Source organism: Streptomyces xylophagus (assembly GCF_000716435.1).
In the GTDB taxonomy this organism is placed as follows: Bacteria; Actinomycetota; Actinomycetes; order Streptomycetales; family Streptomycetaceae; genus Streptomyces; species Streptomyces xylophagus.
Genome location: NZ_JNWO01000012.1, coordinates 170,843 through 227,684, shown reverse-complemented (window position 1 = coordinate 227,684; position 56,842 = coordinate 170,843). Strand labels below are relative to the sequence as shown.

Below are 56,842 nucleotides of genomic sequence, written 5' to 3'. Positions count from 1 at the left end.
CCGACCTGTGCATCCTCGGCATCTGCATCAGCCGTGCCCCGTCCACCGTGTTCACCGACACCGACAACCACTGGGGCACGGGGGCGACTTCGGACCGTTCGTCGGCGGCGGTGGACGCGCAGTACGGCACGAACGAGACCTGGGACTACTACAAGACCGTCCACGGCCGCAACGGCATCGCGGGCGACGGCAAGGGCTCGTACAACCGCGTCCACTACGGCAACAGCTACAACAACGCGTTCTGGGACGACAGTTGCTTCTGCATGACGTACGGCGACGGTGACGGGACGCAGCTCGGTCCGCTGGTGGCGCTGGATGTCGCCGGGCACGAGATGACGCACGGTGTCACCTCCAAGACCGCGGCGCTCACGTACTCGGGTGAATCCGGCGGGCTCAACGAGGCGACCTCGGACATCATGGGCACGCTGGTGGAGTGGTATGCCAACAACTCGTCCGATCTCGGGGATTACCTCATCGGCGAGAAGATCGTGCGGTCGGGCTTCGGCAAGGCGGCGCTGCGGTTCATGGACCAGCCGTCCAAGGACGGGAATTCGGCGGACTGTTGGAGTTCGTCGGTGGGGAATCTCGACGTGCACTATTCGTCGGGTGTCGCCAACCACTTCGCGTATCTCCTCGCGGAGGGCAGCGGCGCGAAGACCCTCAACGGCGTGAGCTACAACTCGCCCACGTGCAACGGCTCTTCGGTGGCCGGCATCGGCCGGGACAAGCTGGGGGCCATCTGGTACCGGGCGTTGACGGTCTATATGACGTCCTCGACGAACTATGCCGGGGCACGGACGGCGACGCTCAACGCGGCCAAGGACCTGTACGGGACGGGTAGTTCGGAATACAACGCGGTGGCCGCCGCATGGAGTGCGGTCAACGTGGGGTGAGACAGAGGGTTCTTCGGAATCCGCCTACAACCATCGGCACACCACGCGGGTCTCTCCCTGTGAACCGTGAGACTTCCGATTTCGCGTGGGTCAGGAGTGCCTGCTCCCGAGCCCCAGAGCTGATATGGACTGACATGTCTGCGTACGCCGGGGCGACGGAGCGGGTGCTCATCCCCTCCCGAAGACGGAGAGCACCAAGACACGCCTCCCTCACTTTACAGCAACGTCCGTCACCCCAGCGGCGGTTGTACGCCATCGACGGGATGCGGCTGCTCGCCGCCCTGTTCGTGGCGGCTCACCACTACGCCGGTACCTGGCGGGTCAACCAGCCGGGCAACCTGATCTGGGACCGGCCGGTGTCCGACATCATGCCCACGGTGTTCCGGTTCTCGGCCTACGGCTGGATCGGCGTCGAGATGTTCTTCGTGATCAGCGGCTTCGTGATCTGCATGTCCTGCTGGGGGCGTACGCCACGGCAGTTCTTCACCTCGCGGGTGATCCGGCTGTACCCGGCGTACTGGTTCTCCATCGTTTTCACCACGGCCGTCCTGGTGACCCTGCCCGGTGTGTGGGAGCGGCAGAAGCTGCGCGAGATCCTGCTCAACTTCACGATGCTGCAGTCTGGTTCGGGGGTCTCGAACGTCGACGGCGTGTACTGGACCCTCTGGTCGGAGCTGCGTTTCTACCTCCTCTTCATGGCCGTCGTCATCACGGGTCTGACCTATCGCAAGGTCGTCCTCTTCTGCTGCTTCTGGGGCGCCGCCGCGATGATCGCGCCGGCCGCGCGTTTCCGCCCGCTGACGTTGGCCGTCAACCCGGAGGGTGCCTGGTACTTCATCGCGGGTCTGGCGCTGTATCTCATGTACCGCTTCGGGCACGACCTGTTGCTGTGGGGCATCCTCGGACTGGCCTGGCTGATGGGCCAGTTGGAACTCGGGCACCGGATAGACACCGTCGAACGTGTCTCCAGCTGGCGCGCGAGCGTCGTGCTGTTCACCGTGTTCCTGCTGGTCATGGCCGCCATCGCGCTCGGTGCGACCGACCGCGTCCGCTGGAAGTGGCTCACCACGGCCGGGGCGATGACGTATCCGTTCTATCTGATGCACTACCTCGCCGGTACGACCCTCATCAGCCGCTTCCGCGACACCATGGACCCCCGACTCCTGGTGGCTTCCGTGATCTCCGGTTTCCTGGTGCTGAGTTGGTGTGTCCACCGTCTGGTGGAGCGGCCGGTGGCCCGGCTGCTGAAGAACGGGCTGGACACGTCGTTCGCGCGGCTGCGCAACGCGACGAACTCCCCCTGACGCTGTCTCTACGTGCCACGGTGGGCGCGGCGGAAGTGGCTGGAGTCGGCGAACTGCCAGCGTGCCGCGACGTCGGCGACGGTGTACGGGCTGCCTGGACAGTCGAGTTCGCGGCGGGCGCCTTCGAGCCGTCGGCGGCGCACATAGGCCATGACGGTCTCGCCGTCGGCGAAGGCACGATGGAGGGTGCGGACGGAGACGTTCAGCGCCCGGGCGATGGTGGCCGGCGTCAGGTCCGGGTCCCTCAGCCGGCTGTCGGCGTACGCGGTGGCCACGGCCCGCAGTGACTGTGGGGGAACCGCTGCGGGTGCGTGGGTCCGGACGAGTCCGGTCAGCAGCATGGCCATCGCCTCGCCGGCCGCATGCGTCGCCTCCGGGCCGAGCTGCTCCGCGAGGGACCATGCGGCGTCGAGATGGGCGAGAAGGAGCCGGGACTCCGGGGCCGTGGCGGGGGCGACGGTCAGGGCCGGCAGCCGGGTTCGGTACAGGTGCTGGAGCAGGCCGACCCTGGGCAGGACGAGCACCCTGCAGTCGGTCGGTGCCGTATAAGCGAACTGCCAGGCGGTGTGCAGGTCACGGACGCAGAGAGTGCCGGGACCCAGGTCGACCCGCCGGGCGGTGTCCTCGATGCGCAGGCTTCCGCTCCTGATGACGTGGACGACGACGAGGTCGGCCCGGCCGTCGGTCTCCCCGCTGCCCGAGGTGCCCTCGATGGGGTCGCAGAACTGCCGGCTGACGGCGACCTCGCCGACCAACCGGCGTTCCACACGGGTGCGGTGGACGCCGCGTGTGGCGTCCGCGGGAAGGCGCAGCCGACGTACATGGGCCAGGTGGCCGAGCCCGCGTTGCCACTGCTCGTGCAGGAGGTCCTGCCGGCGGGGATGACGCAGCGGAATGTCGATGGCCGCCCGCTGCCGCCACCCCGGCACCTCGATCGCCTGCGTCTGTGTCACGCCTGTTCCCCTCCGTGGCACCGATGTTCTTTCGGCGCCTGTCTCCCGCTTCCTATTCTGCTGCCGACACGGTGAGCCTCCTCCGGCCGGCACCGGCCGCCCGCGGCATCGTGTCCGTCACCGATCCCCGCACCAGAGTGGAGCCCCGCTGTGAGTCTGTCCCCGTCCGCCCCCTCGTCGGCCGACGATGCCGGTGTCCGCGCCGAGTTGACGGACGCGGCCGCGAAACTCGTCCCCATCCTCGCCGGGCAGTCCGAGGAGAGCGAGCGGTTGCGCCGCGTGTCGGACGACGCGGCCCGTGCCCTGCGCGAGGCGGGGATGCTCCGCCTCGCCACCCCGCGCGCCTTCGGCGGCTTCGCGGCCGGGGTGCGTACCACCATGGAGGTGACGGCCGAACTGGCCCGTGGCGACGCCTCCGCCGGCTGGATCGCGAACATCTACACCGGGGGCGGTCTCGTCGCCTCGCTGATGGACGACCGGGCCCGTGCCGAGGTCTGGGGCCAGGACCGCGACGCCGCGGTCGCCGCGTCGCTCACCCCGTCGGGCTCCGCGGTCGTCGCCGAGAACGGCGATCTCGTCATATCGGGCCGATGGGGCTGGGCCTCGGGTGTCGATCACGCGCGCTGGGTGGCCCTGGCGATCGCGCCGAGCGCCGCGGACCAGCCGCCGTCGATCGCCCTGGTCCCGGTCGCGGACGTCACGGTCGAGGACACCTGGCAGGTGGCGGGCATGGCCGGCACCGGCAGCAACACCGTCGTCGCCGACCGGGTGACCGTGCCCGCCCACCGGACGCTCAACATGGGCGGCGTCCTGGCCGGCGCGTACGCCACCCGCCACGAGGGCGAGTCCCGGAACGCCGTGGCGGTCGCCTCGATGCTCGCCCTCACCGTCGTCGCCCCCATGCTCGGCATGGCCCGGGCCGCCCTGGAGCTGACCCTCGCGACCGCGGCCCGCAAGCCCATGTCCCTGACGGTCTACGAGCGCCTCGCCGACTCACCGAGCGTCCAACTCGCCGTCGCCGACGCCGCCTCCCTCATCGACACCGCCCAGTTGCACGCCTACCGGGCCGCCGACGACCTCGACCGCGCCGCCGCCGAGGCCCGGCAGCTCACGGTCGCGGAGCGCGCCCGGATCCGCATGGACACCGGGGTCGCCGCGACCCGCAGCCGCGAGGCGGTGGACCGCCTGGTCTCCGTGTCCGGCGCGAGCACCTTCGCCCTGAGCAACCCGCTCCAGCGGATCTGGCGCGACCTGGGCACCGCCTCACGCCACGGCGTCGTCAACCCCGATCTCGGCCGGGAGATCTACGGCCGCACCCTGCTCGGCATCGCCGAACTGCCCACGTTCATCCTGTGACCTCTTGGCACGAGAACGAGGCCGCCGCCCCTCAAGGGCGGCGGCCTCGTATCCCAGTTCGCGGATCAGGCAGCCAACTCCCGTTCCGCTGCCGTCTCCTGATCCTCCGTCACCGCATCCCGCATCACCACCGCCGCCAGCACTCCCGCCGCCACCACGCCAACCGCGCTGACCATGAAGGTCGTTGACATGGCGTTCGTGAACGCCTCCCGAGCCGCCCGGACCAACCCCGCGTCCCCGTGCGCCGCCGCCAGCGCCCCGCCGATCGAGTGGCGAGCCTCCTCGGTCGTACCGGAAGGCATCTCGTCGGCGAAGCCGCTCGACAGGAGCGAGCCGAGGATCGCGATGCCCAGGGCCGTACCGGCTTGCTGGATGGTGTCGTTGAGGGCCGAGCCGACGCCCGCCTTGTCCTCGGGGATCGTGCCCATCAGCGCGCCCACCGCCGCCGGCATCGCGAGGCCCGCGCCCAGGCCCAGCAGGCCGAGCGCCACCGCCGGGACGGTGAAGCCGGTGTCGGCCGTGACCGTCGTCAGCAGAGCGAAGGACGACGCCATCACCAGCATGCCCGCCAGGATCAGGTACCGATGGCCGTACCTCGCCGTGAACTTGGCGCCGGCGGCGTTGCCGACGAGCGCGGTGACCGCCAGCGGGACGAAGGCCAGGCCCGCCTTGACCGGTGAGTAGCCGAGCACGAACTGCAGGTACTGCGTGAGGACCAGCAGCAGGCCGCCGTTGCCTATCTGAACCAGCGTCAGGGACAGCGAACCGCCGCTGAAATTACGGTGCTTGAAGAGGACCAGGGGGACCATCGGGGTCGGCGTCACGTTCTCCCAGATCACGAATCCGGCCAACCCCACCACCGCCACGACGAGGGTGACGAGCGCTCGGCCCGCGAACGCGCCGTGCTGCGGGATCTCGATGATCCACCAGATCAACGCCGTCATACCGACCGCCGACAGCACAGCGCCCAGCGGATCCGGCTTCTGCCAGGGGCCCTTGGACTCCGGCATCAGGGTCACACCGGCGACGAGAGCGAGGGCCACGACCGGGACGTTGAGGAAGAAGATGGAGTGCCACGAGAAGTGGTCGATCAGTACGCCACCCAGCACCGGACTGCCGACCAGCGCCAGCATCGACACCGAACCCCAGGCCGCCATCGCCTTGCCGCGCTCCTCCGCGTCGAACACCGTGATGAGGATCGAGAGCGTCGACGGCATGATCAGCGCGCCGCCCACCCCCATCGCCACCCGCACGGCGATCACCTCACCGGGGTTCGTGCAGAACGTCGCCGCCAGTGACGCCGCCCCGAAGAGCACCAGGCCGATCAGCATCACCTTCCGGCGGCCGAAGCGGTCGCCGAGGCTGCCGGAGGTCAGCAGCAGGCCGGCGAAGACCAGGATGTAGGAGTCGAGGATCCACTGGGTGTCCTGGGCGCTCGCCCCGATGCTCTCGGTCATCGACGGGACCGCCACGGTCAGCGCCATGCTGTCGACCACCAGCACCAGCGAGCTGAGGCACAGCACGACGAGGATCCACCAGCGCCGGGGGTTTCGGGTTTCCATGGGGCTTCCCTTCAGGGTCATCGGCCGGCTTCTTGCGTACACCGTTCCTTCGATGCGAACACTGTACGCATGATGGAACAGTGTGCGCAACCCTTGAACTCTGTACGCTGGATGCGAACGACGTACGCACGAAGGAGCGCCCATGCCCCCCAGGACCGAGCCGAACCCCATCGCCTCCGTGTGGGCCCGTGAGCAGCGCTCCCCCGACCAGCCCGCGCTCAGCCGGGACGCGATCGTCCGCGAGGCGATCGCGATGCTGGACGCCGACGGCATCGAGGCGCTGAGCATGCGCAAGCTCGGCGCCCGCCTCAACGCCGGCGCGACCTCCCTCTACCGGCACGTCGCGACCAAGGACGAGCTGATGGAACTGGCTGTCGACGAGGTCGCCGCCGAGATCCACGTCCCGGACGCGGACGCCTCCGACTGGCGCGCCGCCGTCACCGAGGCCGCCGCCTCCTTCCGTACGACCGCGCTACGGCACCGTTGGCTGTCCTCGGTCCTCGGGCAGGCCGGGCTCGCCTACCTGGGCCCCAACCTCATGTCCTTCTCCGAACGGCTGGCCGCGCTGTTCACGGCCGTCGGGTTCCCCGAGCCGAGCGGCGCGATCGACGCCGTGCTGTCGTACACGATCGGGATGAGCACGACCGAGGCCGCCTGGCTGACCACGGTCGCGCGGTCCGGGGAGAGCGAGGGCGAGTTCATCGCCCGGCTGATGCCGGCCGCGCAGCAGGCCGCGGCCGGTCATGCCCATCTCGCCGGTTCCTACGCCGAGTCGGCCGCCACGACGACCGATCCGGTGGCCCTGCGCGACGGCAAGTTCGCCTACGGTCTTGAGGTCGTCCTCGACGGGCTGTCGCTGCGGCTGACGCGTTAGGGCTCGTCCGCCAGGTCGGCCGTCTCCAGGTACACCTCGGCCAGTACCTGCAAATCCGTGCCCTCTACGGTGACTTGCTCGCCCGGGCGCAGTCGGCCCGTCAGGTCGTCCGGGCGGTTCGGGATCACCACCGTGCGTGCTGTCTCCTCGGCGGGCAACGTCAGCCATTCTCCGGCGAGTTGAGCCGTCAGTACCTGGTCGAAGTCCGGCGGGCTGGTGAACACGTGCGCCAAGTAGAGCTGTTCGCGACCGAAGAGGACGTACTGCAGAGCCGCCCGTTCCGTCGGGTGGCCCACGTACAGCCGCTCCTCGATCCCCACCCTCACCTCCCCCAACAGCTCGCCGTCCCTCCCGAAGCGGCCGAAGTACAGGTCGGCGGAGAAGGAGGCACCCGGCTCAAGGTCCTTGAGGAGGAGGGTACGTGGGCTGACCGTGAACAGTGCCGAGGTGCCGTAGCGCTTGCGGGCCGCGCGGTAGGTGTCCGTGTCCAGGGTGACCCGCAGGACGGCCTGGAAGTCGTAGGGCGCGGTGAACGTCGGCATGTGGACTGCGTACACCGTGTCCGTGCCCAGCAACACGAAGCCGTGGACGGCCAGTTCGGGGGTCACCATGTCAGCGCCGGGTCCGGGTCCGGGCTCTTCGGGAGCTGTCTGCACACGAACCCGGCGAGGAAGACGTCGTCCGGGCCGGTGACCGTGCTCTGCGTCGCGGAGGTCGCCTGCTGGTAGGCCACCCAGCGGAGTTGGAGGTCGTAGCCGTACTGGACGACGAGGACCTTGGCGAAGCGGCCCTCCGTCGTGCGTACGGCGAACACGTCCCCGGTGACCAGTTGGTTGCTCGCGTCCGGGTTGCCGGTGAGGGGTGTGGTGCCGTAGGTGAGGGTCGAGAGGCGGTGGCCGTCGAAGGCGTCGTAGTCGACCTGGCCGAGGTTGACGATTCCGGCGTGGGAGCTGGGGACCAACTGGGCGGTGGTCTCCGTCATCCACTCCCACCAGAGGTCGGCGGTGTTCATGTCGCCGCCGGCGATGCCGTTGTCGAGGTCGAGGGTCCAGGTGCCGTGGAGGGTGGTCTCGCCGGGGGTCTCCGTGTAGCCGACGGCCTGGCGGATCAGTTCGATGTTGCGGGCCAGGGCGACCGATTCGACGTACGACGGGCAGCGGCCGTGGGGTGGAGTGGCGCCGTCGCTGAGCGGGGCGACACCTGACGAGAGGCGCCAGGCCCGGGAGCCGAAGAGCTCCATCGGCGGGTCCAGCCAGGGGCGGACCACGGACACCACCCGGTATTCGAAGGCGAGGGAGAAGACCGTGTCGTCGGTGGCGCGGTCGCCGAACGCCGACCTGAGTTCCGCGGGGGCCTGCGCGGCCAGGGTACGGAGCATGTCCTCCGAGAGCACGACTCTCGACCAGGGGTCGTCCAGGGCGCCGTCCGGTGAGTAGTAAGTGGGCGCGAAACGCGTGCCGTTGGGGGCGGTCGTGTACTGGTCGGGGAGGTTGGGGTTGAAGGTGTCGCGGTGCCGTTTCCAGATGCTGGAGGGGGCCTTGGAGGCGAGTTCGGAGGTCTCGCGCAGGGCGTCCTCCACCTCGGCTTTGTGGCCTGCGGTCTGCCAGGCGTCCATGGCGTCGTCCCTGGCCTGGCGGAGGCGGGGTTCGTCGACGTGGGTCCAGTGGTCGCGCGCCGCCGGGTCGGTCGACATGGCCGCCGTCTGTTCCGCCTGGTGGTAGTCCGTGTCGGCCTGGAGCCAGGCCTGGCGGGCCGTGCGGTAGTCGCGCAGGGCGGGTGAGGGGACGAAGACTCCGTCGGGGCCGGTGTCGTAGAGGTAGTCGACCGCCGTGTCGTAGCGCTGGTGTTCCTCGGGGGTGAGGGTGGAGCGGGCCAGGTCGGCGCCGAGTACCTCGCCGTAGATACCCCACAGGTGGACGGTCGACGGAGGCGCCCAAATCGGTTGGGTGGGAACCCTGTTGACCAGTTCGCAGAACTCGGCCCAGACCGTGGACCGGGCCGAGTCCAGGGCGCCGCCGAAGCGGAACGTGCTGTCCTGGTAGACGACCGGCGTCACCGGTACGCCGACCAGGTGGTCGGGGTCGGTGAGCAGGTTCCGGAAGTACGCGCCCAGGCCGAAAATCGCGGCCGCGTCCACCGGGGAGGCCGACCACACCGTTTCGTTGTCGGTCACAATTGCCCGCCGCCTTACACCAGTTGGTCGGGGTCGAGGCCGTCGAGCAGGTTGGGTGTCTTGTCGAGGAGGTGGTTGACGAAGCCGATGATCTGCATGCCGGGGACGGTGATGGTGGCGCCGTCGTTCTCGGAGTGGAAGTGCTGGTCCGACTCGGAGTGGCTGTAGCTGCCCTTCACGGTGAACGGGCCCCAGCCGACACTGGCGTTGACCGACACGGAGCTCTGGTGGGTCTGCAACGCCTGGGCCAGCGAGGCGGAGTGGATGGTGAGGTTCCTGATGAACAGGGCCTGGAGCGGATAGCCGATGAAGCGGCCCTGCGGCGGATTGCCGCCGTCGGACGGCATCTGGTCGTAGTTCCAGCCCCGCCCCTTGCGCAGGTCCCAGCCGCGGTTCTCCAGGAACTCCGGGTAGAACCAGGGCCGTACGACCTGCACCTGCGCCATCTCGAAGGACATCGAGAAGTCGTCGACCTGGTAGTTCTCGCTGTAGTCCTGGGAGTTGGAGGTGACGCCCGAACTCGCGCTCCACAGGCCGAAGTTCAGGCCACCGCCGGCCGACCAGGACGTCGTCTCGTAGTGGCTGTGGGAGTCCACCATCTGGTGGTACATCGAGTACGCGGTCCAGCCGTTCGAGGTCGCGAAGTCACCGGGGACGACCGTCGTGTAGTAGAAGGACTGGCCCGGGCCGAGCGCGTTGGTGTTCGCCTCCTTGTAGAAGCGCTCCAGGTTGCGCTTCCACAGCAGCATCGACTTCTCGGTGGTCTGGTCGATGTAGGCGTTGATCTCCTCGACCTCGTTGCGGTACCCGCTCGACGTCCAGTCGTCCATCGCGGCGGCGACCTGCATCGAGTACAGCTGCGCGTTGGCCGCCCAGTCCGCGACCGCCTGTTTGCCGGACTCCCCGATGGCGGCCTGGGCGGCGATGCGCTTGTTGTTGTACGACAGCGCGGCGGTGACGTACGCCTGCATGCACGCCTTGTAGGCCTTGAGCATGGGGCTGTCCTCGGTGACCTGTTTCTCCTGCTCGGTGACGATGTCCTTCACGGTGCGCGTCACCCGTAACAGGCCCCGGAACCGGTCCAGTTTGGCCTTCTGGTCGTCGGTGAGCTGGTCGTCGACGACCTTGGAGAACTTGAGGATCTGGCCGTAGATCTCGCTCAGCCGGGCACCGCTCGCGTTGCGCCACACCCCGTCCTGGCGGCCCGACGAGTACGCCGAGGTCACGTCCGGGATGAAGTCGATGAGCGAGGAGAAGTTGTACGCCTGCTGGAGCAGGAGCTTGTCCTCCGCCGCCGTGGCGCCGGTGCCGATGCCCTGCGCGGCGAACGCGAAGTCCGCCTCCTGGTACGGCAGTCCCGGCATGCACCAGGTGATGAAGCTGGACTTGGCCGGCGGGACGCTGCCGTCGCCGCCGGTGAGCACGTTGTACATCTGGTCGCGGAACGTCCGCCCCAGATCCCCCAGTTGGTATCCCATGACCCCGTCCTGCCCGGGTCATATGACACCTATACGGCGACTTGCGGGCATTCACCCGGATCAGTGAATCACCGGCCGGTTCAGTTCAGGTGGTGGCTCAGGTAGCGGCTCAGGTGGCGGCCTCGATGTTCCGCATGACCGAGGCCAGGGAGTCGTAGTAGTTCGTGGCGGTCGCGTAGCCCGCGTCCGCGACCGCCCGGGCGAAGGCGTACGGGTCGTCGGTGTGGTCGAACGCGGAGGCGTAACGGCTGTTGTTCCGCAGGTAGTTGCCGTGGGCCGTGAAGGACTCCTCGGGGGTCGCGTAGACGCGGAACCAGTCGCGGACGACGTACAGGTACTTGCCGTCGGGGCGCTGCGTCACGGAGATGACCTCCGGGAACTGCACGTCCGGCCGGTCCAACACCTCCTGGGTCCTGAGGAGTTGCCTGCTCTCGGGCGGGTCGGTCGCCTTCGCCTTGATGCCGAAGAAGTTGTTGCCGGGGGCTGCTGTGCCCCAGCCGGATTCCAGTGCCGCCTGACCGAGCGTGACCAGCGCGGGGACGCCGGTCGCCGTCTCGCTGGCGGTGGCGAACTCGCCGTAGAACTGCCGGAATTGGGACCCCTTGCTCGAACTCGGCGGTGCGGTGGCGGCGTTCGACCAGATCGCGTCGTAGGGGCCGGTGAGGCCGGGCCACTGGTCGGCGATGGTGAGGGGGTAGCCGTCCTCCTGTTTCTTGGTGCGCCAGTCGACGGCCACGTACTCGGTGCCCTTGAAGAAGTAGGCCCGTCCGTTCCCGGGGTTGAGGGCGCCGTCGATGCCGTCGCCGATCCAGTCGGCGGTGACTCCGGTCCAGCCGTCGGCGATGAGCTTGGGGTAACCGGGGTCCTGGCGGTCGGCGGTGATGTCGTAGCGGACGTACTGCGGGCCGCTGAAGAAGTAGAGCTTTCCGTCGGACCAGTTCATGACCGCGTCGACGGTGTCGAAGGAGAGGCCGGTCCAGTTGTCGCGGATCGTGAGCGGGTAGCCGTCGTCGACGGTCTGGGTGGCGAACGGGATGCGGACGTACTCCGTGCCCCGGAAGACGTACAGATGGGCCTGGCCCAAGTCGACCGCCGCGTCGATGCCTTCCTCCCAGCCGGGCGGCAACCCGGCCCAGGCCGCGCCGAGTTGCCAGTCCTGGGCCGGGTCCGCCGCGTCCGCGTCGATGTCGTACGTGGACACGGTGGCCCCGACGGTGAAGTACGCCTTGTCCACACTCATGCCGGGATGCATGCTCCGCCGGGGCGGTTCTCATGGCGGCGGACAGGTGTCCCGTTCGGGTGAATTCCGGGAGGAGTCGCGAAGAGGGCGCTATGCGGAGTACGGCCGTGCTTCCCGCGCCTCCTTCAACGCCCGTCCCCACCACACCAGTTGGTCGAGCATCGCCTTCGCCGCCGCGTCCGGAGCCGTGGGGTCCTTGGGGAGGCCCCGGTCGTCGAAGGACGCGCCCGCGTTGTGGAAGGAGACGGTGTCGCGGACCGTGACGGCGTGGAGTTCGGCGAAGACCTGGCGCAGGTGTTCCACCGCGCGCAGGCCGCCCGCGAGGCCGCCGTAGGAGACGAGGGCGACGGGTTTGGCGCGCCACTCGGTGTAGTGCCAGTCGATGAGGTTCTTGAGGCCGGCCGGGAAGGAGTGGTTGTACTCGGGGGTGAGGACGACGAAGGCGTCGGCCGAGGACAGTTTCGGGGTGATGCCGGAGAGTGCGGTGGTCGCCTCCGGGGTCGGGGCGAGGGTCGTCGGCAGGTGGTCGGTGTCTGCCACGTCGACGACCTGGAGGGCGAGGTCGGGGCGGTCGTGGACGTGGGTGAGGAGCCAGTCGGCGACGACCGGGCCGAAGCGGCCGTGGCGGTTGCTGCCGATGACGACGGTGACGACCAAAGGAGGGGTAGTGGTGTCCATGCGGGCAGCCTGGTACCTCAACCATTCTTGAGGTCAAGCTCGGTCGATCGCGCTGCCGACAGGGGCTGCGGTCACCCGTTCACACGCGCGGCCTGCGCTCTTCGGGATCTTCTCAGGTAACGGTCCGCCGTACCCCTATGACCTGCTGAAACGGCGGCGGGACGGGCTGTCGTAGCGCCTTCCTGACACCCATTCACCACACTTCTGACGCTCGCTCAGGAAGCGGGCCGGGCCCGGTGCCACTTTCCTCGGAAGGGCAGCCAACCACAGCTCGGAGGAGCACCGATGCGACGTACCGCCCGTCTGCTGACCGGCACCGCGCTCGCCTTCGCCGCCGCGGGTCTCGCGACCGCGCCGGCGTACGGCGGCGAGAGGGGCAGTCTGGAGGTGTTTCCGTCGAACGCCGTGCCGGGCGGCGACGTCACGGTGAACACGGCGGCCTGCGGCGACGACGGCACGGCCGCCGGTGATGCGAGCGCGGTGGGCGCCGGCACGTTCACGCTGGCGCCGAGTACGCACGAGGGCGATGCGATCGGGCAGTTCAAGGTGCCGCCGAGCGCGCAGCCGGGGACGTACGAGATCGTCGCGAAGTGCGCGGACGGCAAGGAGGTCACCGGCGATCTGATGGTGACGCTGGCCTCGATGCGGCAGCAGGTGCAGCCGCGCGGAAGTGTGAAGACGGGGGTCGGCGGTGCCTTGGGCCCCGACCCCGTGCAGACCGCGGCCGGCGTGGCGGCTCTCGCCGTCGCCGCCGCGGGCGGTACCTGGCTCCTGCATCGCCGGGCGAGAGGCGACGGGATCTGACGGACACCCTCCGCTGTCCGTCCGCCGGTACCGCAAGTCCCCTCCCCCTCCGGGTCCGACGCCCCTCGTGGCCCGGAGGGGGGCGCGGGGCAGCCAGTTGCTGGAGAGGGGTGAGTGATGCGTCGTCGTAGCTGTCGCCGTGGATTCGGCAATACCGCGATAGGGGCCGTCACCGTGGTCGCCCTGTGCACGGGCGCGTGGCTGCTGACCGGCGGCGGTGAGACGAACGCGCCGCCCCAGCCGTCCGCCGCCGAGGGCCGGCCCGACCCGGTCGCCGGGCACACCGCGGCACGTGCGCTGCCACCGTCGCCGCCGGACCGCATCCACATCCCGGCCATCCATGTGGACGCCCCGCTGATGGGCCTCAAGCTGACGAGCACCGGCAGCCTGGACGTGCCCCCGGCCGCGAGGAAGAACCTCGCCGGCTGGTACGAGGCCGGCACCACCCCCGGTGAGACCGGCACGGCGATCGTCGCGGGGCATGTCGACAACGCCGACGGACCCGCCGTCTTCTACGATCTCGGCGCCCTGAAGAAGGGCAACACCATCGAGCTGGACCGGTTGGACGGGAGCGTCGCGCTGTTCACGGTGGACGCGGTCGAGGTGTACGAGGCGAGCCGCTTTCCCGACCAGAAGGTGTACGGGGCCGCGCGGCGGCCGGAGTTGCGGGTGATCACGTGTGGGGGCGGGTACTCGCGGTCGACGGGGTATCAGGGGAACGTGGTGGTGTTCGCGCACCTGAGCGGGAGCCGGTAGGGGCGGCGGGGTTCAGGTCGGTCACCGGCCCTGGTGGTGACCTCGACCGCGTTCAGAGGAAGAGGAGATCGACGTCCTTGTCGATGCAGAACCGCAGGACGATCGCCAGGTTTCGGGCGTCGGTGATGTGCTCTTGGACAAGCCGATCCTGGCCTCGCTCCTGGCACTGGTCAGCGATCTCCTGCACGCGGGACAGGATCGCGGCGCACTCCAGCGGTGAGAGATCGGGGCCGCCGACATCGGGGTGGTCGAGTAGCGGTGTAAGCGGCGTGACGACATCGCTCCAGGAGCGTTGTCCGCCGAAGCCGTCCATCTCGTCGAGACCGAACCCTTCAGCCTGTGCCAACCAGCGCCGGAACTCAGCGAAGCCCTTGCAGGACCAGGCCGCGTCCGGGCTGCTGTTGTCGTCGTCTCCTGGGAACAGAACGAGTCCCACGGCATCCCCCTCATCGGCCGTCCGGTTGGACCGAGCACACAGGATCCGCCGCGGAGCAGTGAGCGGCAACTGAATTGGTCAGCGCGTTCCGAACTTCAGCGGCCGTTCTCCAAGTAGCGGAGTACCGCCAGCACTCGCCGGTTGCCTGTCTCCGACGGTGGCAGGTCGAGCTTCGTGAAGATGTTGGCGACGTGCTTCTCGACGGCTCGTTCGGAGACCGTGAACGCGGTCGCGATCGCGTGGTTGGTGCGGCCCTCCGCCATCAGTGCGAGGACTTCGCGTTCGCGGGGTGTGAGGGTGTCGAGGGCGGTGGATCGGCGGGCGGCGCCGAAGAGTTGGGCGACGACCTCGGGGTCGAGTGCGGTGCCGCCGGCGGCGACGCGTTCCAGCGCGCCGATGAACTCGCCGATGTCCACGACCCGTTCCTTGAGGAGATATCCGAACCCGGCCGGGTTTCCGAGGAGTTGGGCCGCGTGGGTCGTCTCGACGTACTGCGAGAACAGCAGCACGCCGGTCGCCGGGTGCTGCTCCCGCAGTCGTACGGCCGCCCGTACGCCCTCGTCGGTCTGGGTGGGCGGGAGGCGGATGTCCACGACGGCGACGTCGGGGGCATGGGCCGCGACCGCGGTCAGCAGGGACTCCGCGTCGCCGACCGCCGCTGCCACTTCTACGTCCCGTAGCTGGAGCAGTTGGACCAGGCCGTCGCGCAGGAGGGCCGAGTCCTCGGCGATGACGACGCGCATACGGCACGGCTCCGTTCAGAGGCTCAGCGGCTGTGGGGCAGGTCGACCGTGACCACCGTAGGGCCTCCCGGCGGGCTGTCGCAGGTCAGTGTGCCGTCGACGGTACGGACGCGGGCCAGCAGGCCGGTGAGTCCTGAGCCCGCGCCGATCGTCGCGCCGCCCTGTCCGTCGTCGGTGACGCGGAGGCGCAGGAGTCCGTCGCGGGCGGTGACGTCGACGGCGGCGGTCGTGGCGTGGGCGTGTTTCGTGGCGTTGGCGAGGAGTTCGGCGGCGCAGAAGTAGGCGATGGTCTCGACGGCCGGGGTGGGGCGGGTGCCGATGTCGGTGGTGAGGGTGACGGGGAGGGCGCTGTCGGCGGCGAGGGTGGTGAGGGCGGCGTGCAGGCCCTCGTCGAGTACGGGTGGATGGATGCCCTTGACGAGGTGGCGCAGGTCGGTGATGGCCTGGGTGGCGTTGCCCCGGGCGGTGTCGACGACGGTGAGGACGCGGTCGGGTTCGGCGCCGGCGGTGACCAGTTCGCGGATCACGGTGAGGTGCATGGCGAGGGCGACCAGGCGGGCCTGGGTGCCGTCGTGCAGGTCGCGTTCGATACGGCGGAGGGTCAGCGCGGCGTCGTCGACGGCTCGGGCGCGGGTCTCCTCCAGGGTGCGGATACGGCGGGTCGCGGCGTCGGGGCCGAGCAGCACGGTCAACAGGGCGCGGTGCGGGCCGAGGGCGTAACGGAGGAGAAGGGGTGCGACGGCCAGCAACAGCAATCCGGCTGTGAACGGAATCAACCAGCGCGGCCAGGAGTCGAGCTGGTGACCGAAGAACTCCAGTGACACGTGGTGGCTCGTGGACACGGGGTGCGTGGAGCCGTCGGTGGAGCTGCCGGTGGTGCTGTGAACCGTGTTGTAGTTCCAGCGCTTGAGCAGCGGGTGCAGTGTGAACAGGGCGCCGTAGACGTATCCGATGACGACGGCGACGTACGCGAAAACGGCTGTGAACGGTGTCAACAGGGCGCAGCCGACGGCCCGCCAGCCCGCCCGGTCCAGCAGCACGCCCCGCCGCCAGCCAAGAATCCCGGTGCCGCTGCCGCCGTCCTCCGCGCCCGGCTGCTCGATCTCCAGGCCGAGCAGCCGCCGCGCGAGCCCCCGCTGCAGCGCGCCCAGCGCCAGCGCGCCCCGCACGGTCGCGGCCAGCAGCCACAGGCCCAGCGTGGTCACCGACAGCGCGCCGCCGAACGCCAGCCCGACGAGGGTGAGGAAGAAACCGACCAGGGCGAGCGGGAGGGCGAGCACGCCGTAGAGGACGGCGGCCAGGGCGCGGCGGCCGAAGGTGGCGACGGCGAGTGTGCGGAGGCGGGACCACAGGCGGGAGCGGAGGCTCGGCATGGGGATCAACCTAGGAGAGGAGCGACCTGGCGACACGGACCTGCACGGCGGTGAGGCCCCGGACCAGCCACGGCATCAGCAGCAGGAAGCCGATGCCGCCCAGGATCGCGTGGAAGGCCCAGGCGCCGGCGAAGGTGGGGCCGCCCCAGGCGCCGGAGTAGTCGTCGCCCGCGCGCAGCGGCCAGCCGAGATTCATGGGGACGATCGCCCAGCCGTAGACCGTGATGAACAGAGTGAGGAGGTTGAGGGGGGTGGCGAGGAGGGCGTGGCGCAGGCCGCCGCCCCGTGCGGTGCCCGGAATGTCCGTGCCGAGGAAGCGGTGGACCAGGCCCCGTTGCCAGCGGGCTGTGGGGGCGCCGAGGAGGGCGAGCGGGATGCAGGCCAGGCCGAGCGGGAGGGCGAGGAGTGCGTAGGCCGTGCGGCGCCAGGTTGTGGCGGTGAACGGTGCGCGGACGAGGTTCCAGGCGTGGACGGATGTCGGGTCCGGGGCGGTGGTCATGGTGCATCCCCCTGCACATGAATCGGCGCAACTCGTGTGAACTGCTGTGAACCGATGCCTCCAGCTTTCCGCCGCCGCCCGCTGTACACGATGGTGCCTGCACGGGACCCGGGGGTTCGGTTAACCGAACCTCACACTGCTCCCCCGGCGCGCACCCCGAACCCTCACACCCCCCGCGCGCTCCCGCTGAGGGCAGCGTTCCGCGCGGGAAACAGGTGTGATGCGGTCGGGTAACACCGGCGTCGCAGGCTCCTGGGCATGACCTCGAATCCGCGTGTGGTGCCCACCATCGTGCTCGTCGGCCACGGCATGGTCGGACAGCGCTTCCTCGAAGCGCTCGCCGAGCGCGGCCTGACCGCGACACACCGCGTGGTCGTGCTGTGCGAGGAGCCGCGTCCGGCGTACGACCGCGTCCAGCTGACCGCGTACTTCTCGGGCCGCACACCCGAGGAACTCTCGCTCACGGACCCGGAGTTCATCAAGGACCACGGGATCGAGCTGTACATCGGCGACCCGGCGGAGACGGTCGACCGGGCGGCGCGGACCGTAACCGCGCGCTCGGGCCTGACCGTTGAGTACGACACGCTCGTCCTCGCCACCGGCTCCTATCCGTTCGTGCCGCCCGTTCCGGGCAAGGACTCCGACGGCTGTTTCGTCTACCGCACGATCGAGGACCTGCTCGCGATCGAGGAGTACGCCAGGTCACGGGCGACGACGGGTGCCGTGGTCGGTGGTGGGCTGCTCGGTCTCGAGGCCGCCGGTGCGCTCAAGGGGCTCGGACTGGCCACGCACATCGTGGAGTTCGCGCCCCGGCTGATGCCGGTGCAGGTCGACGAGGGCGGTGGCGCGGCCCTGCTGCGCACGATCGAGGACATGGGTCTTACGGTCCACACGGGGACCGGTACGCAGGAGATCCTCGCCGACGCGGACGGCGCGGTGACCGGCATGAAGCTGTCGGACGGCTCCGAACTCGCCACGGACATGGTGGTGTTCAGCGCCGGGGTCCGCCCCCGCGATCAACTCGCCCGTTCCTGCGGCCTGTCGGTCGGTGAGCGCGGTGGCATCGCGGTCGACGAGCAGTGCCGTACGGTCACCGACCCGCACGTGTTCGCGATCGGCGAGTGCGCGCTGGCGGCGGACGGCCGGGTGTACGGGTTGGTGGCGCCCGGATACGAGCAGGCGGAGACCGTCGCCGCGACCATCGCGCGGGACGAATCGGCGTTCACCGGCGCCGACTTGTCGACGAAGCTGAAGCTGCTCGGCGTGGACGTGGCGTCCTTCGGTGACGCGCACGGCACCACCGCCGACTGCCTCGACGTCGTCTACTCCGACGCGCGGGCCGGCACGTACAAGAAGCTGGTGATCGGGCGGGGCGGCGAGCTGCTGGGCGGCATCCTGGTCGGCGACGCGGACGCGTACGGCACGCTGCGCGCGTTCACGGGGTCCGTACCGCCGGTCTCCCCCGAGCAGTTGGTGCTGCCGGCCGGTTCGGGGGGCGCCGTCCAGCTCGGCCCCTCGGCGCTGCCCGACGAGGCGGTGATCTGCTCCTGCCACAACGTCACCAAGGGCACGATCCGCGGCGCGGTGACGGACCACTCCTGCACGAGCGTGCCCGAGGTGAAGAAGTGCACCAAGGCCGGTACCGGCTGCGGGAGTTGCGTCAAGGTGCTCGGCCAGCTGGTCACCGCCGAGCTGGAGGCGAACGGCGTCGAGGTCGACAAGGGCCTGTGCGGCTGCTTCGCGCAGACCCGCGAGGAGTTGTACGAGATCGCCCTCGCGCTGCGCATCAACTCCTACCAGGATCTGCTGGACCGCTACGGCCGTGAGGGCGCCCGGGGCGGCGACGGCTGCGAGATCTGCAAGCCGACGGTCGCCTCCATCATCGCGTCCCTCGCCCCGACGATCGGCGCGAGCGGCTATGTCCTCGACGGCGAGCAGGCGGCCCTCCAGGACAGCAACGACCACTTCCTCGCCAACCTCCAGAAGAACGGCTCCTATTCGATCGTGCCGCGCATCCCCGGCGGCGAGATCACCCCCGAGAAACTCATCGTGATCGGCGAGGTGGCCCGGGACTTCGGCCTCTACACCAAGATCACCGGCGGCCAGCGCATCGACCTCTTCGGCGCGCGGGTGGAGCAACTCCCCCTGATCTGGGCGAGGTTGGTGGACGCGGGCTTCGAGTCCGGCCACGCGTACGGAAAGGCCCTGCGCACGGTGAAGTCCTGCGTCGGCCAGACCTGGTGCCGCTACGGCGTCCAGGACTCCGTCCGGATGGCGATCGACCTGGAGCTGCGCTACCGGGGCCTGCGCTCCCCGCACAAGCTCAAGTCGGCGGTGTCCGGCTGCGCCCGCGAGTGCGCCGAGGCCCAGTCGAAGGACTTCGGCGTCATCGCCACCGCCAACGGCTGGAACCTCTACGTCGGCGGCAACGGCGGCGCGACCCCGCGCCACGCGGACCTGCTGGCACAGGACTTGAGCGATGCCGAACTGGTGCGTCTCATCGACCGGTTCCTGATGTTCTACATCCGTACGGCCGACCGGCTGGAGCGCACGAGCGTGTGGCTGGAGCGGATTCCGGGCGGCCTCGACCACATCAGGGACGTGGTCGTGAAGGACTCGCTCGGCATCTGCGAGGAGCTGGAGTCGTTGATGGCCGCGCATGTCGCCGGGTACCGCGACGAGTGGGCCGAGACCATCAACGACCCCGAGCGGCTGGCCCGGTTCGTGTCCTTCGTGAACGCGCCCGACACCCCGGACCCGGTCGTCGGCTTCATCCCCGAGCGCGACCAGATCAAGCCCGACCTGCCCCTGCTGACCATCGGCATGCGGCGGCCCCAGCAGCCCGCAGACGTCCTGGAAGGAAGCGCCCAGCGATGACCCTGGCTCCCGAGACGACCGACCTGAAGGTCCAACTACGGCTGGACTCCGAAGACTCCGAGAACGAGGTCTGGTTCACGGTCTGCGACCTGAACCTGCTCGTCCCCGGCCGCGGGGTGGCGGCCCTGCTGCCCGACGGCCGCCAGGTCGCCCTCTTCCGCGACCGCTCCGGCAGCCTCTACGGCATCGACAATCGCGACCCGTTCAGCGGCGCGGCGGTCCTCTCCCGCGGCCTCACCGGCACCCACCAGGGCCGCCCGTTCGTCGCGTCGCCGCTGCTCAAGCAGCGGTTCGACCTGGTCTCCGGGGAGTGCCTGGACGACGCGTCGGTGCGGGTGGCGACGTACGAGGTGCGGGCGGGGTGACGACGTAGGAGGCGACGGGGCGCCGGCCGTCCTGGTCGGCGACACGGTTCACCGAGTTGCTGGTGGCGTCACTGCGGCGGGACCGGTCGCTCTGACCCACGACCTGCACATGAGCCTCACAGAGGAACATCACGCTCGTAACACACTTCCCTGACAATCTGATCCGGCCGCGTGGGAGCGCTTCCCATCACAAGTCGGCCGGAGAGAAGGGCAGTTCGGCACGTGAAGCTCGACATGTTCAGCGAGATCCAGGACCCCAGGCCGTGGGCGACCGAGGACCACGAACACCGGCGGATCACCGAGGCGGTCGAACAGGCCGTGCTCGCCGACGAGTTGGGGTACGACTGCTGGTGGCAGGTGGAGCACCACGGCGCGGCGGAGTTCAGCCTCAGCTCGGCGCCGGAGCTGCTGCTGGCGGCGCTGTCGCAGCGCACGTCCCGGATACGGCTCGGGCACGCGGCCGTACTGGCACCGGCCGAGATCAACCACCCGAGGCGGGTCGCCGAACGGGCCGCCTGGCTGGACCAGTTGAGCGGCGGCCGGGTGGAGCTGGGCCTGACCCGCTCGACGGCGCCCGAGTGGCGCATGTTCGGCGTGGACCCGGCGGGCGCCCGCGCCCAGACCCAGCGGGCCTTCGAGGAAATACCCCGCCTGTGGACCGGCGACGGCGACCAGCCCCTGGTCCCCGCGCCGCTCCAACAACCGCACCCGCCCCTGTGGCAGGCGGCCTCCAGCCCGGCGTCGTTCGAGGAGGCGGGCCGGCGCGGAGTGGGCGTCCTGGGCACCACCCTCTGGGAGCCGCTGACCCGGGTGGCCCGGCTGGTCGAGCTGTACCGGGAGGCGGTGGCCGACTGCGAGCGACCGGTCGGCGCCTTCGTCAACGACCAGATCGCGTTCTTCACGTTCGTCCACTGCGCGGAGACCGACGAGGAGGCGCTGCGGTCCGGCGCGGCAGCGGCGGCGGCCTGGTACACCGCCCGGGCACTCACCTTCTTCGAGGCGGCCGAGGCGTTCGTGGAGACGATGACGATCCAGCAGGGCATCCTGGCCGACCCGACCGGCGGCGGCCTGACCGGCGCGTTCCTGCGCGACGAGGCCGACGCGGCCCCCAACGCGGCCCAACTCGCCATCGGCCGCGTCCTCCAGGGCGAGACGGTCCCGGAGGACGAGCTGTTCGAGGCACTGATGGCGCAGGACTCCCTGATCGTCGGCAGCCCCGACACCTGCCGCAAGAAGCTGCGGGCGTACGCCGACGCGGGCATCGACCGGCTGATGTGTTTCCAGCAGGTGGGGGCGATCCCGCACGAGCGGGTGCTGGACAGCATCCGGCGGGTGGGCGAGCTGATTCCCGAGTTCGCGTGACCGGCGCACCCTCTTATGCAGGCAGGCTTTCTTGACTGATCGTTCCCGTTAAGCCTAGCCTGCTGGACATGGCCAGGACCAAGGAGTTCGACCCCGAGGCCGCGCTGCGGGCAGCCCTGGAGCTGTTCTGGCGGCGCGGCTACGAGGCGACGTCGATGTCCGACCTCGTCGAACACCTCGGCATCGGGCGGGCCAGCATCTACGCGACCTTCGGCAACAAGCACGAGCTGTATCTGAAGGCACTGGAGAGCTACGACCGGGCCGGACTCACGCCGATGGTCCGCGAGTTGTCCCAGCCGGGCCCCGCACTGCCGCCCGTGCGGGCGATCGTCCGGCGGTACGCGGCCGAGGCGGCGAACGAGCAACTCCGGTCGCTGGGCTGCCTGGTGACCAACACCGCGGCCGAACTCGCCCCGCACGACACGGCCGCGACCCGGCTGGTCGAGCGCAACTGGGACCAGTTGGAGGCCGTGTTGCGCTCGGCGCTGGTGCGGGCCCAGGCACAGGGCGAGTTGCCCGCCGACCGCGATCCGCTCGCCCTCGCGCGCATGCTGCTGGTGCTGATGCAGGGGCTGCGGGTGGTCGGCAGGGCGTCCGGGGACCCGGCGCGGGTGCGGGACGCGGCGGAACAGGCGTTGACGCTGCTCGACTGAGACTCCGTTCCGCTCAAGGCGCTTCCTCGCGCCCTCATATTGAACCGATCGGTCAAGAAAGAGGCCCGTTCATGAGCACCCGCTTCAGCAACCGCTTCTCCGGCAGGACCGCGCTCGTCACCGGAGCCGGGTCCGGTATCGGGCGGGCGATCGCCCTCGCGTTCGCGGCGGAGGGGGCGAATGTCGTCGTAGCAGGGCGAAGGCGGGAACCGCTCGACGAGACGGTCGCCCTGATCGAGGCGGAGGCCGGGATCGGCGGCGGGAAGGCCCTCGCGGTGAGCGCCGATGTGTCGCAGGCCACCGACGCCCACGCCCTGGTGCAGGCAGCCGTCGACCGGTACGGCTCACTCGACGTGGCCGTCAACAACGCGGGGATCTTCCGAGGCGGACGCCCTCTCGCAGACCTCACGGAGGAGGACTGGCGCACGCAGCTCGACATCAATGTCACCGGAATCTTCCTCGCCCTCCAGGCCCAGATCCGCCAGATGCGCGTCCAGCCGTCCGGCGGCGCGATCGTCAACGTGGCGTCCACCTTCGGCGTGCACACAAGCAGCCCCGGGGCCGCCGCCTACGCCGCGTCCAAGGCCGCCGTGGCCGTGCTCAGCAAGGGTGCCGCCGTGGACCACATCCGCGAGGGCATCCGTATCAACGTGGTCAGCCCCGGCGCCACCGACACCCCCATGTCCCTGCGCGCCGGTGAGACGGAGGCCGACCGCGCCGAGCGAGTGAAGGCCACGCTTCCGCTGGGCCGTATCTCCGCCACGTCCGAAGTGGCCGCCGCCGTCCTCTACTTGGCCTCGGACGACGCGGCGTCGGTGGTGGGCACGGACCTGGTGGTGGACAGCGGAGCGACGGCATGAGGACCGGCAACTCGGTGGCTCACGCCTTGAGTTGGTCGTACACGACTCCCGTCAGCTCCTCCGAGGCAGCCCAAAGCCGTTGCCCCATCGGGTCGTTGCGGGTCCAGGGTGCCCGCCAGGACGGTGCCGGTGCTCCGCGCCACATCGCGATGCGGGGGCCGAAGAAGGAGTCGGGGCGTACGTCGGGGGCGGTCGCAGCGTAGAGGGAGGGCAGCGCGCCGGCCTCGGCAGGCTGGGCGAAGACTCGGTTGCCGAGTTCCATGAGCCGTTCCGTACCCCGGCGTCCCTCGGCCTGCGGCCCGGCGGTCTGGAGGTTGGTGGCGGCGTACCCGGGGTGGGCGGCGGTCGCGATCACCCCCGAACCGGCCGCCGCGAGCCGCCGCGCCAGCTCGTGTGTGAAGAGGAGGTTGGCGGTCTTGGACCGGGAGTACGCGGTCCAACGGCTGTACCGGCGCTCGCTGTTGAGGTCGTCGATGTCGATGTTGGCGAGCGCGTGCATGAAGCTGGAGAGCGTGACGATCCGGGCGTCGGGAGCGTCGAGCAGCGCCGGCAGCAGCAGCCCGGTGAGCGCGAAGTGCCCCAGGTGATTGACCCCGAACTGCGTCTCGAAGCCGTCCACCGTCGTGCCGTACGGCATCGCCATGACCCCGGCGTTGTTGACGAGCAGATCGAGCCGCTCGTACGGGAATATTGCCGCGAACTCCCGTACGGAGGCCAGGTCCCCGAGGTCCAGCCGTCCGAACTGGGCCTCGGCGCCCGGCACTTCGGCCACGATCCGGTCGGCGGCCGCACTCCCCCGCACCTCGCTGCGACAGGCGAGCACGACCCGGGCGCCCTTGCGGGCCAACTCCCGCGCGGTGACGTAGCCGAGCCCGCTGTTGGCCCCGGTGACGACGGCGACCCGGCCGCGCTGGTCGGGGATCGCCTTCTCGTTCCAGCCGGACATGGGCAGGTCCCTCCGTGAGCGGGTGGAGTCTCAGCGTACGAGAGGCGGCGCGGCGGCGCTCCGGTCACAGCGCGCGACATGTCCATCACGAGATGGTCACTCCTTCTTCACATCCCTCACCGGGGCAATACGGTCCATGTCTCACCGGACACAGGGGGACGAGATGACCCATCCATACGCCAGGCCACCCATGCCACGGCCCCAGCCGGAGCCCGTCCGGCCCGCACCCCGCTGGGCCAGGAAGCGATACGTGCTCCCCGCGCTCGCGCTGGCCCTCTTCCTCGGCGCCGGTATCGGCGCGTCCGGCCAGGACACGAAGAAGGACACGGCGAGCGACGCGAAGCCCGCGGCGGCCAAGCCGCAGCCGACGATGACCGTCACGGCGACCACGACGGAGACGGTCACCCCGGCGCCCGCACCCACGGTGGCCGCCACGAAGACCGTCAAGGTCACCAGGACGGTCACCGCGGCGGCCGCGGCGGGAAGCGGCTCAGGCTCCGGTTCCAGTTCCGGTTCCGGTGGCAGCGACTCCGGCGGCGGCAGCGTCTACTACACCAACTGCACCGAGGCCCGCGCCGCCGGCGTCACGCCCCTCCACCGCGGCGATCCCGGCTACGACTCCCACCTCGACCGGGACGGGGACGGGGTCGCCTGCGAGTGAGCACTGAACCGTCGTAGCGACTCAGTGCGCGGGGTCCGTGATCCGGCGGTCGATCTCGAACGCGAGGGTGAGTTCGGCCAGTTCACGGGGTTGGGACAGGGACCGGCCCGTGTGTTCCTGAAGTCGGCGCAGGCGGTGCCGGACGGTGTTCGGGTGGCAGAACAGGGCGACGGCGGCACGGTCGGCGGAGCCGTCGGCGTCGAGCCAGGCGCCGAAGGTGTCGAGCAGCAGGGCGCGGTCGCGGTCGGTGACCTGGTCGAGCGTGCCGAGGGTGGCGCGGGCGACGGTGCGCATGACCTGGGGGGCGCCGGCTGCCGCGACGGCCAGCGGGTCCCGGTCGAAGACGGTGACCCGCCGGCCGTCGTACGCGCCACGCAGGGCGATCCGGGCCAGCTTCAGGGCCTCGGCGGTTCCACGCAGGTCGGGGTAGGGAGGGCTGATCCCGATGTGGCCCTCGGTGGCGGCCTCCAGGGCGTCGGCGAGGGCCGCGACACGGGGGTGGGTGCCGGGCAGTCGTGCGATGCCGACCTCGGCGTCGTGCAGCAGTCGCCACGCGGAGGCCACGCCGAGCGGTCGCAACAGGTCCTCGGCGCGCGCGAACGCGTGGCGTCCGGCCTCCGGCACCTGGGCCGCGACGACCACATAGGGACCCTGTGTCGGCAGTCGCAGGATGCCGACGGCCTCGTACACGTCGGCGTCGCCCAGGCGGCCTTCGAGGAGCGCCTGCAGTACGGCCGAGCGTTCGGCTTCGCGGCTGAGGGTCTGGGAGGTGACCTCCTCGCGGTAGCCGTCGGCCATCTCCTGGGTGAAGGTGTCGAGCACGAGCCACATCTCGGAGGCGGCGCGGAGGGCGGCCTCGGGGGCGACTTCGCCGGTGGCGGCGGGTTCGGCCAGGCGTTCCCACAGGAACCGGGCGGATACGCGGTACGCCTCCATCACCGCGGTGAGGGGGACTCCGGCCTGTGCGCGCCGTCGGCCGTTGTCACGGGACTCCGGTGAGGAGAGTGCCGGGGCGTGGCCCATCGGGCCGAAGACGAAGTCGATGTTCGCCAGACAGGTGCGCCGCAGTTCCGCGACCGTGATCACGTCGTCGCTCCGGTAGACCGGCACGGCCGCCCGGATCCGCTCGACCATCTCGTCGGCCAGTTCACCGGCCCGCTCCAGCATCCGAGCGCCCAGCAGTGCGACCTGTGCGCCCATGGGGTCGGGCGCTGAATGTTCCATACGCCAACCGTAGTTGCCGTAGACCCGCGAATTGCCTGGGAACCGACCTCCGTACGGCATCCTCATTGTCCTTCGGAACAATCCAGCCAGGGCACTCGTGTAGCCCCGGACATCGACCCGGGCCCGGCTCCGAGCCCAGGATGAAGGGGCCCTCTGAGGACACCCGAGGGACTCCTGATGAGAAAGGTGGCACGCCGATGAGCCTGACCCCACGCGAGCGGCAGGAGATCGCCCAGGCGAACGCGTCGGGCCTCAAGCCGGTCGTGTTCGTGCACGGACTGTGGATGCTGGCGTCCAGTTGGCAACCGTGGCGGGTGTTCTTCGAGGAGAACGGCTACGCCACGCTTGCCCCGGGCTGGCCGGACGACCCGGAGACCGTCGCCCAGGCCCGGGCGAACCCCGAGGTGTTCGCCGGCAAGAGCGTCAAGCAGGTCACCGACCACATGGCCGAGGCGATCGGCGCGCTCAGCAGGCCCCCGGCGGTCATCGGCCACTCCTTCGGCGGCCTGATCACCCAGCAACTGGCCGGGCGCGGACTGGCGACGGTCTCGGTGCCGATGGACTCGGCGCCGTTCCGCGGGGTGCTGCCGCTGCCGCTGTCCTCGCTCAGGTCGGGGCTGCCGGTGCTGGGCAACCCGGCCAACTACCGGCGGTCCGTCACGCTGACCTACGAGCAGTTCCGTTACTCGTTCGCCAACGCGGTGGGAGAGAGCGAGGCCAAGCGGCTGTACGAGACGTATCCCGTGGCCGGTTCCGGGATTCCGCTGTTCCAGGCCGCCACCGCGAACATCAACCCGTTCACCGAGATCAAGGTCGACACGAAGAACCCGCGGCGCGGCCCGATGCTGCTGATCACCGGCGAGAAGGACCACATCGCACCGTCGGCGATCGCCAACGCCTCCTACAAGAAGCAGAAGCGCAACACCGCGCCCACCGCCATCCGGGAGATCCCGAACCGCGGTCACTCGCTGGTCTTCGACAGCGGCTGGCAGGACGTCGCCGAAGCGGCCCTGGCCTTCCTGAAGGAACACGACTGAGGAACACCACTGACGAACACCGCTGAGCCGGACCCGGTGACACGACGGCCGACGCCAGAGGGCGGCACCCCCCGCACAGGGGTGCCGCCCTCTTTCGCGGTCCGCGACCGCCGTCAGGCCGGTGAGGGTCAGGATGACCGACGGCGGTCCCGGAGGTCTGTCAGCGGTGATCGCTCCCCTGCGCCACCGAAGCCGCCCGCCCCGCCTCCAGCCGCGCCACCGGAATCCGGAACGGCGAACACGACACGTAGTCCAGTCCCACCTCGTGGAAGAAGTGGACCGACTCGGGGTCGCCGCCGTGTTCGCCGCAGACGCCGAGCTTGAGGTCGGGGCGGGTCTCGCGGCCGGCCTTCGCGGCGAGTTTCACCAGGGAGCCGACGCCGTCGCGGTCGATCGTCTCGAAGGGGCTGACGCCGAAGATGCCCTTCTCCAGGTAGGCCGTGAAGAACGAAGCCTCGACGTCGTCGCGGCTGAAGCCCCAGACCGTCTGCGTGAGGTCGTTCGTGCCGAAGGAGAAGAACTCCGCCGCCTCCGCGATCTGGCCTGCCGTCAGTGCGGCGCGCGGGAGTTCGATCATCGTGCCGATCGACAGCTTCAGCGAAGTGCCAGTAGCGGCCTCGACCTCGGCGATGACCTGGTCGGCCTCCTCGCGGACGATCTCCAGCTCCTGGACCGTGCCGACGAGCGGGATCATGATCTCGGCGCGCGGGTCACCCTTCGCCGCCTTGCGTTCGGCCGCCGCCTCGGCGATCGCCCGCACCTGCATGGTGAACAGGCCGGGGATGACCAGGCCCAGGCGCACGCCCCTCAGGCCCAGCATCGGGTTCTGCTCGTGCAGGCGGTGGACCGCCTGGAGCAGGCGCAGGTCGTTCTCGTGGGACTCCTGGCGGGACTCCGCCAGCGCGACGCGGACCGACAACTCCGTGATGTCCGGCAGGAATTCGTGCAGCGGCGGGTCCAACAGGCGGACGGTGACCGGGAGTCCGTCCATCGCCTTGAACAGCTCGACGAAGTCCGCCTTCTGGAGCGGGAGAAGCGCCTTGAGGGATTCCTCGCGTTCGGTGTCCGTGTCCGCCAGGATCAGGCGTTCCACCAACTCCCGGCGGTCGCCGAGGAACATGTGCTCCGTACGGCACAGCCCGATGCCCTGCGCCCCGAAGCGGCGGGCGCGCAGCGCGTCCTCGGCGTTGTCCGCGTTGGCGCGCACCCTCAACCGGCGTACGCGGTCCGCGTATCCGATGATCCGGTGGACCGCCTCGACCAACTCGTCGGCGTCGTCGGCACCCGCGTGCATCCGACCCTCGAAGTACTCAACGACCGGGGACGGAACCACCGGGACCTCACCGAGGTACACCTTGCCGCTGGACCCGTCGATGGAGATCACGTCGCCCTCCTCGACCACGTGACCACCCGGCACCGTCATCCGGCGCCGCTTGGTGTCGACCTCCAGCTCCTCCGCGCCGCAGACACACGTCTTGCCCATGCCCCGCGCCACGACGGCCGCGTGGGACGTCTTGCCGCCGCGGGACGTGAGGATGCCCTCCGCCGCGATCATGCCGTCGAGGTCGTCGGGGTTGGTCTCGCGGCGGACCAGGATGACCTTCTCGCCCGAACGCGACCACTTCACCGCCGTGTACGAGTCGAAGACCGCCTTGCCGACCGCCGCACCCGGCGAGGCCGCGATGCCCCGGCCGACCTGCTGGACCTTCGCCTCGTCGTCGAAGCGCGGGAACATCAGCTGCGCCAACTGGGCGCCGGTGACCCGCTGGAGGGCCTCCGCCTCGTCGATGAGCCCCTGGTCGACGAGTTGGGTCGCGATACGGAAGGCCGCACCCGCCGTCCGCTTCCCCACCCGCGTCTGGAGCATCCACAACTGCCCGCGCTCGATGGTGAATTCGATGTCGCAGAGATCCTTGTAGTGGTTCTCCAGGGTCTTCATGATCTGCATGAGCTGGTCGTACGACGCCTTGTCGATCTGCTCGAGTTCCGCGAGGGGCACGGTGTTCCGGATGCCCGCGACGACGTCCTCACCCTGCGCGTTCTGCAAGTAGTCGCCGTAGACGCCCTGGTGGCCGCTTGCCGGGTCGCGGGTGAAGGCGACGCCGGTACCCGAGTCGGGGCCCAGGTTGCCGAAGACCATTGAGCAGACGTTGACCGCCGTGCCGAGGTCGTGCGGGATGCGTTCCTGGCGGCGGTAGAGCTTGGCGCGGTCGGTGTTCCAGGAGTCGAAGACCGCGTGGATGGCGAGGTCCATCTGCTCGCGCGGGTCCTGCGGGAAGTCGCGGCCCGCCTCGGTCTTGACGATCCGCTTGAAGCGGGTGACCAGCTTCTTCAGGTCGGCCGCGTCCAGTTCGGTGTCGACCGTGACCTTCTTGATCTCCTTGGCCTTGTCGAGGGCCTCCTCGAAGAGGTCGCCGTCGACGCCGAGGACGGTCTTGCCGAACATCTGGATGAGGCGGCGGTACGAGTCCCACGCGAAGCGCTCGTCGCCGGCCTGCTTCGCCAGGCCCTGCACGGACTTGTCGGAGAGGCCGATGTTCAGGACGGTGTCCATCATGCCGGGCATGGAGAACTTCGCCCCGGAACGGACGGATACGAGGAGGGGGTTGTCGGCCTGCCCGAGCTGCTTGCCCATGGTCGCTTCGAGGGCGTCGAGGTGTGCACTCACCTCGTCACGCAGTGCCGCCGGCTCCTCGCCACTGTCGAGGTAGGTCTTGCACGCCTCGGTGGTGATGGTGAAGCCGGGGGGCACGGGAAGGCCCAGGTTCGTCATCTCGGCGAGGTTCGCGCCCTTGCCGCCGAGGAGATCCTTGAGGTCCTTGTTTCCCTCGGTGAAGTCGTAGACGAACTTCGCTACGTGGGGTTCTTTGTTTTCCGACACGGGTCTCGACTCCTCGAGGACTCGACGGCTGCCCTGACGGCCAGGAACATACCCAGATCGAAGGCGTCTGGGTACGTCCACTTGCATGTCATGCGTCCGTAACCGGTCGTCCGCCAGCGGATCGAAAGTCAAAGCTCGGCAAGCGAACACCGCCGGATGTTTTCACTTCTTGAACGCGGCGCCCTCCAGGGGCGCGATTATGCGCTCACTTGAGCGGGTTGCGGCTCTCCTGTTTTCGATCGATGAACGATCAAGGGGTGGCACGGAGTGCCACCCCTTGGAGAAGTGCAGCCGCGCAAGATCCGCTCACCTGAGCGCCACCCTTATCAAAGGTGGCGAGAATCACGCTTCCACACCCGGCCGGATTTCACCATGCGGACGAGTCTCCGGACGGAAATGTGAACGTCACATGCCCAGCGCGAGCAGCCGTTCCTCGACCCGCTCGGGCGCGTACAGGTACTCCACGACCAGCGCCCCCGCCCCTATGAGCCCGGCCCGCTCGCCGAGCCGTGAGGTCAGCACGTGCAGATGAGCGGTGGAGCGCGGCAGCGCCCGCTGGTACAGCAACTCTCGTACGCCGGTGAGGAAGGAGGTGCCTGCCAGGTCTCCCGCGATCATCAGCACCCCGGGGTTGAGCAGTGTCACCACGGTCGCCAGGACGTCCCCGACCTGCCGTCCCGCCTCGCGGGCGAACGCGGCCGCTCCGGGATGCCCCGACGCCAGCAGGTCCCGCACATCCGAGCCGGACGCCGCGGGCACCCCGGTCTCGGCCAGCCGCCGCGCCACGGCGCCACCGCTGGCGACGGCGGCGAGACAGCCGTAGGACCCGCAACGGCACAGTGCCTGCGCGCCCGCCGGGATGCGGATGTGGCCGATGTCGCCCGCGCCCCCGTCGATCCCCCGGAAGATGGAACCGCCGACGACGACTCCGGCGCCGATACCGGTCGACACCTTGACCAGGACGAAGGCCGAGCAGTCGGGGTGTCCGGTGCGCTGTTCGCCGTAGGCCATGAGGTTGGCGTCGTTGTCGACCAGGACCGGGACCCGGGGGGCGCCGGTCTGTTCGGTGAAGGCGCGTGCCAGGCGGCCTCGTATGTCGTAGCCGTCCCAGCCGGGCATCATCGGCGGCTGGACGACGCGGCCGGTCTCGCTGTCGACCGGGCCGGGGACGGCGAGACCGATCCCGCAGACCTCGGACGGCTGATGTCCGGCCTTCTCCAGGAGTTCGGCGAACCAGCGGCCGAGTTCGCCCAGTACGGCGTCCGGGCCGTCCTCGACGACCAGCGTGCCGCCGTGCTCCGCGAGGATCTCGCCGGAGAGCGAGAGGACGCACGCGCGCGCGTGGCGGGTGTCCAGGTCCGCCGCGAGGACTACGGCATGGGCGTCGTCGAATTCGAGGGTGATCGAGGGGCGGCCGCCCTGCGGGGAATCCACCGGACCGCCCGCGCCCTCGCGCAGCCAGCCCGCGCGGAAGAGCCGGTCCAGGCGCTGGCCGACGGTCGCGCGTGAGAGGCCCGTCACTTGTTGGAGGGCGCCGCGGGTCGTGGCGCGCCCGGTGCGCACCAGTTCGAGCAGATCGCCGGCGCTCGCTTGACCTCGTCCAGTCATGCGCACCCCCTTGTGTTTCTCAACCCTGCATTACATATTGAGTTTTGCGTGTTAAATAGACGTAACCCTACGGTAGCCATGACCGAACCGGTCGGCACGATGTGTTTCGTGGAGTCCCGAGTGGATCGCACTGCCCAGCTCACAGCCCTCCCGGTGGAGCACCACCTCGTATACGATCCGCCGTCTTTGTCAGGTTCGCTGCACCTCAGGGCGGCTGCCGTCCTCGAAGGGAACTGGACGGGAACCTCAACGGTCCCCTCCCGTGGTCTGTATCCGCACCAGTGGTCCTGGGACTCCGGGTTCATCGCGATCGGTCTGCGGCACCTGTCGCCGCTGCGGGCACAGACGGAGCTGGAGACGCTGCTCGCCGCCCAGTGGGGCGACGGCCGTATCCCGCACATCGTCTTCAACCCCTCCGTACCGCTCGACGCGTACTTCCCGAGCCCCGACTTCTGGCGCTCCTCGACCGCGGGGCGCGCTGCGGGCGCCCCGCGCACCGTACAGACCTCGGGCATCGTGCAGCCACCGGTGCACGCGCTCGCGGCCTGGCTGGTGCACTGCGCCGACCCGGGCCTCTCCCGCGCGCGTGGCTTCCTCTCCCGGGTGTATCCCCGGCTGGCCGCCTGGCACCGCTATCTGCTGCACCGGCGGGACCTGGGCGGGGGCGGGCTCGCGTCCGTCGTGCACCCCTGGGAACAGGGTATGGACAACAGCCCTTGCTGGGATGCCCCGTTGAGCCGGATCACGCCCGCCCCGGCCCGTTCCTTCCGCCGCGCGGACCTCGACCACGGAGCGGCCGAGGACCGGCCCACGGACCTCGACTACGGCCGTTACGTACGCCTCGCGACGGACTACCGGGACGGTGAATACAGGGATGGGCTGGGCGGGAGATACGGGGCCGGGGCAAGCGAGTTCGCGGTGGAGGACCCGTCCTTCAACGCCCTGCTCATCGCCTCCGAGCACGCACTGGCCCGTATCGCCCGGGAGTTGGGCGCGACCGGCACGGCCCGGCACGCGCGCGCGGAGCGGCTGACGGGGGTGCTGGTCGAGCGGCTGTGGGACCCGGCGGAGGGCATGTTCTTCTGCCGTGACGTAAGGGGTGGAGGTCTCATCCCCGAGCGCAGCGTCTCCGGCCTGATCCCGCTCCTTCTCCCCGACCTGCCCCGGGACATCACCGACGCCCTCGTCCGTACGGCGTCCGGCCCGCACTTCGGGCTCGGCGACACCACCCAACTCCCGCCCAGCTACGACCTGTTGGGCGAGGCGTTCGATCCGCACCGGTACTGGCGCGGGCCGGCCTGGTTCAACACGAGCTGGCTGCTGGAGCGGGGTCTGCGGCTGCACGGCGAGCAGAAGCGGGCGGACGCCCTGCGCGAGGCGGTCCTGGCGACCGCCGACGCCACCGACTTCGCCGAGTACGTCGACCCGTACGACGGCGAGGCGTGCGGCGCGACCGGCTTCAGCTGGACCGCCGCGCTGACCCTCGATCTGCTTCACGAGCCCCCCGGGCACGGCGTGTCCGGCGCGGGCCTCGGCACGTTCGACATGAGTGGCACACGTGACTGACACGGACGTCAGTGACACAGAAGTCAAGGTCGCCAAGAGAGTCAAGGGAGGGGACCGGGGATGACGGACCGGCATCATCTGCTCGTGCACGGCGGGACGTTCGCAGCCGTGGGCGACGGCGGGGACATCAGCGGCGTACGGGGCGGCAGTTCCCCGGACGGGTTATTCGTACGGGACGCCCGGCACCTGAGCCGTTGGCAGTTGACGGTCGACGGCGCGGTGCCGGAGGCCCTCACGCCGGTGGCCGACGGGGACATGGCGCGCTGTGTCCTCGTCCCGCGCGGTGGCCGACAGGAGCCGCCCGCGCACACGCTCTTCCGCGAACAGGCCGTCGGTGACGGCGCGTTCGTCGAATCGCTGAAGGTGACCAGCAACCGTCCGGTACCGACGACGGTCCGGCTCGCGGTCACCGCGGACGCCGACTTCACGGACCAGTTCGAACTCCGCTCGGACTACCGCACCTACACGAAGATCGGCGCCACCCGCTCCCGCCAAGTCCTCGACGACGGCGTGGAGTTCGCCTACCAGCGCGGCGAATGGCGATCCTGTACGACGGTCACGGCCGAACCGGCCCCCGACGGCGTCGAGGAGACCGGCACCGGCGCCCGCCGCCTCGTATGGACCCTGGACCTCGAACCGCACGGTACCGCCGAGTTGGCGCTGCGCGTGATGGCCCGCCCGCACGGCGACAAGCGCGCGCTGCGGGTACCGCGCTCACCGGCCGCGCTGAACGAGCAACTCCTCGCGCTGGAGGGCGAGTACGTCCAGGGCGTCTCCTTCCCCACCGGCTGGCCGGAGTTGGCCGCGGCCTGCGCCCGGGGCCTGTCGGACCTGGCCTCGCTCCAGGTCCCGGCGACGGGTCCCGACGGCGAGGAGCTTCGCGTACCGGCGGCCGGAGCGCCGTGGTTCCTGACCCTCCTCGGCAGAGACGCACTGCTCACCTCGCTCTTCGCCCTCCCGTACCGCCCCCAACTGGCCGCAGCCACACTGCCGGCGCTCGCCGCGACGCAGGCGACGGCCGTGGGCCCGGAGTCGGTCTCCCAGCCCGGCAAGATCGTGCACGAGGTGCGGCACGGCGAGTTGGCGCACTTCGGACAGGTGCCGTACGGGCGTTACTACGGCTCGGTCGACGCGACCCCGCTGTTCCTGGTACTGCTCGGCGCGTATGTCGAGCAGACCGGCGACACTGCCCTGGCCCGCCGCCTGGAGCCCAACGCCCGTGCCGCGATCGGCTGGATGCTGGACCACGGCGGCCTGACCTCGCGCGGTTACCTGGTCTACCGCGCCGACCAGGGCGGCCTGGCCAACCAGAACTGGAAGGACTCCCCCGGCGCCATCTGCGGGGCCGACGGCACCCGCGCAAGCGGTCCCGTGATGGCGGCGGGGGCCCAGGGCTACGCGTACGACGCGCTGCGCCGTACGGCCCAACTCGCCCGCACGGTATGGGAGGACGAGACGTACGCGGCCCTCCTGGAACAGGCTGCATCCGACCTGCGGGACCGTTTCCAGCGGGACTTCTGGATGCGGGACCAGTCCTTCCCGGCGCTGGCACTGGACGGCGAGGGCCGCCAGGTCGACGCGCTGGCGTCGGACGCGGGCCATCTGCTCTGGTCCGGCCTGCTGGACAAGGAGTACGGCGAACTGGTCGGCCGCAGGCTCTTGGCACCGGACTTCTTCTCGGGCTGGGGAGTCCGCACGCTCGCCTCCGGGCAGGCGGCGTACCACCCGCTCTCCTACCACCGGGGTTCGGTCTGGCCGCACGACAACGCGCTGATCACGCTGGGCCTGGCCCGCTACGGCCTGCACGACGAGGCCCGCACGGTCGCCCACGCGCTGGTCGACGCGGCGACGGCGACCGGCCACCGCCTCCCGGAGGTCCTCGCGGGCTACGGCCGCGGCACCCACCCGGAGCCGGTTCCGTACCCGCACGCGTGCGTGCGGGAGTCCCGTTCGGCGGCGGCTCCCTTGGCGCTGCTCACGGCGGTCGGGGGCGCGTGACACAACGGTGATAAGGCGTTTGCCGGGTGTTTGCCCAGTTCCGTGAACAGGGGCATGAGGCAACTCGTACGGAAGAGCGGCGGTCCTGCCTCCCCAGTCGGACCGCCCCTCTACTCCGATCACGGGCCTCGCACGGAAGGACCTTCGGGTTGCCTCAGCACACGAGCACACGCCAGACACCGAATACGGCCGGGGCAGCCGATGGCGAGGTACTGCCGCCGGACATGGACGAGGGGGCTGCGCCGGGGGCCGGTCCTTCCGCGAGCCTCGTGACCAAGCCCCAGGTCGGAGACGTGACTTCAGCGAGCACCGAGACCAAGGCCGGCGCCGGGACTTCCGCGAGCGGCGAGAGCAGGACCGAGGCCGACAGCGAGACCTCTCCGGTCGGCGAGACCAAGTCCGAGGTTGGCGCCGCGACTTCTGCGAGCGCCGAGACCAAGTCCAAAGCCGACAGCGGGACTTCTCCGGTCACCGAGAGCGCGGGCGAGCTTTCTGCAGGCGCGGAGACAGCGACCGAACCTTCCGCGGGCGCGGAGACCGACTCCGGCCTTCCCACGGGCGCCGAGCGCGAGGCCGAGCCGTCCCTCGGCGTGCGGACCGACACCGGCTCCTCCACAGTCGCCGAAACCAAGCACGGCTCCACTCCCGCCGCCGAGACCGAGCAGGCCGAGGGCACCGCGTCCGAACCTTCCGTGGACGCACCGTCCGAAACTCCGGCGGAGGCCGCGTCGGCGGCCTCGTCCAACACCGTGCCCGTGGCCTCGTCCGACACCGCGTCCGACGCCGGGGAGCCCCGGACCGCTGAGGACGGTGACGCCGACGACACCGAAGCCGCCGACTCCACAGACCCCGACGCCGAGGTCACCGAGAACGCCACCGCGACCACCCCGGCGACCGAAGCCGACCCCGAACCCGACGCCTCGGCCGGCGACACGGACACCGCAGCCGAATCCGACACCACCGACCAAGCCGCCGCCACCCCCGAACCCGCCGAGCCCACCACCCCCCGCCCCACCCGCCGAGGCCCCCGCACCTGGAGCAGCCGCCTGGGCCTGCGCCGCCGTATGCAGGCCTGGCGCGAGACGCACCCCGTGGCCGCGCTCACGCTCTCCTGGGTGGTCACGTTTCTCGCCGCCGTGCTCGTGTACATCTGCCTGGAGATGCCGAACACGCTGGGCCAGTTGCGGCTCATGGAGTTCGCGCGGATACCCGCCGAGGCGATCATGGCGGCGGTTGTTCTGCTGAGCCTGCCGCGGCGGGCGCGGATCGTGGCGGCGGCGGGGTTCGGCGCGCTCGTCGGGGCCCTCGCCGTGCTGAACATGTTCGACATGGGCTTCAACGAATACCTGGGCCGGCACTTCAACATCATCCTGGACTGGAGCCTGTTCGGGGACGCCCGCGGGTATCTGAAGGACACGTTCGGCGGGACGGCGACGCAGCTCATCACGGTCGCCCTCATCGCGCTGATCGTCGTGCTGATCGTCCTCGTCGCGCTGGCGATGGTCCGGCTCAGCACCGTCCTCGTCACCTACAAGGCCCACGCGACCCGGGGCACCCTGATCGCCGGCACGGTGTGGATCACCTGCTCCGCGTTCGCCCTGGAGTTCCACGGCATCCCGCTCGCCGCCGACCACACGGCCGGTGTCCTCAAGTACCAGGTGCGGGCGGTGCAGGAAACGCTGCGTGACGAGGCGGAGTTCAAGAAGGTCGCGAAGGTCGACGCGTTCGGCAACACCCCGGGCAGCCAGCTCGTCCCGGACCTGCGCGGCAAGGACATGATCTTCACCTTCATCGAGAGCTACGGCCGGAGCGCGATCGAGGACCCGATCATGGCGCCCGGTGTCGACGAGACCCTGGCCGCCGACACCAAGGCCCTGTCGAAGGCGGGCTTCGCCGCGAAGAGCGGCTGGCTGACCTCGGCGACGTACGGCGGCAGCAGCTGGCTCGGCCACTCCACCACCATGTCGGGCCTGTGGGTCAGCAACCAGCAGCGCTACCGCACGGTGATGGCGAGCGACCACCTGAGCCTGACCGACGCCTTCAAGAAGACCGGCGACTACGACACCGTCGGCGTGATGCCCGGCATTCAGAAGGGCTGGCCCGAGCAGAGCTTCTACGGCCTCGATAAGGTCTACAACGCCTTCCAACTGGGCTACAAGGGACCGAAGTTCAGCTGGTCGACGATGCCCGACCAGTACGCGCTCGAGCAGTTCCAGAAGCAGGTGCACAGCAAGCCGCGCGCCGACGGCAAGTCACTGATGTCGATGATCATCCTGACCTCGAGCCACCAGCCCTGGGCACCGATCCCGAAGCTCGTCCCGTGGGACCAGCTGGGCAACGGTTCGATCTTCGACGCGATCCAGAAGGCCGGCAACAAGGCGTCCGACGTCATCGCCAACAGCACCAAGTCCCGCGAGGAGTACGGCAAGTCGATCCAGTACTCGGTGAACTCCCTCACCCAGTGGCTGGAGCGCTACGGCAACGACAACACCGTGCTCGTCTTCCTCGGCGACCACCAGCCGATCGCCCGCGTCAGCGGCAACCACGCCAGCCGTGACGTACCGATCTCGATCGTCGCCAAGGACCCCAAGATCCTTGAGAAGATCGACAGTTGGAACTGGACGGACGGCCTGCGCCCCGCGCACAACGCCCCGGTGTGGAAGATGAGCGCGTTCCGCGACAAGTTCCTCACGGCGTACGGCTCGACGCCGCACCCGAAGTCCAACTGAGCAGCCCCACCAGCGGAGTTCAGCCGCCGGACGTGTCCAGTTCCGCGTCCTCGCCGATCCCCGCGCAGTCGTACGGGTCCTTCAGCCAACCGTCGGGCAGCACCACCCTGTTGTTGCCCGACGTACGGCCGCGGGGCCCGTCGGCGCCTGCGGGCCAGGGCTGGTCGAGGTCCAACTCGTCGAGACCGGACCGGAGTTCGTCCAGCGAGGACGTGATGGCGAGGCGCTTGCGCATCTCGCTGCCGACCGCGAAGCCCTTCAGGTACCAGGCGACGTGCTTGCGGAAGTCGATGACCCCGCGCGCCTCGTCGCCGATCCACTCGCCGAGCAGTGTCGCGTGCCGCACCATGACGTCGGCGACCTCGCGCAACGACGGCTCCAGGACGTCCTGTTCACACCCCTCGAACGCGGCCACGAGGTCGGCGAACAGCCACGGCCGCCCCAGGCACCCGCGTCCGACCACGACCCCGTCGCACCCGGTCTCGCGCACCATCCGCACCGCGTCCTGCGCGGACCAGATGTCGCCGTTGCCGAGCACGGGGATCTCCGGCACATGCTCCTTCAGCCGGGCGATCGCGTCCCAGTCGGCGGTGCCGCCGTAGTGCTGGGCGGCGGTGCGGCCGTGCAGCGCGATGGAGGTGACGCCCTCCTCGACGGCGATGCGGCCGGCGTCGAGGAAGGTGATGTGGTCGTCGTCGATGCCCTTGCGCATCTTCATGGTGACGGGCAGGTCCCCGGCACCGCTGACGGCCTCCTTCAGGATCGCCCGCAGCAGGTTCCGCTTGTACGGCAGCGCGGAGCCGCCGCCCTTGCGGGTGACCTTCGGTACGGGGCAGCCGAAGTTGAGGTCGATGTGGTCGGCGAGGTCCTCCTCCGCGATCATGCGGACGGCCTTGCCGACGGTCGCCGGGTCCACGCCGTACAGCTGGATCGAGCGCGGCTTCTCCGTCGCGTCGAAGTGGACCAGCTGCATGGTCTTCTCGTTGCGCTCGACCAGCGCCCGCGTCGTGATCATCTCGCTGACGAACAGGCCCTTGCCCCCGCTGAACTCCCGGCACAGGGTGCGGAAGGGCGCGTTGGTGATCCCGGCCATGGGGGCCAGGACGACGGGCGGCGAGACGGTGTGCGGGCCGATCTGCAAAGGCGACACGGCCGGGGGCGCGGGCAGGGACACGGGCGTGGACATTGCTCCATTGTGGCGCACGGCTTCCGGTGCCCATATCCGTAGATCTTCCGGTGCCCGTATCCGTAGATCATGTAGCGGTCATTAGTTAGACGCACTATCGAGTTTCGCGTACGATGGTCCGCATGCCCGAGCTCAGCCATCGCCGCCGACAGTTGGTGCTCGCGATCTGCTGCATGAGTCTGCTGATCGTGAGCCTGGACGTGACCATTCTGAACGTCGCCCTGCCGGCGATGCAGACCGATCTGCACGCGTCGACCTCCGGTCTCCAGTGGACGATCGACGCGTACACCCTGGTCCTGGCCTCCCTGCTGATGCTCGCGGGCTCCACGGCCGACCGGATCGGCCGCAAGCGGGTCTTCGTCGTCGGCCTGGTGGTCTTCAGCCTCGGCTCGCTGCTCTGCTCCCTCGCACCCGACCTCAACGCGCTGATCTGGTTCCGCATGATCCAGGCGGTCGGCGGCTCGATGCTCAACCCGGTCGCCATGTCGATCATCACCAACACCTTCACGGAGCCGCGCGAGCGCGCCCGTGCGATCGGTGTGTGGGGCGCGGTCGTCGGCATATCGATGGCCGCAGGACCGCTGATCGGCGGCCTGCTCGTGGACTCGGTCGGCTGGCGCTCGATCTTCTGGATCAACCTGCCGGTGGGCGTGGTCGCGCTGCTCCTCACGCTGAAGTTCATCCCCGAGTCCCGCGCGCCCAAGGCCCGCCGTGCCGACCCGGTCGGCCAGCTCCTGGTGATCGCCCTGTTCGGCTCCCTCACGTACGCGATCATCGAGGCGCCGAACTCCGGGTTCACCGCGATCCTGCCGTTCGCCGTGCTCGCGCTGGTCGCCCTCGCCGGTCTCCTCTGGTACGAGCCGCGGCGCGACGAACCCCTCATCGACCTGCGCTTCTTCCGTTCGGCGCCGTTCAGTGGGGCGACGGTGATCGCCATCAGCGCGTTCTCGGCGCTGGGCGGCTTCCTGTTCCTGTCCACGCTGTATCTGCAGAACGTGGTCGGTCTGGACGCGCTGCACGCGGGCCTGTGGATGCTGCCGATGGCTGTGCCGACGTTCCTGTGCGCGCCGATCTCCGGGCGGCTGGTCGGTAGTCGGGGGCCGCGCATATCCCTGCTGATCGCGGGGACGGCGATGACGGCGAGTGCGGTGCTGTTCGCGGGGTTCGAGGCGGAGACGTCCAACGTCTCGCGGTTCATCGGGTACGCGCTGTTCGGGATCGGGTTCGGGTTTGTGAACGCGCCGATCACGAATACGGCGGTGTCCGGGATGCCGCGCGCCCAGGCGGGGGTTGCGGCGGCGGTTGCTTCCACGAGTCGGCAGTTGGGGCAGACGCTCGGGGTTGCGGTTGTCGGGGCGGTGTTGGCTTCCGGGGTGGTGGCGTCGTCGTACAAGGAGACGTTTGTGTCTGCTGCTCGGCCGGGGTGGTGGATTTTGGTGGCGTGCGGGCTTGCGGTGCTGGTGCTTGGGGCTGTTACCAGTGGGGCTTGGGCTCGGCGGACTGCTGAGCGTACGGCTGAGAAGCTGGAGTCCGTTGAAGTACGCGAAGCGGCGGGGATCAGCGCTTAGTTTTGCGTGTGCAGGAGCGTCGTGGCTGGTCGCGCAGTTCCCCGCGCCCCTAAAGAACCTCACCTGGCCTGCGCTATGGCGTGCAGCCTCTCCAGGCGTCCCCTCGTCTCCTCGTCCGCCGGGGCGTAGGTCACCATCCTTGGGCCCGTTGACGGGCCCAGCCACAGGTCGGTGTGGTCTACGGTGATGCGGCCCACGTGGGTGTTGCGGAACTCCTTGCGGCGGGGGGTGGCGCCCACGACCTCGTGGCGGTCCCAGACGTCGCAGAACTCGGGGGACGTGCGCAGCCGGGTGAGCAGGGTCTTCCAGGTGGGGTCGGCGAGGTGGCCCGCCATGGAGCCGCGGAAGCGGGCGGCCATGAGTCGTTGGGTCTTCTCCAGGTGGACGATCGACGACCGCCACTCCTGGTGCGTGTAGGAGAGGACCATGCAGTTGCGGTCCGCGGGCGGCACCGCGTCCATGTCACACAGCAGCATCCCGTACGTCCGGTTGTAGGCGAGGATGTCGTACCGGGCGTTCTGCAGACAGGCCGGGATCGGGTCCAACTGGTCCAGCATCGCCCGCAGGGCGGGTGTGACGACCGGGCATTCCGTCGCCGGACGCGAGTCGGTCGCGTCGGCCAGCCGGAAGAGGTGGGCGCGCTCGCTCGGGTCGAGCAGCAGGGTGCGGGCGAGGGCGTCGAGGACCTGTACGGAGACCTGGATGTCCCGGGCCTGTTCGAGCCACGTGTACCAGGTGACCCCGACCGCGGCGAGCTGCGCGACCTCCTCGCGGCGCAGGCCGGGCGTACGGCGTCGGGCGCCGCGCGGCAGGCCGACCTGCTCGGGGGCGATGTGCTCACGGCGGTGGCGCAGGAACGCGGCGAGTTCATGGCGCCGGACCGTCGACACGTTCTGCGGAGCCGCCATCACCTCAGCCGCCATCACCTCGGCCGCTGTCCCCGTCCCCGTCCCTGTCACCGTCTCCTGTGCCATGGTCGTCATCGCTCCAGTCTGCCGCCGCGCGGACCCTGTTTCCAGGTAGTCCTTCTACCAGGATAAGGACACTCTGGTACCAGTCTGAGGACAGGAGCACGCTGGTCCGCGTGACCGAAACCATCGCTTCCCGCACCGCCAAGTCCCCGGCGGCGACACCCGTGCTCAGCGGCCTCGGACTGTTCACGGTGCTGCTGGCCGCGGCGCTGCCCCTCATCGACTTCTTCATCGTCAACGTGGCCCTGCCGACCATCGGCAAGGACCTCTCGGCGAGCGAGGCCGTCCTCGAACTCGTCGTCGCCGGCTACGGAGTCGCGTACGCCGTGCTGCTCGTCCTCGGTGGCCGGCTCGGTGACCTGTTCGGGCGCCGCCGGCTCTTCCTGGGCGGCATGGCCGCCTTCGGCGTGACCTCGCTGGCGTGCGGGCTCGCGCCCACCGCGTGGACGCTGGTCGCCGCGCGGATCGCCCAGGGCGCCGCGTCCGCGGCGATGCTCCCGCAGGTCCTCGCCACCATCCAGTCCGCGACCCAGGGCCCGCGCCGCGCCAAGGCGATGGGCCTGTACGGCGCGACCGCCGGCCTCGCCATGGTGGCCGGCCAGATCCTCGGCGGGGTCCTGGTCGCCGCCGACATCGCCGGTACCGGCTGGCGCGCGGTGTTCCTGGTGAACGTGCCGGTCGTCGTCCTGGGCCTGTTCCTGGCCGCCAAGGTCGTACCGGAGACGCGTTCGCAGCACCCGGAGCCGGTGGACGTGCCCGGCACGTTCCTGCTCGCCGCGTCCCTGCTGGCGCTGCTGGTGCCGCTGACCGAGGGCCGGGCGGCGGGCTGGCCGCTGTGGACGTGGCTGTCGCTGGCCGCGTTCCCGGGGATCGTGTCCGCGTTCTACGCGGTGGAGCGCAGGGCGGACCGGCAGGGCCGTACGCCGCTGGTGCCGCCGAGTCTGCTGGCGCTGACCTCGTTGCGGCGCGGGCTGGTGCTGATCCTGCCGTTCGGGATGGGCTTCAGCGGGTTCATGTTCGTGATCGCGGTGGCCTTGCAGCGGGGGGCGGGTCTCGGCCCGATCGCGGCGGGGCTCGCGCTGGTCCCGCTGGCGGTGACCTTCTTCCTGGCCTCGCTCGCCGGGCCGCGTCTGGTGACCCGGTACGGCACGCGGATAGTGACGGTGGGGTCGGTCGTCCAGGCGGTCGGTCTGGGGCTCATCGTGCTGGCGGTGTGGCGTTCCTGGCCGCATCTCGGCTTCGTCGAACTGCTCCCCGGGGCGGCGGTCGCCGGCGCGGGCCAGGCGCTCCAATTGCCCATCATCTTCCGCATCATCCTGTCCGAGGTGCCGCCGGCCCGTGCCGGTGTGGGCGCGGGCGTGATGGTCACCACCCAGCAGTCCGCGCTGGCGCTCGGCGTGGCCACGCTGGGCACGCTCTTCCTGTCGCTGATCCCGGGCATGGGGATGCGGGACGCCCTGGTGATAACGCTGTTGGCGCAGCTGGCGGGCGTGGTGCTGACCGGGCTGCTCAGCCTGCGGCTGCCGCGCGCGATCGGCTGACAAACAGCGGACCCGCCGGAGGCCACGCCGGATGACATGTTCACAGCTTGGACAACTCGGCGTGAATTGAGCACTGTTGATGTTGATATTGCTGCACACTCCTTGCCGGAGACTCCTGAGCGGAGGCGAGGCACATGTTGCAGATCAACACGAGCAAGGTGAGCCGCTGGGACCAGCACGGGCGGGAACACGTCGTCCGCGTGCAGCGCAAGGGCGCGCAACGCACGATCGTGTGCGACACCTGCGGCTGGAAGAAGAGCGCGCAGTTCCTGCCCTGGCTGAAGGCGGAGGAACACCTGGCCGAGGAGCACCAGGCGACGGTGGATCCGTCCGCCGACTGACCGGGACAGCGATGAGTTCGCGAGGCGAGGGGAGTCGTATCCGATACGACTCCCCGGACCGGAAGGCCGACCGATGAGCTCTCTCCACGACACCCTGCGGCGACGCGTCGACGACGGCACCGTGCCGGGGGCGGTGGGCCTGGTGGCCCGCGGCGACGACGTCGAGGTGGTCGCCGTCGGCTCCGTCGACGTCGAAGGCACCGCCCCGATGGCCCGCGACTCGATCTTCCGGGTCGCCTCGATCGGCAAGCCGGTCACGGCGGCGGCGGTGCTGGCACTGGTGGAGGACGGGCGCCTGGCGCTGGACGCCCCGGTGGCGGAGTGGCTGCCGGAGCTGGCGAAGCCGACGGTGGTCCGCACACCCTCCTCGCCCGTCGAGGACGTGGTCCCGGCGGAGCGCCCGGTCACGGTCGAGGACCTGCTGAGCTTCCGGGCCGGCTGGGGATTCCCGGACGACTTCTCGCTGCCGGCCGTCCAGGCGCTGCTCGCGTTCCAGCAGGACGGCCGTGCCCCCTACCTCCAGCCCGGCCCCGACGAGTGGCTCGCCGCCCTGGCCCGGATCCCGATGGTGCGCCAGCCGGGTGCCGCGTGGCTCTACAACACCTGCTCGGACCTCCAGGGCGTCCTGGTCGCCCGCGCCTCGGGCTCGTCCTTCCCCGACTTCCTGGCGGAGCGGTTCTTCGGGCCGCTGGGCATGACGGACACCGCGTTCACGGTCCCGGAGTCGAAGCGGGCCCGCTTCACCACCGCCTACTCGCCGGGCGAGCAGGGCACCCTGACCGAGTCGGACGCCCCGGACGGCGGCTTCAGCCGGCCCCCGGCCTTCCCCTCGGGCGCCGGCGGCCTGGTCTCGACGGCCGACGACCTCCTCGCCTTCGGCCGCATGCTCGCGAACGCCGGCGCGGCACCCGACGGCACCCCCGTCCTCTCCCCCACCTCCGTGAGCCGCATGACCACCAACCACCTCACCGCCGCCCAGCGCGACGCCTCGACCCTGTTCCTGGAGGGCCAGGGCTGGGGCTACGGCGGCCAGGTCGACGTCACTCCCGTCGACCCCTGGAACGTCCCCGGACGCTACGGCTGGGTCGGCGGCACCGGCACGACGGCCCACGTCGTCCCGCCGACGGGCACGGTGACGATCCTGCTGACCCAGGTGGCGATGACCAGCCCGGTACCGACACCGCTGATGCGGGAGTTCTGGGAGTCCACGGCGGGGCGCTGACGCGCTCGACTCGCCCTCGCGGCCGACCGGCGTGAGCATGGATGGGCGTGATCAGCCGAACGCTCTACCGAGCGTTCCGCCGAACGTCCTGCCGAACGAGAGGAGTCCCCGTGCACGCCACACTCCGCGGTCGCGGCACTCGTACGATCGCCGCCGGTGCCCTGAGTCTCGCCCTGCTGTCGGCCGGGACGGCGAGCGCCTTCGCCGCCTCCCCGAGTCCGAAAGCGAGCCCGAAAGCCAGTCCGAGCGCGATGGGCTCGATCACCGTCAAGGCCGACAAGAGCACGGTCAAGGTCGGCGACAAGGTGACCTTCACCGGCCGTACCAAGGGCCTGAAGGTCGGCACCAAGCTGGTCCTCCAGCACGAGAAGGCCGGGAAGTGGAACGCGCTCAACGGGAGCACCACGGTCAAGAACGGCAGCAGCTACTCGCTCACCGCGAAGCTCAACACCAAGGGCCAGGAGCACCTGCGGATCGCGGCCGGTACGACCTACTCCCCGACCGTCACCGTCAAGGTGACGTGACCGGGGCCGCGCTCAGCCCCTCAGTCCCCGCAGCAAAAGCTCCACCATCGCCCCGAACTCCTCCTCCGCGCCCGGCTTCCGCCACTCCCGTGCGTAGGCCGGGTCGTGGAAGCGGCCCGTGGCCTGGAAGACGGTGCGGGCCGCGATCGCCGGGTCGGTGACCGTGAAGACACCGCTGTCGACGCCCGCCCGCACGATCTCGGTGAGCTGGCCGGTGAGTTCGTCGATGTGCTCGCTCACCACCTCGCCCGCCTCCTCCGCGAGGACCGAGTACGTGGCGAACAACTCGGGATCGCCGCCGGCTTTCTCGCGCTTGGCCGCGAACAGCGCCGCCAGCCAGTCCCGGACCCTGGCCTCCGGGTCGCGGTCCTCGGTCACGAAGCGGGACAGGGTCTGCGACGTACGGTCCAGCCAGCGCTTGGAGACCGCCTCCCGGAGTGCCGCCTTCGTGCGGAAGTGCCGGTAGACGGTGCCATGGCTGACGCCGAGCGCGCGGGCCACGTCCACCACGGTGGCCTTCGCCGGGCCGTGGCGGCGCAGCACCTCCTCGGTCGCTTCGAGGATGCGCTCGGCGGTCAGGGTCTCGCTCGCTGCCATGACGAAGACCGTACCCGGAGGTCGGATCAGCGCTCGCTGTCGAGGTGCGCGATCGCCGCGGCGGGGTAGCGGCCACCCGCCGCCGAGTCCGCCGGTACAGCCTCCTCCAGCGCGGTCAGGTCGGCCGCGTCCAGTACGACGTCCAGCGCGCCCAGCGACTCGGTCAGCCGCTCCCGGGTCCGCGCGCCGATCAGCGGCACGATGTCCTCGCCCCGCGACAGCACCCAGGCGATGGCGAGTTGCGCGACGGAGACGCCCTTCTGCTCGGCGATCTTCCGCAACTGCTCGACCAGGCCCAGGTTGTGCCGGAGGTTGTCGCCCTGGAAACGCGGCGAGTGCGCCCGGTAGTCGGTGACCGGCAGCTGCCGGTCGGCCGCGAAGTGCCCGGAGATCAGCCCGCGCGACAGCACGCCGTACGCCGTGACGGAGATGCCCAGTTCACGGGTGGTCGGCAGGATGCGGTCCTCGATGCCGCGCGTGATCAGCGCGTACTCCAGCTGCACATCCGCGATGGGCGCGGTCGCGGCGGCCCGGCGGATCGTGTCGGCGCCGGCCTCGCTGAGGCCGATGTGCCGGACGTAGCCCTGCTCGACGAGTTCGGCGATGGCGCCGACCGTCTCCTCGATCGGTACGTCGGGGTCGATCCGGGCGATCCGGTACACGTCGATGTGGTCGACGCCGAGGCGCTGGAGGGAGTACGCGGCGAAGTTCTTCACAGCGGCGGGCCTGCCGTCGTAGCCGTTCCAAGCGCCGTCCGGACCGCGCAGTGCCCCGAACTTCACGCTGGTGAGCGCCTGTTCGCGGCGGGCGGCGGGGGCGGTGCGCAGGGCCTCGGCGATCAGCAGCTCGTTGTGGCCCATGGCGTAGAAGTCGCCGGTGTCGAGGAGCGTGACGCCCGCTTCGAGGGCGGCGTGGATGGTCGCGATGGACTCGCTCCGGTCCGCCTCGCCGTACAGCGCGGACATGCCCATGCAGCCGAGGCCGAGGGCGGAGACCTGGGGGCCGGTGGTTCCGAGTGAGCGCGTGGGAATCGTCATGCATGCCACCTTGGCATGACAGATGACAGATTTCAATATCTGTCATTCCAACCCTCTCGCCGACCCTCTCGCTGACCCTCTTGACGAAAGGTCTGGACCAAGCGCACTGTCATGCCAGCACTGTCATGCCTACGACACCTCACCGCACCCCCACCGGGAGGCCCCGTATGCTCCGCCGCCTGCTCACCGCCGCCCTCACCGCGGCCGCCCTCCTCGTCCCCCTCTCGATCGCCACCGCGCCCACCGCCTCGGCGGCCGACACCTGCGCCGTCAAGTCCCGCCCGGCCGGCAAGGTCCTCCAGGGCTACTGGGAGAACTGGGACGGCTCCGCCAACGGCGTCCACCCGCCCTTCGGCTGGACCCCGATCACCAACTCCGCGATCGCCGGCCACGGTTACAACGTGATCAACGCGGCCTTCCCGGTCATCCGTTCAGACGGAACGGCCCTCTGGGAGGACGGCATGGACACGGGCGTGAAGGTGGCCACGCCGGCCGAGATGTGCGCGGCGAAGGCCTCCGGCCAGACGATCCTGATGTCGATCGGCGGAGCGGCGGCCGGCATCGACCTCAGCTCGACCACCGTGGCGAACAAGTTCGTCTCGACGATCGTGCCGATCCTGAAGAAGTACAACTTCGACGGCATCGACATAGACATCGAGACGGGCCTGGTAGGCAGCGGCAGCATCACCCAACTCTCCACGTCCCAGGCCAACTTGATCCGCATCATCGACGGCATCCTCGCTCAGATGCCATCCAACTTCGGCCTGACGATGGCCCCGGAGACCGCCTACGTCACCGGCGGCAGCATCGCGTACGGCTCGATCTGGGGCGCGTATCTGCCGATCGTGAAGAAGTACGCGGACAACGGCCGCCTGTGGTGGCTCAACATGCAGTACTACAACGGCAGCATGTACGGCTGCTCCGGCGACTCGTACTCCGCCGGCACCGTCGCGGGCTTCACCGCCCAGACCGACTGCCTCAACAAGGGCCTGGTCGTGCAGGGTACGACGATCAAGGTCCCGTACGACAAGCAGGTCCCGGGCCTGCCCGCCCAGTCGGGAGCGGGCGGCGGCTACATGTCACCGTCCCTGGTCTCCCAGGCGTGGAAGCACTACGGCACGTCTCTCAAGGGCCTGATGACCTGGTCGATCAACTGGGACGGCTCGAAGAACTGGACGTTCGGCGACAACGTGAAGGCCCTGCAAGGGCGTTGAGGTTCACCTGGCCGTGAGGGCGAGCTTTGCCCCCAGAGCCACGAACGACCCGGCGAAGCTCCGCCGCAGCCATGTCATCACCCTCGGCCGTGAGGTGACGTGGCTGCGGACGGAGGCGGCGAGGACGCCGTACGCGGCGAAGACCACGAACGTCGCCAGCATGAAGACTCCGCTGAGCGCCAACATCCGTACGGCGGAGTGGGGTTCGTCGGGACTCACGAACTGCGGCAGGAAGGCGAAGAAGAAGATCGTCAGCTTCGGGTTGAGGATGTTGATCAGCACGCCCCGGACGATCACGCGGCCGGCGGAAATTGGTGCGCTGTCCTGGTCGACGTCGATCGCCGCCTTGTCCTTCACCGTCGCCCACGCCATGTACAAGAGATAGGCGACACCGGCGTACTTGAGGATCTGAAAGGCGGCGGCACTGGCGTTCAGCAGCGCGGCCAGCCCGACGACGGTGGCCAGCACGTGCGGCACGATCCCGAGCGTGCAGGCGAAGGCCGCGAGGACGCTCGCGCGGCGCCCCCGGGAGAGACCGGCGGCCAGGGTGTAGACGACGCCGGTGCCGGGGGTGGCGACCACGACAAGGGTGGTGAGGAGGAAGGCGAGGCTCATGAGAGCCAGCCTGGCGGCGCGGCGGACCTCTCAACAGGTCCAATGGGCCCCCGGCATCGAGGACCAATCACCAACGCCGGACGGGCACCTTCAGCCCGTCCGGCGTTTGAGGACGAGGCCCCTTCAGGGCCGATGGGGGTCTGGGGGCGCAGCCCCCAGGAACAGCACCCCGACAGACCTAGGCGCCGACGAGACGCCCAGCCAGGTAACCCTCGATCTGGTCCAGCGACACGCGTTCCTGCTTCATCGAGTCGCGCTCGCGCACCGTCACCGCGTTGTCCTCGAGCGTGTCGAAGTCGACCGTCACGCAGTACGGCGTGCCGATCTCGTCCTGGCGACGGTAGCGGCGGCCGATGGCGCCGGCGTCGTCGAACTCGATGTTCCAGTTCTGACGAAGGGCGGCGGCGAGGCCCTTGGCCTTCGGGGACAGCTCGGGGTTGCGGGAGAGGGGAAGGACGGCCACCTTCACCGGGGCGAGGCGGTGGTCCAGACGCAGCACCGTGCGCTTCTCCAACTTGCCCTTGGCGTTGGGCGCTTCGTCCTCGACGTACGCGTCGAGCAGGAACGCCAGCATCGCGCGGCCGACACCGGCGGCGGGCTCGATGACGTACGGCGTCCAGCGCTCCTGGGCCTCCTGGTCGAAGTAGGAGAGGTCCTGGCCGGAGGCCTTGGAGTGCGCGGTGAGGTCGAAGTCGGTGCGGTTGGCGACGCCTTCCAGCTCGCCCCACTCGTTGCCGCCGAACTGGAAGCGGTACTCGATGTCAGCGGTGCGCTTGGAGTAGTGGGAGAGCTTCTCCTTGGGGTGGTCGTACCACCGCATGTTCTCCTCGCGCATGCCCAGGCCGGTGTACCAGTTCCAGCGCTGCTCCATCCAGTACTCCTGCCACTTCTCGTCCTCGCCCGGCTTGACGAAGAACTCCATCTCCATCTGCTCGAACTCGCGGGTGCGGAAGATGAAGTTGCCGGGCGTGATCTCGTTGCGGAAGGACTTGCCCATCTGCGCGATGCCGAACGGCGGCTTGCGGCGCGAAGTGGTCTGCACCTGGGCGAAGTTGGTGAAGATGCCCTGTGCGGTCTCGGGGCGCAGGTAGGCGACGGAGCCGGTGTCCTGCGTCGGGCCGAGGTGGGTGGAGAGCAGGCCGGAGAATTCCTTGGGCTCGGTGAACTGGCCCTTGTTGCCGCAGTTGGGGCAGTTGATGTCGGCGAGGCCCTTCTCGGGGGCGCGGCCGTGCTTGGCCTCGTACGCCTCCTCCAGGTGGTCCGCGCGGAACCGCTTGTGGCACGCGGTGCACTCGGTCAGCGGGTCCGAGAAAGTGGCGACATGGCCGGAGGCGACCCACACCTCGGGGGCCAGGATCACGGACGAGTCGATACCGACCACGTCCTCGCGCGACGTCACCATGTAGCGCCACCACTGGCGCTTCAGGTTCTCCTTGAGCTCGACACCCAGCGGCCCGTAGTCCCAGGCGGCGCGCTGGCCGCCGTAGATCTCACTACTGGGGAATACGAAGCCACGGCGCTTGCTCAGGCTGACGATGGTGTCGATCTTGTCGGCGGCCACGATGCTCTCTTCATGACGAATGGACGGCGGCGAATGACTCAGGTTACCGGCGCCTCCCGCCCCCTTATCAAATCGGTTCCCCCCTCGCACCTTGTTGACAACGGTTTCCATATTAGTTGAAAATGACTGTCATGAACGTACGACGACGCCACATATCCGGGATCGCGATAGCCGCGGCCACCGCCCTCGGCCTCGGGACCCTCTCCGCCTGCTCCGACAGCGCGGCCGCCGCCAACACGGACAAGTTCGACGTCGTCGCGTCGTTCTACCCGCTGCAGTACCTCGCCGAGCAGATCGGCGGGAGCCACGTCCACGTCACCAGCCTGACCAAGCCCGGCCAGGAACCGCACGACCTGGAGATCAGCGCGCAGCAGACCGCCGCGCTCGGGGAGTCCGACGCGGTGCTCTACCTCAAGAACCTCCAGCCGGCCGTCGACGACGCGGTGAGCCAGTCCGAGGTCAAGACGAAGATCGACGCCGCTTCCCTGACCACGGAGGAGAAGCACGGCAACGAGGTCGGCGGTCACGCGGCCACGCACGACACCTCGAAGAACGACGAGCTGGCCGGCCTCGACCCCCACATCTGGCTCGACCCGGTGCGCTACGCCCAGGTCGCCGAGGGCGTCGGCAAGGCCTTCGAGAAGGCCGACCCGGACAACGCGGCCGACTACAGGACGCGCACCACGGCCCTGGTCACGAAGCTGGACGCGCTCAACACCGAGTTCAAGACCGGCCTCGCCGACACGAAGACCAAGGTGTTCATCACCACGCACGCCGCCTTCGGCTACCTCGCCGAGCGCTACGGCCTCACCGAGGAGGCCATCAACGGCCTCGACCCCGAGTCGGAGCCCAGTGCCGAGCGCGTGAAGGACCTTGAGAAGATGGCGAAGGCCGACGGCGTCACCACCGTGTTCTACGAGACGCTCGTCAGCGACAAGACCGCGAAGACCATCGCCGCCGACGCGAACCTGAAGACCGACGTCCTCGACCCGATCGAGGGCATCACCAAGAAGTCCCGCGGCACGGACTACTTCTCGGTCCAGCGGGCCAACCTCAAGGCGCTGCAGACGGCTCTGGGAAGTAAATGACCGACACGATGATCAGCACGGAGGACGACGTCATGAGCGAGCCCGTCATAACGCTGCGCGGAGTCCGCGCCGAGCTGGGTTCGCGCCCCGTCCTGCGCGGCATCGACCTCACCGTGCACCGCGGTGAGGTCGTCGCGCTGCTCGGCGCCAACGGCTCCGGCAAGTCGACCGCGATCCGCACGATCATCGGCCAAGTCCCTTTGTCCGCAGGCGAGATCGAGCTGTTCGGCACCCCGCGCCGCGCCTTCAAGGACTGGCGGCGCGTGGGCTACGTACCGCAGCGCACGACGGCGGCGGGCGGAGTCCCCGCCACGGTCACCGAGATCGTCACGTCCGGCCGTCTCTCCCGCACCCGCTTCGGCCTGCTGCGCAAGGCGGACCACGAGGCCGTACGGCACGCTCTGGAGCTGGTCGGCATGGCGGACCGCGCCAAGGACTCGGTCAACGCGCTCTCCGGCGGCCAGCACCAGCGGGTGCTGATCGCCCGCGCGCTCGCCGCCGAACCCGAACTCCTCATCATGGACGAGCCGATGGCGGGCGTGGACCTGGCCAGCCAGAAGGTGCTGGCGGACACCCTGGCCCGCCAAGTGGCCGAAGGTACAACGGTGTTGCTCGTCCTGCACGAACTCGGCCCGCTGGAGCCCCTGATCGACCGCGCGGTCGTCCTGCGCGACGGCTGCGTCCAGCACGACGGCCCGCCGCCGCACGCGCTGGGCCAGCACGCGCTGCCCGGCCACGACCACGTACACCCGCACGAGCCGCTTCACACAGGACTGCTGAGCTGATGGACATCCTCGACTACGCCTTCATGCAGCGGGCGCTCATCGCCGCCGTCCTCGTCGGCATCACCGCCCCCGCGATCGGCATCTACCTCGTCCAGCGCCGCCAGCCCCTCATGGGCGACGGCATCGGGCACGTGGCGATGACCGGCGTCGGCCTCGGCTTCCTGCTGAACGCCTCCCCGGTGTGGATGGCCACCGCCGTCTCCGCCCTCGGCTCGGTCCTCATGGAACTGATCCGCTGGTACGGCAAGACCCGCGGCGACATCGCCCTCGCGATGCTCTTCTACGGCGGTATGGCGGGCGGCGTGATGTTCGTCAACCTCGCGCCGGGCGGCTCGAACGCCAACCTGAACTCGTACCTCTTCGGCTCGCTCTCGACCGTCTCGCAGTCCGACGTGACGGCGATCGGCATCCTGGCCGCGTTCGTGATCGTGGTCACGCTGGGCCTGCGGCGGCAGCTGTTCGCCGTGAACCACGACGAGGAGTTCGCGCGGGTCACCGGCCTGCCCGTGCGCGCCCTGAACCTGCTGACGGCGGTCACCGCGGCCGTCACGGTCACCGTCGCGATGCGGGTCGTGGGCCTGATCCTGGTGTCCGCGCTGATGGTGGTGCCGGTCGCCGCCGCGCAGCAGCTCACCCGCAGCTTCGGGGCGACCCTGGCGATCGCGAGCGTGATCGGCGTGACCGTGGCGGTCAGCGGCACCGTCACCTCGTACTACCAGGACGTCCCGCCCGGCGCGACGATCGTGCTCCTGACGATCGCCGCGTTCATCGCGCTCACCGCGCTGGCGACCCCGCTGGCGAGGCGCAGAGCCCGGGCCGCGGCCGCCGCGCAGCCCGCCGGAGACCCGGTGGAGTGCGCGATTCCAGCCACACGGGGGGTCACCGACGAGGTCGGCGTCTGACCATGCACAGCCCGGGCTGGCACAATGGCTCGGCAAAGTGCAGACGTGAGGAGGCAACGGTGACAACGGCCGGTCCGCCCGTAAAGGGACGATCCACCCGCCAGCGTGCCGCCGTGTCGGCGGCACTCAACGAGGTCGACGAGTTCCGCAGCGCCCAGGAACTCCACGACATGCTCAAGCACAAGGGTGACTCGGTCGGCCTCACCACGGTCTACCGCACCCTCCAGTCCCTCGCCGACGCCGGCGAGGTCGACGTCCTGCGCACCTCCGAGGGCGAATCCGTCTACCGCCGCTGCTCCAGCGGCGACCACCACCATCACCTGGTCTGCCGCGTCTGCGGCAAGGCGGTGGAGGTCGAGGGCCCGGCCGTCGAGAAGTGGGCGGAGGCGATCGCGGCGGAGCACGGGTACGTGAACGTGGGGCACACGGTGGAGGTCTTCGGGACCTGCGCGGACTGCGCGGCGGCCTCCGGCTGAGGACCTAGTCCACCCGGCTCAGGTGCGCGTCGAGGATCGCCCGCAGCCGGTCCACGTCGGCGGGGCCCTGGACGGCGCGCTTGGGCAGCAGGGTGAAGTTGAGGGCGTTCTTCTCGGGGCTGAACATGTAGAAGCCGTCCGCCGTCTCCCGGTAGCGGGGCTGCACGGTCCAGTTGAGCGACGTGGACGTGTTGTCGGTGACCACCGACACCCCGGCGTCCGTCACGGTCACCCGGAACTCGCCCCTGCGCTCCGCGAGGCGCTGGAACTGGCGGGCCACGAACCGGGGTTGGAACACGAGGAGAAACACGGCGAAGGCCATACCGACGAGCAGCGGGATCGAGATCGAGTCGCCCGAGGCCAGCGCGACCGCGACCGCCACGCCACCGAAGAGAAGCACGGGACCGATCAACCACAGCTGTCTTCGCGCGGACCGGCTGACCCTCCTGCGCGCTCTCAGCGCCGCCATGAAGTCCTCGGCGGTCGGCTGATACACCAGCTCGACCACATGCCCCGTCACGTCATCCCGCCCCATGTCCATGAGGCGGGATGGTAGCGGCCGCTGCTAACCCTCTTCGGGCCGCCCCCTCATGTCCTGTTCCATCGCGAGCAGCTTCTCGTTGGGCACCGCGCCGCCGAACCGCCGGTCCCGCTGGGCGAATTCGACGCAGGCACGCCACAGGTCGCGGCGGTCGAAGTCCGGCCAGAGGACGTCCTGGAAGACCATCTCGGCGTAAGCGCTCTGCCAGATCAGGTAGTTGGAGGTGCGCTGTTCCCCGCTGGGCCGGAGGAACAGGTCGACCTCGGGCATGTCCGGGTAGTACATGTACTTGGCGAAGGTCTTCTCGTCGACCTTGGCCGGGTCCAGCCGCCCCGCCTGCACATCCTCGGCCAACGCCTTTGCCGCGTCGGCGATTTCGGCCCGCCCGCCGTAGTTCATGCAGAAGTACAGGGTCAGCGCGTCGTTGTTCTTGGTCTGCTCCTGAGCGATCTGGAGCTCTTTCGCCACCGACCGCCACAGCTTGGGCATCCGGCCCACCCACCGCACCCGGATGCCGAGTTCGTCGAGGGTGTCGCGGGTCTTGCGGATGAAGTCGCGGTTGAAGTTCATCAGGAAGCGCACCTCGTCGGGCGACCGCTTCCAGTTCTCGGTGGAGAAGGCGTACAGCGAGATCGCGCCGACGCCCATCTCGACGCCGCCCTGCAACACGTCCAACACCCGCTCGGCGCCGACCTTGTGGCCCTCGGTGCGCGGCAGCCCCCGCTCCTTCGCCCACCGCCCGTTCCCGTCCATGACGATGGCCACGTGCTTCGGGATCAGCTCACCGGGCAGCTTCGGCGCACGGGCCCCGGACGGGTGCGGCTCCGGCGCCTTGTACTCGCGCCGCTGGCGCCCCAGGATCCCGCGTACGGCCATGTGCTTCTCGTCTCCTCTGTACTTACCTGTACTCGTCCGTGCCTACGACTTCTCTACGTACCGCAGCGAGCGGAGCCCGCGTTCCAGATGCCAGTGCAGATAGGCGGACACCAGCCCGCTCCCCTCCCGCACATAGCGCGCCTCGCACGCGTCCGCCGTCTTCCAGTCTCCCGTAAGCAGCGCACCGAGCAGTTCGAGGGCCTGCGGTGAGGGTACGACGCTCCCCGCCACCCGGCAGTCGGGGCAGACGACCCCGCCGGACGCCACGGAGAAGAACCGGTTGGGCCCCGCCATCCCGCACTTCGCGCAGTCACCGAAGCTTGGCGCATAGCCGTTGACGGCGAGGGAACGCAGCAGGAACGCGTCGAGGATGAGATGCGGCGCGTGCTCGCCACCGGCCAAGGTCCGCAGCCCGCCCACCAGCAGCAGATACTGCTGTACGGCGGGCTCGCCCTCGTGATCGGCGAACCGCTCCGCCGTCTCCAGCATCGCCGTACCGGCGGTGTACCGCGCGTAGTCGCTCACGATCCCGCCACCGTACGGAGCGATCGTCTCACTCTGTGTGCACAACGGCAGCCCGCGGCCGATGAGTTCGCTCCCCCGCGCGAAGAACTGGACGTCCACATGCGAGAAGGGCTCCAGCCGGGCCCCGAACTTCGACTTGGTCCGCCGCACCCCGCGCGCCACCGCGCGTACCCGCCCGTGACTCCGCGTGAGCAGCGTGATGATCCGGTCCGCCTCACCCAGCTTCTGGGTGCGCAGCACGATGCCGTCGTCGCGGAACAGGCTCATGGAGCCCATTGTCCCCTACGGCTCCGCAGCGCCACGACGCTTCAAGGCACCTCACCGCGACTGCGGGCGTTCGCATACGCGGTCGCCGCGCTCAGCCGCTCGGCCGGGGTCGCGTCCCGCACGGCGGCCGGCTCGACGTCCCACTCGCGTCCACCGCCGTAAGGGCGCAGCTGAACATAAGGACCTTCATGCCCCATGACGATGCCCACTCTTCCGGTGCGGGTGTCCATGGCGACCGATCCGACAGGCGGCTTCATCGCTCTCCTCGCACCCGAATCCGGAATTCCATCAAGGTTTCCTTCGCCTCCCAGCAGTGTGCCCACACCTGGCTCCCCTCCCTTTTCGAGTTTCACTCTTCCCATCTCCAGGGTGGCCCTGTTCCCCCTACACTCGGCAGGAGTCTGTCGACAACAACTGCGGTGCAGACCAAGGGGGTTGGCTATGGCCAACGGTTCACGACTGGCGGCTTGGGAGTTCTTCGGGGCCGAGCTGAGACGACGCCGTGAGGATATGGGGCTCTCGCAGGCGCAGCTGGGAGCGCTCGTCTTTGTCTCCGGCACTTATATCGGCCAATTCGAACAGGCTATTCGGAAACCGCAGATGGATCTGGCCATCCAGTTCGACAGAATCCTGGAAACAGACGGCATTTTCGAGCGCCTCTATCACAAGCTCATCAAGGATCAGCCCTACACGGAGTACTTCGCACACGTGGCGGAGCTGGAGCAGCAGGCCACGGAGATCTGGCAGTACGCGCCGATGGTGGTCCCGGGACTCCTCCAAACACGGGAGTACGCGGAGGCGCTGTACCTGGTGAGCAACCCGTTCGCGACCGACAAGTACATCGAGGAACTCGTCACGGCCCGCATGGACAGGGCGCAACTCCTCAAAGACGCCACGCGGCCCGCGTATTGGGCAGTACTGCACGAGGCGATCCTGCGCATCCCGGTCGGCGGACCGGAGGTCATGGCACGCCAGCTGGACGACATCACGACGCTGGTCCGGGAACGCAAGGCACTGGTGCAGGTAATGCCGTTCACGGCCGGCCCGCACCCGTACATGGGCAAGCTGCTGACGCTCATGGAGTTCGCGGACGCACCGCCAACTGTCTATACAGAA

General features: G+C 69.7%; 52 protein-coding genes (2 of these 52 cut by a window edge). 27 read left to right on the top strand and 25 right to left on the bottom strand.

Translation table 11 applies throughout. From position 1 onward, the window contains the following. On the top strand, positions 1 to 893 hold the 3' portion of the coding sequence (locus OO70_RS27085) for a M4 family metallopeptidase (protein ID WP_043676668.1). The gene continues 751 nt to the left of window position 1, outside the view; the window shows 893 of its 1,644 coding nt (coding positions 752–1,644); the start codon falls outside the window, past its left edge; its stop codon occupies positions 891 to 893. 245 nt (positions 894 to 1,138) lie between these two features. Beyond that, a complete protein-coding gene (locus tag OO70_RS27080) occupies positions 1,139 to 2,197 on the top strand; it encodes an acyltransferase family protein (RefSeq protein WP_234336927.1) in 1,059 nt (352 codons plus the stop codon). Between the two features lie 8 nt (positions 2,198 to 2,205). Here the strand turns inward: OO70_RS27080 and OO70_RS51320 are convergent, their stop codons facing one another. Beyond that, positions 2,206 to 3,150, bottom strand: a complete 945-nt coding sequence (locus OO70_RS51320; protein WP_051741629.1) for a helix-turn-helix domain-containing protein — start codon at positions 3,148 to 3,150, stop codon at positions 2,206 to 2,208. 150 nt (positions 3,151 to 3,300) lie between these two features. Between OO70_RS51320 and OO70_RS27070 the strand changes: the two genes are divergently transcribed. Then, the gene (locus OO70_RS27070; protein ID WP_051741627.1) at positions 3,301 to 4,506 is read left to right on the top strand and encodes an acyl-CoA dehydrogenase family protein; all 1,206 of its coding nucleotides are present in this window, start codon (positions 3,301 to 3,303) and stop codon (positions 4,504 to 4,506) included. A gap of 65 nt (positions 4,507 to 4,571) precedes the next feature. Here OO70_RS27070 and OO70_RS27065 read toward each other — a convergent pair whose 3' ends face one another. After that, on the bottom strand, positions 4,572 to 6,068 hold the full coding sequence (locus tag OO70_RS27065) for an MFS transporter (protein ID WP_043676774.1): 1,497 nt from the start codon (positions 6,066 to 6,068) through the stop codon (positions 4,572 to 4,574). Between the two features lie 142 nt (positions 6,069 to 6,210). Here OO70_RS27065 and OO70_RS27060 point away from each other — a divergent pair, with 142 nt between their 5' ends. Further along, positions 6,211 to 6,942, top strand: coding sequence for a TetR/AcrR family transcriptional regulator (locus OO70_RS27060; RefSeq protein WP_043676666.1), 732 nt, complete (start codon positions 6,211 to 6,213; stop codon positions 6,940 to 6,942). Here the strand turns inward: OO70_RS27060 and OO70_RS27055 are convergent. The 5 genes from OO70_RS27055 to OO70_RS27035 form a co-directional block, all read right to left on the bottom strand. Further along, positions 6,939 to 7,553, bottom strand: a complete 615-nt coding sequence (locus tag OO70_RS27055) for a hypothetical protein (protein ID WP_043676664.1) — start codon at positions 7,551 to 7,553, stop codon at positions 6,939 to 6,941. The genes OO70_RS27060 and OO70_RS27055 overlap by 4 nt on opposite strands. Further along, positions 7,547 to 9,115: a hypothetical protein gene (locus OO70_RS27050; protein ID WP_043676662.1), complete on the bottom strand. Its 1,569-nt coding sequence runs from the start codon at positions 9,113 to 9,115 to the stop codon at positions 7,547 to 7,549. The genes OO70_RS27055 and OO70_RS27050 overlap by 7 nt, the downstream gene beginning before the upstream one ends. Positions 9,116 to 9,129: 14 nt before the next feature. Beyond that, positions 9,130 to 10,593 (bottom strand): hypothetical protein, encoded by a 1,464-nt coding sequence (locus tag OO70_RS27045; RefSeq protein WP_043676660.1) that lies wholly within the window; start codon positions 10,591 to 10,593, stop codon positions 9,130 to 9,132. Between the two features lie 109 nt (positions 10,594 to 10,702). Next, positions 10,703 to 11,833 (bottom strand): hemopexin repeat-containing protein, encoded by a 1,131-nt coding sequence (locus OO70_RS27040; protein ID WP_043676658.1) that lies wholly within the window; start codon positions 11,831 to 11,833, stop codon positions 10,703 to 10,705. A 90-nt stretch (positions 11,834 to 11,923) separates the two neighbouring features. Then, positions 11,924 to 12,511 carry an NADPH-dependent FMN reductase gene (locus OO70_RS27035; RefSeq protein WP_043676656.1) on the bottom strand — a complete coding sequence of 196 codons (588 nt, stop codon included), beginning with the start codon at positions 12,509 to 12,511 and terminating at the stop codon, positions 11,924 to 11,926. Between the two features lie 285 nt (positions 12,512 to 12,796). Here OO70_RS27035 and OO70_RS27030 point away from each other — a divergent pair, with 285 nt between their 5' ends. Next, positions 12,797 to 13,315, top strand: coding sequence for a hypothetical protein (locus tag OO70_RS27030; protein ID WP_043676654.1), 519 nt, complete (start codon positions 12,797 to 12,799; stop codon positions 13,313 to 13,315). Positions 13,316 to 13,432: 117 nt separating this feature from the next. Then, the gene (locus OO70_RS27025) at positions 13,433 to 14,071 is read left to right on the top strand and encodes a class F sortase (RefSeq protein WP_043676652.1); all 639 of its coding nucleotides are present in this window, start codon (positions 13,433 to 13,435) and stop codon (positions 14,069 to 14,071) included. Between the two features lie 52 nt (positions 14,072 to 14,123). On the opposite strand, the gene OO70_RS27020 is transcribed toward OO70_RS27025, so the two are convergent. The 4 genes from OO70_RS27020 to OO70_RS27005 all read right to left on the bottom strand — a co-directional run bounded on the left by OO70_RS27020 (position 14,124) and on the right by OO70_RS27005 (position 17,122). Further along, positions 14,124 to 14,507 carry a hypothetical protein gene (locus OO70_RS27020; RefSeq protein ID WP_043676649.1) on the bottom strand — a complete coding sequence of 128 codons (384 nt, stop codon included), beginning with the start codon at positions 14,505 to 14,507 and terminating at the stop codon, positions 14,124 to 14,126. 95 nt (positions 14,508 to 14,602) lie between these two features. Continuing rightward, complete coding sequence (locus OO70_RS27015; RefSeq protein WP_043676647.1) at positions 14,603 to 15,250, bottom strand: response regulator transcription factor; 648 nt, start codon at positions 15,248 to 15,250, stop codon at positions 14,603 to 14,605. Between the two features lie 23 nt (positions 15,251 to 15,273). Beyond that, a complete protein-coding gene (locus tag OO70_RS27010; protein ID WP_043676645.1) occupies positions 15,274 to 16,623 on the bottom strand; it encodes a sensor histidine kinase in 1,350 nt (449 codons plus the stop codon). Positions 16,624 to 16,633: 10 nt separating this feature from the next. Continuing rightward, entirely contained in the window at positions 16,634 to 17,122 is a 489-nt protein-coding gene (locus OO70_RS27005; RefSeq protein ID WP_043676643.1) for a hypothetical protein, read from the bottom strand. A gap of 258 nt (positions 17,123 to 17,380) precedes the next feature. Here OO70_RS27005 and nirB point away from each other — a divergent pair, with 258 nt between their 5' ends. The 5 genes from nirB (at position 17,381) to OO70_RS26980 (ending at position 23,239) form a co-directional block, all read left to right on the top strand. Next, positions 17,381 to 19,999 (top strand): nitrite reductase large subunit NirB, encoded by a 2,619-nt coding sequence (gene nirB / locus OO70_RS27000; protein ID WP_043676642.1) that lies wholly within the window; start codon positions 17,381 to 17,383, stop codon positions 19,997 to 19,999. Further along, the gene (nirD, locus tag OO70_RS26995) at positions 19,996 to 20,364 is read left to right on the top strand and encodes a nitrite reductase small subunit NirD (RefSeq protein ID WP_043676640.1); all 369 of its coding nucleotides are present in this window, start codon (positions 19,996 to 19,998) and stop codon (positions 20,362 to 20,364) included. The genes nirB and nirD overlap by 4 nt, the downstream gene beginning before the upstream one ends. 222 nt (positions 20,365 to 20,586) lie before the next feature. Beyond that, positions 20,587 to 21,726, top strand: a complete 1,140-nt coding sequence (locus tag OO70_RS26990; protein ID WP_043676638.1) for an LLM class flavin-dependent oxidoreductase — start codon at positions 20,587 to 20,589, stop codon at positions 21,724 to 21,726. A gap of 68 nt (positions 21,727 to 21,794) precedes the next feature. Beyond that, positions 21,795 to 22,379 carry a TetR/AcrR family transcriptional regulator gene (locus OO70_RS26985; RefSeq protein WP_043676636.1) on the top strand — a complete coding sequence of 195 codons (585 nt, stop codon included), beginning with the start codon at positions 21,795 to 21,797 and terminating at the stop codon, positions 22,377 to 22,379. Between the two features lie 71 nt (positions 22,380 to 22,450). Continuing rightward, on the top strand, positions 22,451 to 23,239 hold the full coding sequence (locus OO70_RS26980) for an SDR family NAD(P)-dependent oxidoreductase (RefSeq protein ID WP_043676634.1): 789 nt from the start codon (positions 22,451 to 22,453) through the stop codon (positions 23,237 to 23,239). A 19-nt stretch (positions 23,240 to 23,258) separates the two neighbouring features. On the opposite strand, the gene OO70_RS26975 is transcribed toward OO70_RS26980, so the two are convergent. Next, the gene (locus tag OO70_RS26975; RefSeq protein ID WP_043676632.1) at positions 23,259 to 24,185 is read right to left on the bottom strand and encodes an oxidoreductase; all 927 of its coding nucleotides are present in this window, start codon (positions 24,183 to 24,185) and stop codon (positions 23,259 to 23,261) included. Between the two features lie 163 nt (positions 24,186 to 24,348). Between OO70_RS26975 and OO70_RS26970 the strand changes: the two genes are divergently transcribed. Beyond that, entirely contained in the window at positions 24,349 to 24,846 is a 498-nt protein-coding gene (locus OO70_RS26970; RefSeq protein WP_043676630.1) for an excalibur calcium-binding domain-containing protein, read from the top strand. A gap of 21 nt (positions 24,847 to 24,867) precedes the next feature. On the opposite strand, the gene OO70_RS26965 is transcribed toward OO70_RS26970, so the two are convergent. Further along, positions 24,868 to 26,070, bottom strand: a complete 1,203-nt coding sequence (locus OO70_RS26965) for a PucR family transcriptional regulator (protein WP_063749741.1) — start codon at positions 26,068 to 26,070, stop codon at positions 24,868 to 24,870. 197 nt (positions 26,071 to 26,267) lie between these two features. On the opposite strand from OO70_RS26965, the gene OO70_RS26960 reads away from it, so the two are divergent. Beyond that, positions 26,268 to 27,107, top strand: a complete 840-nt coding sequence (locus tag OO70_RS26960; RefSeq protein WP_043676627.1) for an alpha/beta hydrolase — start codon at positions 26,268 to 26,270, stop codon at positions 27,105 to 27,107. Positions 27,108 to 27,267: 160 nt separating this feature from the next. Here OO70_RS26960 and ppdK read toward each other — a convergent pair whose 3' ends face one another. After that, positions 27,268 to 29,988: a pyruvate, phosphate dikinase gene (gene ppdK / locus OO70_RS26955; RefSeq protein WP_043676626.1), complete on the bottom strand. Its 2,721-nt coding sequence runs from the start codon at positions 29,986 to 29,988 to the stop codon at positions 27,268 to 27,270. 405 nt (positions 29,989 to 30,393) lie between these two features. Beyond that, entirely contained in the window at positions 30,394 to 31,596 is a 1,203-nt protein-coding gene (locus OO70_RS26950) for an ROK family protein (protein ID WP_043676625.1), read from the bottom strand. Between the two features lie 120 nt (positions 31,597 to 31,716). Here OO70_RS26950 and OO70_RS26945 point away from each other — a divergent pair, with 120 nt between their 5' ends. From OO70_RS26945 to OO70_RS26935, 3 genes are all read left to right on the top strand, one after another. Continuing rightward, complete coding sequence (locus tag OO70_RS26945; protein ID WP_051741649.1) at positions 31,717 to 33,162, top strand: MGH1-like glycoside hydrolase domain-containing protein; 1,446 nt, start codon at positions 31,717 to 31,719, stop codon at positions 33,160 to 33,162. A gap of 60 nt (positions 33,163 to 33,222) precedes the next feature. Further along, entirely contained in the window at positions 33,223 to 35,160 is a 1,938-nt protein-coding gene (locus tag OO70_RS26940) for an amylo-alpha-1,6-glucosidase (protein WP_043676624.1), read from the top strand. Positions 35,161 to 36,224: 1,064 nt separating this feature from the next. Then, positions 36,225 to 37,889, top strand: coding sequence for a sulfatase-like hydrolase/transferase (locus OO70_RS26935; RefSeq protein WP_051741646.1), 1,665 nt, complete (start codon positions 36,225 to 36,227; stop codon positions 37,887 to 37,889). Positions 37,890 to 37,908: 19 nt separating this feature from the next. On the opposite strand, the gene dusB is transcribed toward OO70_RS26935, so the two are convergent. After that, positions 37,909 to 39,075 (bottom strand): tRNA dihydrouridine synthase DusB, encoded by a 1,167-nt coding sequence (gene dusB, locus OO70_RS26930; protein ID WP_199827412.1) that lies wholly within the window; start codon positions 39,073 to 39,075, stop codon positions 37,909 to 37,911. 122 nt (positions 39,076 to 39,197) lie between these two features. Between dusB and OO70_RS26925 the strand changes: the two genes are divergently transcribed. Next, the gene (locus OO70_RS26925) at positions 39,198 to 40,643 is read left to right on the top strand and encodes an MFS transporter (RefSeq protein ID WP_043676766.1); all 1,446 of its coding nucleotides are present in this window, start codon (positions 39,198 to 39,200) and stop codon (positions 40,641 to 40,643) included. Positions 40,644 to 40,702: 59 nt separating this feature from the next. Here the strand turns inward: OO70_RS26925 and OO70_RS26920 are convergent, their stop codons facing one another. Further along, the gene (locus tag OO70_RS26920; protein ID WP_043676764.1) at positions 40,703 to 41,566 is read right to left on the bottom strand and encodes a helix-turn-helix transcriptional regulator; all 864 of its coding nucleotides are present in this window, start codon (positions 41,564 to 41,566) and stop codon (positions 40,703 to 40,705) included. Between the two features lie 161 nt (positions 41,567 to 41,727). Here OO70_RS26920 and OO70_RS26915 point away from each other — a divergent pair, with 161 nt between their 5' ends. From OO70_RS26915 to OO70_RS26900, 4 genes are all read left to right on the top strand, one after another. Then, positions 41,728 to 43,155, top strand: a complete 1,428-nt coding sequence (locus OO70_RS26915; RefSeq protein WP_043676623.1) for an MFS transporter — start codon at positions 41,728 to 41,730, stop codon at positions 43,153 to 43,155. A gap of 134 nt (positions 43,156 to 43,289) precedes the next feature. Further along, positions 43,290 to 43,496 carry a hypothetical protein gene (locus tag OO70_RS26910; RefSeq protein ID WP_043676622.1) on the top strand — a complete coding sequence of 69 codons (207 nt, stop codon included), beginning with the start codon at positions 43,290 to 43,292 and terminating at the stop codon, positions 43,494 to 43,496. 73 nt (positions 43,497 to 43,569) lie between these two features. Next, on the top strand, positions 43,570 to 44,718 hold the full coding sequence (locus tag OO70_RS26905; RefSeq protein ID WP_043676620.1) for a serine hydrolase domain-containing protein: 1,149 nt from the start codon (positions 43,570 to 43,572) through the stop codon (positions 44,716 to 44,718). A gap of 110 nt (positions 44,719 to 44,828) precedes the next feature. Continuing rightward, positions 44,829 to 45,242: a hypothetical protein gene (locus tag OO70_RS26900; RefSeq protein ID WP_043676618.1), complete on the top strand. Its 414-nt coding sequence runs from the start codon at positions 44,829 to 44,831 to the stop codon at positions 45,240 to 45,242. A gap of 12 nt (positions 45,243 to 45,254) precedes the next feature. Here the strand turns inward: OO70_RS26900 and OO70_RS26895 are convergent, their stop codons facing one another. Together OO70_RS26895 and OO70_RS26890 are read right to left on the bottom strand one after the other, a co-directional pair. Further along, on the bottom strand, positions 45,255 to 45,839 hold the full coding sequence (locus OO70_RS26895; RefSeq protein ID WP_043676617.1) for a TetR family transcriptional regulator: 585 nt from the start codon (positions 45,837 to 45,839) through the stop codon (positions 45,255 to 45,257). 26 nt (positions 45,840 to 45,865) lie between these two features. Further along, complete coding sequence (locus OO70_RS26890) at positions 45,866 to 46,876, bottom strand: aldo/keto reductase (protein ID WP_043676615.1); 1,011 nt, start codon at positions 46,874 to 46,876, stop codon at positions 45,866 to 45,868. 167 nt (positions 46,877 to 47,043) lie between these two features. Between OO70_RS26890 and OO70_RS26885 the strand changes: the two genes are divergently transcribed. Next, positions 47,044 to 48,090, top strand: coding sequence for a chitinase (locus OO70_RS26885; protein WP_043676613.1), 1,047 nt, complete (start codon positions 47,044 to 47,046; stop codon positions 48,088 to 48,090). Between the two features lie 3 nt (positions 48,091 to 48,093). On the opposite strand, the gene OO70_RS26880 is transcribed toward OO70_RS26885, so the two are convergent. Together OO70_RS26880 and OO70_RS26875 are read right to left on the bottom strand one after the other, a co-directional pair. After that, complete coding sequence (locus OO70_RS26880; RefSeq protein ID WP_043676611.1) at positions 48,094 to 48,705, bottom strand: LysE family translocator; 612 nt, start codon at positions 48,703 to 48,705, stop codon at positions 48,094 to 48,096. 178 nt (positions 48,706 to 48,883) lie between these two features. Beyond that, a complete protein-coding gene (locus OO70_RS26875) occupies positions 48,884 to 50,266 on the bottom strand; it encodes a glycine--tRNA ligase (RefSeq protein ID WP_043676609.1) in 1,383 nt (460 codons plus the stop codon). 131 nt (positions 50,267 to 50,397) lie between these two features. On the opposite strand from OO70_RS26875, the gene OO70_RS26870 reads away from it, so the two are divergent. Genes OO70_RS26870 through OO70_RS26855 form a run of 4 tightly spaced genes read left to right on the top strand, consistent with a single transcriptional unit; the run spans position 50,398 to position 53,517 of the window. After that, the gene (locus tag OO70_RS26870; RefSeq protein ID WP_043676607.1) at positions 50,398 to 51,354 is read left to right on the top strand and encodes a metal ABC transporter substrate-binding protein; all 957 of its coding nucleotides are present in this window, start codon (positions 50,398 to 50,400) and stop codon (positions 51,352 to 51,354) included. Positions 51,355 to 51,386: 32 nt separating this feature from the next. Beyond that, entirely contained in the window at positions 51,387 to 52,139 is a 753-nt protein-coding gene (locus tag OO70_RS26865) for a metal ABC transporter ATP-binding protein (protein WP_043676762.1), read from the top strand. Further along, entirely contained in the window at positions 52,139 to 53,041 is a 903-nt protein-coding gene (locus OO70_RS26860) for a metal ABC transporter permease (RefSeq protein ID WP_043676605.1), read from the top strand. Before OO70_RS26865 ends, OO70_RS26860 begins: the two co-directional genes overlap by 1 nt. A 59-nt stretch (positions 53,042 to 53,100) precedes the next feature. Continuing rightward, positions 53,101 to 53,517, top strand: coding sequence for a Fur family transcriptional regulator (locus OO70_RS26855; protein WP_043676603.1), 417 nt, complete (start codon positions 53,101 to 53,103; stop codon positions 53,515 to 53,517). A 4-nt stretch (positions 53,518 to 53,521) separates the two neighbouring features. Here the strand turns inward: OO70_RS26855 and OO70_RS26850 are convergent, their stop codons facing one another. The 4 genes from OO70_RS26850 to OO70_RS26835 are packed head-to-tail and all read right to left on the bottom strand — an operon-like array spanning position 53,522 to position 55,983. Beyond that, positions 53,522 to 54,058: a YcxB family protein gene (locus tag OO70_RS26850; protein ID WP_158711516.1), complete on the bottom strand. Its 537-nt coding sequence runs from the start codon at positions 54,056 to 54,058 to the stop codon at positions 53,522 to 53,524. A gap of 24 nt (positions 54,059 to 54,082) precedes the next feature. Next, positions 54,083 to 54,934 (bottom strand): isoprenyl transferase, encoded by an 852-nt coding sequence (locus OO70_RS26845; protein WP_043676599.1) that lies wholly within the window; start codon positions 54,932 to 54,934, stop codon positions 54,083 to 54,085. A 42-nt stretch (positions 54,935 to 54,976) separates the two neighbouring features. Further along, on the bottom strand, positions 54,977 to 55,726 hold the full coding sequence (gene recO / locus OO70_RS26840; RefSeq protein WP_043676760.1) for a DNA repair protein RecO: 750 nt from the start codon (positions 55,724 to 55,726) through the stop codon (positions 54,977 to 54,979). A gap of 41 nt (positions 55,727 to 55,767) precedes the next feature. Beyond that, complete coding sequence (locus OO70_RS26835; RefSeq protein WP_043676597.1) at positions 55,768 to 55,983, bottom strand: hypothetical protein; 216 nt, start codon at positions 55,981 to 55,983, stop codon at positions 55,768 to 55,770. 184 nt (positions 55,984 to 56,167) lie between these two features. On the opposite strand from OO70_RS26835, the gene OO70_RS26830 reads away from it, so the two are divergent. Beyond that, positions 56,168 to 56,842, top strand: the 5' portion of a protein-coding gene (locus tag OO70_RS26830; RefSeq protein WP_043676595.1) for a helix-turn-helix domain-containing protein. 159 nt of this gene lie beyond the right edge of the window; 675 of the gene's 834 nt are visible here — the first part of the coding sequence; the start codon lies at positions 56,168 to 56,170; its stop codon lies off the right edge, out of view.

Coding starts and splice junctions, on each gene's coding strand:
- OO70_RS27065 (WP_043676774.1), bottom strand. CDS start 6,068: ATGGAAACCCGAAACCCCCGGCGCTGGTGGATCCTCGTCGTGCTGTGC.
- OO70_RS27060 (WP_043676666.1), top strand. CDS start 6,211: ATGCCCCCCAGGACCGAGCCGAACCCCATCGCCTCCGTGTGGGCCCGT.
- OO70_RS27055 (WP_043676664.1), bottom strand. CDS start 7,553: ATGGTGACCCCCGAACTGGCCGTCCACGGCTTCGTGTTGCTGGGCACG.
- OO70_RS27045 (WP_043676660.1), bottom strand. CDS start 10,593: ATGGGATACCAACTGGGGGATCTGGGGCGGACGTTCCGCGACCAGATG.
- OO70_RS27040 (WP_043676658.1), bottom strand. CDS start 11,833: ATGAGTGTGGACAAGGCGTACTTCACCGTCGGGGCCACCGTGTCCACG.
- OO70_RS27035 (WP_043676656.1), bottom strand. CDS start 12,511: ATGGACACCACTACCCCTCCTTTGGTCGTCACCGTCGTCATCGGCAGC.
- OO70_RS27030 (WP_043676654.1), top strand. CDS start 12,797: ATGCGACGTACCGCCCGTCTGCTGACCGGCACCGCGCTCGCCTTCGCC.
- OO70_RS27025 (WP_043676652.1), top strand. CDS start 13,433: ATGCGTCGTCGTAGCTGTCGCCGTGGATTCGGCAATACCGCGATAGGG.
- OO70_RS27015 (WP_043676647.1), bottom strand. CDS start 15,250: ATGCGCGTCGTCATCGCCGAGGACTCGGCCCTCCTGCGCGACGGCCTG.
- OO70_RS27010 (WP_043676645.1), bottom strand. CDS start 16,623: ATGCCGAGCCTCCGCTCCCGCCTGTGGTCCCGCCTCCGCACACTCGCC.
- OO70_RS27005 (WP_043676643.1), bottom strand. CDS start 17,122: ATGACCACCGCCCCGGACCCGACATCCGTCCACGCCTGGAACCTCGTC.
- nirB (WP_043676642.1), top strand. CDS start 17,381: ATGACCTCGAATCCGCGTGTGGTGCCCACCATCGTGCTCGTCGGCCAC.
- nirD (WP_043676640.1), top strand. CDS start 19,996: ATGACCCTGGCTCCCGAGACGACCGACCTGAAGGTCCAACTACGGCTG.
- OO70_RS26985 (WP_043676636.1), top strand. CDS start 21,795: ATGGCCAGGACCAAGGAGTTCGACCCCGAGGCCGCGCTGCGGGCAGCC.
- OO70_RS26980 (WP_043676634.1), top strand. CDS start 22,451: ATGAGCACCCGCTTCAGCAACCGCTTCTCCGGCAGGACCGCGCTCGTC.
- OO70_RS26975 (WP_043676632.1), bottom strand. CDS start 24,185: ATGTCCGGCTGGAACGAGAAGGCGATCCCCGACCAGCGCGGCCGGGTC.
- OO70_RS26970 (WP_043676630.1), top strand. CDS start 24,349: ATGACCCATCCATACGCCAGGCCACCCATGCCACGGCCCCAGCCGGAG.
- OO70_RS26965 (WP_063749741.1), bottom strand. CDS start 26,070: ATGGAACATTCAGCGCCCGACCCCATGGGCGCACAGGTCGCACTGCTG.
- OO70_RS26960 (WP_043676627.1), top strand. CDS start 26,268: ATGAGCCTGACCCCACGCGAGCGGCAGGAGATCGCCCAGGCGAACGCG.
- OO70_RS26950 (WP_043676625.1), bottom strand. CDS start 31,596: ATGACTGGACGAGGTCAAGCGAGCGCCGGCGATCTGCTCGAACTGGTG.
- OO70_RS26940 (WP_043676624.1), top strand. CDS start 33,223: ATGACGGACCGGCATCATCTGCTCGTGCACGGCGGGACGTTCGCAGCC.
- OO70_RS26935 (WP_051741646.1), top strand. CDS start 36,225: ATGCAGGCCTGGCGCGAGACGCACCCCGTGGCCGCGCTCACGCTCTCC.
- dusB (WP_199827412.1), bottom strand. CDS start 39,075: ATGTCCACGCCCGTGTCCCTGCCCGCGCCCCCGGCCGTGTCGCCTTTG.
- OO70_RS26925 (WP_043676766.1), top strand. CDS start 39,198: ATGCCCGAGCTCAGCCATCGCCGCCGACAGTTGGTGCTCGCGATCTGC.
- OO70_RS26920 (WP_043676764.1), bottom strand. CDS start 41,566: ATGGCGGCTGAGGTGATGGCGGCTCCGCAGAACGTGTCGACGGTCCGG.
- OO70_RS26910 (WP_043676622.1), top strand. CDS start 43,290: ATGTTGCAGATCAACACGAGCAAGGTGAGCCGCTGGGACCAGCACGGG.
- OO70_RS26905 (WP_043676620.1), top strand. CDS start 43,570: ATGAGCTCTCTCCACGACACCCTGCGGCGACGCGTCGACGACGGCACC.
- OO70_RS26895 (WP_043676617.1), bottom strand. CDS start 45,839: ATGGCAGCGAGCGAGACCCTGACCGCCGAGCGCATCCTCGAAGCGACC.
- OO70_RS26890 (WP_043676615.1), bottom strand. CDS start 46,876: ATGACGATTCCCACGCGCTCACTCGGAACCACCGGCCCCCAGGTCTCC.
- OO70_RS26885 (WP_043676613.1), top strand. CDS start 47,044: ATGCTCCGCCGCCTGCTCACCGCCGCCCTCACCGCGGCCGCCCTCCTC.
- OO70_RS26880 (WP_043676611.1), bottom strand. CDS start 48,705: ATGAGCCTCGCCTTCCTCCTCACCACCCTTGTCGTGGTCGCCACCCCC.
- OO70_RS26870 (WP_043676607.1), top strand. CDS start 50,398: ATGAACGTACGACGACGCCACATATCCGGGATCGCGATAGCCGCGGCC.
- OO70_RS26865 (WP_043676762.1), top strand. CDS start 51,387: ATGAGCGAGCCCGTCATAACGCTGCGCGGAGTCCGCGCCGAGCTGGGT.
- OO70_RS26860 (WP_043676605.1), top strand. CDS start 52,139: ATGGACATCCTCGACTACGCCTTCATGCAGCGGGCGCTCATCGCCGCC.
- OO70_RS26850 (WP_158711516.1), bottom strand. CDS start 54,058: ATGGACATGGGGCGGGATGACGTGACGGGGCATGTGGTCGAGCTGGTG.
- OO70_RS26845 (WP_043676599.1), bottom strand. CDS start 54,934: ATGGCCGTACGCGGGATCCTGGGGCGCCAGCGGCGCGAGTACAAGGCG.
- recO (WP_043676760.1), bottom strand. CDS start 55,726: ATGAGCCTGTTCCGCGACGACGGCATCGTGCTGCGCACCCAGAAGCTG.
- OO70_RS26835 (WP_043676597.1), bottom strand. CDS start 55,983: ATGAAGCCGCCTGTCGGATCGGTCGCCATGGACACCCGCACCGGAAGA.